At 67.1% G+C, this 57,671-nt stretch carries 36 protein-coding genes and 1 pseudogene; 18 read left to right on the forward strand and 19 right to left on the reverse strand.

What is annotated here, in order from left to right:
- Positions 1-225: 225 nt before the first annotated feature.
- On the reverse strand, positions 226-744 hold the full coding sequence (locus ACIQ7H_RS09090; RefSeq protein WP_395790599.1) for a hypothetical protein: 519 nt from the start codon (positions 742-744) through the stop codon (positions 226-228).
- Positions 741-3,068, reverse strand: a complete 2,328-nt coding sequence (gene mrcB, locus ACIQ7H_RS09095; RefSeq protein ID WP_395790601.1) for a penicillin-binding protein 1B — start codon at positions 3,066-3,068, stop codon at positions 741-743. Before mrcB ends, ACIQ7H_RS09090 begins: the two co-directional genes overlap by 4 nt.
- Before the next feature lie 185 nt (positions 3,069-3,253).
- Here mrcB and ACIQ7H_RS09100 point away from each other — a divergent pair, with 185 nt between their 5' ends.
- The 5 genes and pseudogenes from ACIQ7H_RS09100 (at position 3,254) to ACIQ7H_RS09120 (ending at position 15,425) form a co-directional block, all read left to right on the forward strand.
- Positions 3,254-4,132, forward strand: coding sequence for an ABC transporter ATP-binding protein (locus ACIQ7H_RS09100; protein ID WP_395790603.1), 879 nt, complete (start codon positions 3,254-3,256; stop codon positions 4,130-4,132).
- 10 nt (positions 4,133-4,142) lie between these two features.
- Entirely contained in the window at positions 4,143-7,724 is a 3,582-nt protein-coding gene (locus ACIQ7H_RS09105; protein ID WP_395790605.1) for a M1 family aminopeptidase, read from the forward strand.
- An 850-nt stretch (positions 7,725-8,574) separates the two neighbouring features.
- Positions 8,575-9,621: pseudogene (locus tag ACIQ7H_RS09110) on the forward strand (glycosyltransferase); the annotation flags it as partial.
- A gap of 699 nt (positions 9,622-10,320) precedes the next feature.
- Positions 10,321-12,411, forward strand: a complete 2,091-nt coding sequence (locus ACIQ7H_RS09115; protein ID WP_395790672.1) for a glycosyltransferase — start codon at positions 10,321-10,323, stop codon at positions 12,409-12,411.
- A 119-nt stretch (positions 12,412-12,530) separates the two neighbouring features.
- Positions 12,531-15,425 carry a M14 family metallopeptidase gene (locus tag ACIQ7H_RS09120; RefSeq protein WP_395790607.1) on the forward strand — a complete coding sequence of 965 codons (2,895 nt, stop codon included), beginning with the start codon at positions 12,531-12,533 and terminating at the stop codon, positions 15,423-15,425.
- 99 nt (positions 15,426-15,524) lie between these two features.
- Here the strand turns inward: ACIQ7H_RS09120 and iadA are convergent, their stop codons facing one another.
- The 3 genes from iadA to ACIQ7H_RS09135 form a co-directional block, all read right to left on the reverse strand.
- Positions 15,525-16,715 carry a beta-aspartyl-peptidase gene (gene iadA / locus ACIQ7H_RS09125; protein ID WP_395790609.1) on the reverse strand — a complete coding sequence of 397 codons (1,191 nt, stop codon included), beginning with the start codon at positions 16,713-16,715 and terminating at the stop codon, positions 15,525-15,527.
- Positions 16,715-18,121: a putative basic amino acid antiporter YfcC gene (gene yfcC / locus ACIQ7H_RS09130; protein ID WP_395790611.1), complete on the reverse strand. Its 1,407-nt coding sequence runs from the start codon at positions 18,119-18,121 to the stop codon at positions 16,715-16,717. Before yfcC ends, iadA begins: the two co-directional genes overlap by 1 nt.
- Positions 18,122-18,490: 369 nt before the next feature.
- The gene (locus ACIQ7H_RS09135; RefSeq protein WP_395790613.1) at positions 18,491-21,262 is read right to left on the reverse strand and encodes a TonB-dependent receptor; all 2,772 of its coding nucleotides are present in this window, start codon (positions 21,260-21,262) and stop codon (positions 18,491-18,493) included.
- A 517-nt stretch (positions 21,263-21,779) separates the two neighbouring features.
- Here ACIQ7H_RS09135 and ACIQ7H_RS09140 point away from each other — a divergent pair.
- Entirely contained in the window at positions 21,780-23,546 is a 1,767-nt protein-coding gene (locus ACIQ7H_RS09140) for a cyanophycinase (protein WP_395790615.1), read from the forward strand.
- 640 nt (positions 23,547-24,186) lie between these two features.
- Here the strand turns inward: ACIQ7H_RS09140 and ACIQ7H_RS09145 are convergent.
- The 3 genes from ACIQ7H_RS09145 to ubiE all read right to left on the reverse strand — a co-directional run bounded on the left by ACIQ7H_RS09145 (position 24,187) and on the right by ubiE (position 28,041).
- Positions 24,187-25,161: an alpha/beta fold hydrolase gene (locus tag ACIQ7H_RS09145; protein WP_395790617.1), complete on the reverse strand. Its 975-nt coding sequence runs from the start codon at positions 25,159-25,161 to the stop codon at positions 24,187-24,189.
- Positions 25,162-25,173: 12 nt separating this feature from the next.
- Positions 25,174-27,084: a M1 family metallopeptidase gene (locus ACIQ7H_RS09150; RefSeq protein WP_395790619.1), complete on the reverse strand. Its 1,911-nt coding sequence runs from the start codon at positions 27,082-27,084 to the stop codon at positions 25,174-25,176.
- Between the two features lie 168 nt (positions 27,085-27,252).
- Complete coding sequence (ubiE, locus tag ACIQ7H_RS09155) at positions 27,253-28,041, reverse strand: bifunctional demethylmenaquinone methyltransferase/2-methoxy-6-polyprenyl-1,4-benzoquinol methylase UbiE (protein WP_395790621.1); 789 nt, start codon at positions 28,039-28,041, stop codon at positions 27,253-27,255.
- A 71-nt stretch (positions 28,042-28,112) separates the two neighbouring features.
- Between ubiE and ACIQ7H_RS09160 the strand changes: the two genes are divergently transcribed.
- Positions 28,113-28,238, forward strand: coding sequence for a hypothetical protein (locus tag ACIQ7H_RS09160; protein ID WP_395790623.1), 126 nt, complete (start codon positions 28,113-28,115; stop codon positions 28,236-28,238).
- Positions 28,239-28,584: 346 nt separating this feature from the next.
- Complete coding sequence (locus ACIQ7H_RS09165) at positions 28,585-29,076, forward strand: GNAT family N-acetyltransferase (protein WP_395790625.1); 492 nt, start codon at positions 28,585-28,587, stop codon at positions 29,074-29,076.
- A 169-nt stretch (positions 29,077-29,245) separates the two neighbouring features.
- Here the strand turns inward: ACIQ7H_RS09165 and ACIQ7H_RS09170 are convergent, their stop codons facing one another.
- Positions 29,246-29,578 carry a Rieske (2Fe-2S) protein gene (locus ACIQ7H_RS09170; RefSeq protein WP_395790627.1) on the reverse strand — a complete coding sequence of 111 codons (333 nt, stop codon included), beginning with the start codon at positions 29,576-29,578 and terminating at the stop codon, positions 29,246-29,248.
- A 195-nt stretch (positions 29,579-29,773) separates the two neighbouring features.
- Here ACIQ7H_RS09170 and ACIQ7H_RS09175 point away from each other — a divergent pair, with 195 nt between their 5' ends.
- The 3 genes from ACIQ7H_RS09175 (at position 29,774) to ACIQ7H_RS09185 (ending at position 32,121) form a co-directional block, all read left to right on the forward strand.
- Entirely contained in the window at positions 29,774-30,055 is a 282-nt protein-coding gene (locus ACIQ7H_RS09175) for a hypothetical protein (protein ID WP_395790628.1), read from the forward strand.
- 121 nt (positions 30,056-30,176) lie between these two features.
- The gene (mscL, locus tag ACIQ7H_RS09180; RefSeq protein ID WP_395790630.1) at positions 30,177-30,581 is read left to right on the forward strand and encodes a large-conductance mechanosensitive channel protein MscL; all 405 of its coding nucleotides are present in this window, start codon (positions 30,177-30,179) and stop codon (positions 30,579-30,581) included.
- Between the two features lie 142 nt (positions 30,582-30,723).
- Complete coding sequence (locus tag ACIQ7H_RS09185; protein ID WP_395790632.1) at positions 30,724-32,121, forward strand: M20/M25/M40 family metallo-hydrolase; 1,398 nt, start codon at positions 30,724-30,726, stop codon at positions 32,119-32,121.
- Between the two features lie 67 nt (positions 32,122-32,188).
- Here ACIQ7H_RS09185 and ACIQ7H_RS09190 read toward each other — a convergent pair whose 3' ends face one another.
- From ACIQ7H_RS09190 to ACIQ7H_RS09200, 3 genes are all read right to left on the reverse strand, one after another.
- Positions 32,189-33,409, reverse strand: coding sequence for a hypothetical protein (locus ACIQ7H_RS09190; RefSeq protein ID WP_395790634.1), 1,221 nt, complete (start codon positions 33,407-33,409; stop codon positions 32,189-32,191).
- A 156-nt stretch (positions 33,410-33,565) separates the two neighbouring features.
- Entirely contained in the window at positions 33,566-34,321 is a 756-nt protein-coding gene (locus ACIQ7H_RS09195; RefSeq protein WP_395790636.1) for a helix-turn-helix domain-containing protein, read from the reverse strand.
- Positions 34,322-34,328: 7 nt separating this feature from the next.
- Positions 34,329-36,380 (reverse strand): prolyl oligopeptidase family serine peptidase, encoded by a 2,052-nt coding sequence (locus tag ACIQ7H_RS09200; RefSeq protein ID WP_395790638.1) that lies wholly within the window; start codon positions 36,378-36,380, stop codon positions 34,329-34,331.
- Between the two features lie 206 nt (positions 36,381-36,586).
- Here ACIQ7H_RS09200 and ACIQ7H_RS09205 point away from each other — a divergent pair, with 206 nt between their 5' ends.
- Entirely contained in the window at positions 36,587-38,173 is a 1,587-nt protein-coding gene (locus ACIQ7H_RS09205; RefSeq protein ID WP_395790640.1) for a peptide MFS transporter, read from the forward strand.
- Positions 38,174-38,253: 80 nt separating this feature from the next.
- Here the strand turns inward: ACIQ7H_RS09205 and lptG are convergent, their stop codons facing one another.
- Both lptG and lptF read right to left on the reverse strand, forming a co-directional pair.
- Entirely contained in the window at positions 38,254-39,351 is a 1,098-nt protein-coding gene (gene lptG / locus ACIQ7H_RS09210) for an LPS export ABC transporter permease LptG (RefSeq protein WP_395790642.1), read from the reverse strand.
- Entirely contained in the window at positions 39,348-40,460 is a 1,113-nt protein-coding gene (gene lptF / locus ACIQ7H_RS09215; RefSeq protein ID WP_395790644.1) for an LPS export ABC transporter permease LptF, read from the reverse strand. The genes lptG and lptF overlap by 4 nt, the downstream gene beginning before the upstream one ends.
- A 275-nt stretch (positions 40,461-40,735) precedes the next feature.
- On the opposite strand from lptF, the gene ACIQ7H_RS09220 reads away from it, so the two are divergent.
- Together ACIQ7H_RS09220 and ACIQ7H_RS09225 are read left to right on the forward strand one after the other, a co-directional pair.
- Entirely contained in the window at positions 40,736-42,208 is a 1,473-nt protein-coding gene (locus tag ACIQ7H_RS09220) for a leucyl aminopeptidase (protein WP_395790646.1), read from the forward strand.
- Positions 42,209-42,374: 166 nt separating this feature from the next.
- Positions 42,375-42,797: a DNA polymerase III subunit chi gene (locus ACIQ7H_RS09225; protein ID WP_395790648.1), complete on the forward strand. Its 423-nt coding sequence runs from the start codon at positions 42,375-42,377 to the stop codon at positions 42,795-42,797.
- A 430-nt stretch (positions 42,798-43,227) separates the two neighbouring features.
- Here ACIQ7H_RS09225 and ACIQ7H_RS09230 read toward each other — a convergent pair whose 3' ends face one another.
- Complete coding sequence (locus tag ACIQ7H_RS09230) at positions 43,228-44,352, reverse strand: hypothetical protein (protein WP_395790650.1); 1,125 nt, start codon at positions 44,350-44,352, stop codon at positions 43,228-43,230.
- Between the two features lie 471 nt (positions 44,353-44,823).
- Entirely contained in the window at positions 44,824-45,507 is a 684-nt protein-coding gene (locus ACIQ7H_RS09235) for a c-type cytochrome (protein ID WP_395790652.1), read from the reverse strand.
- 132 nt (positions 45,508-45,639) lie between these two features.
- Between ACIQ7H_RS09235 and ACIQ7H_RS09240 the strand changes: the two genes are divergently transcribed.
- Entirely contained in the window at positions 45,640-46,578 is a 939-nt protein-coding gene (locus ACIQ7H_RS09240; protein ID WP_395790654.1) for a hypothetical protein, read from the forward strand.
- 141 nt (positions 46,579-46,719) lie between these two features.
- Here ACIQ7H_RS09240 and ACIQ7H_RS09245 read toward each other — a convergent pair whose 3' ends face one another.
- The 3 genes from ACIQ7H_RS09245 to ACIQ7H_RS09255 form a co-directional block, all read right to left on the reverse strand.
- Entirely contained in the window at positions 46,720-48,768 is a 2,049-nt protein-coding gene (locus ACIQ7H_RS09245) for a cytochrome-c peroxidase (protein WP_395790656.1), read from the reverse strand.
- A 396-nt stretch (positions 48,769-49,164) separates the two neighbouring features.
- Positions 49,165-50,670, reverse strand: coding sequence for a carotenoid oxygenase family protein (locus ACIQ7H_RS09250; protein WP_395790658.1), 1,506 nt, complete (start codon positions 50,668-50,670; stop codon positions 49,165-49,167).
- Positions 50,671-50,687: 17 nt separating this feature from the next.
- A complete protein-coding gene (locus ACIQ7H_RS09255; protein WP_395790660.1) occupies positions 50,688-51,128 on the reverse strand; it encodes a DUF2141 domain-containing protein in 441 nt (146 codons plus the stop codon).
- A 434-nt stretch (positions 51,129-51,562) separates the two neighbouring features.
- On the opposite strand from ACIQ7H_RS09255, the gene ACIQ7H_RS09260 reads away from it, so the two are divergent.
- The 3 genes from ACIQ7H_RS09260 to ACIQ7H_RS09270 all read left to right on the forward strand — a co-directional run bounded on the left by ACIQ7H_RS09260 (position 51,563) and on the right by ACIQ7H_RS09270 (position 57,325).
- On the forward strand, positions 51,563-54,394 hold the full coding sequence (locus tag ACIQ7H_RS09260) for a valine--tRNA ligase (RefSeq protein ID WP_395790662.1): 2,832 nt from the start codon (positions 51,563-51,565) through the stop codon (positions 54,392-54,394).
- 238 nt (positions 54,395-54,632) lie between these two features.
- Entirely contained in the window at positions 54,633-56,939 is a 2,307-nt protein-coding gene (locus tag ACIQ7H_RS09265; RefSeq protein WP_395790664.1) for a CHASE domain-containing protein, read from the forward strand.
- A complete protein-coding gene (locus tag ACIQ7H_RS09270) occupies positions 56,936-57,325 on the forward strand; it encodes a response regulator (protein WP_395790666.1) in 390 nt (129 codons plus the stop codon). The genes ACIQ7H_RS09265 and ACIQ7H_RS09270 overlap by 4 nt, the downstream gene beginning before the upstream one ends.
- Positions 57,326-57,671 lie beyond the last annotated feature (346 nt).

Raw genomic sequence — 57,671 nt, forward strand, 5'->3', positions numbered from 1 at the left:
GACTGCCGACCACGCGCAACCGCGACATCGACAGCTTGCTGCCGATCGAGGGCTGGGCGCCGATCTGCAACTGAGGCTCAGCACGGCGAGTGGCGAAGCGGTAGGTGGCTTGGGCGGACGCTTACCGCCGAGAGCCGCCAATGTGATCGGTCCAGCGCTGCGCCGCAGCCGTGGTGGGATCGGCCGGCACCCTGCCAATGGAACTGCGCGACCCTTGGCGCGGACCTACATCCGAACCGGCGGCTCGGAGGTACAACGCAGCGCCTGGCCGCGGGCGACATCGGCGGATTCCTGATTGCCGCGCAGTTCGCGCGCCAGCTGGATCGCGGCCCAGTTGCGCCGGCACAGCGGCCCGAGCTTGGGGCCACTTTCATACGACGCGATAGCGAAAGTCTCGGCCTCGTCAAGCAGCTGCAGGCCGAGCGCGACTTCGGCGCGCAGCTGCAGCAGGTCAGGTCGACCGGGGCGGAGCTCCAGCGCCTGCATCAGGCTGCGCGCCGCGCGCTCCAGGTCGCGCAGGGCGATCGCGGAGGTCGCCTCGATCTTCAGGTCTTCAACCTCGGCATCCGGCAAGGGCTCGACCACGATCTGATCAGTGGCTTCAACCATTGCGTACAGCTCGGCGATCAGATCGCGCGGCGGCGGCGCGGGTGGCTGCTCCGTGACGGGCGTCTGCGGCAGGCTGGCGCAGCCCGCCATCAGCGCCGAAACGGCGGCGAGTACAGCAAAACGTTGCGGCTTCATTGCGCGGAATCTCCACGGCCGAACCAGCCACGCACGCGCGTCAGCGGACAGCCTTCGTAGTCTTCGGGGGTGTAACCGGCGATGAAGGCGAAGCGGCGGGCGTCCGGGCAGGCCTCATCGGTGCGGGCGAAATTGTCGGCGTCCAGCCAGGCAAACTCCAGCCCATCGGTGCCGACGTTCAGGACGGAGCTGGGCAAGCGCTTGAACAGCGCGGTCCACACACGCATCGCGCCGGAGGCGCCGTACAGGCCGGTCGCCGCATTGCCGTCATTGCCGACCCACACCACCGCCAGATGCGCGCCGGTATAGCCGGCAAACCAGCTGTCGCGGCCGTCGTTGCTGGTGCCGGTTTTGCCGGCCGGCTGCAGATGTCCGAGGCCGTCGGCGTACAGGCGTTTGCCGGTACCGGTGCGCGCGGCATCCTGCAGCGCGATGCCGATCAAGCGCGCGGCCAGCGCATCGCCGGGCTGGGCCGGATCGGTCGGGCGGTCGTAGCGGGTCAGTGGTTCGCCGCTTGCGTCGAGCACACCGCGCACCGCGCGCAAGGGCTGCAGGCGACCGCCGGAGGCGACGAACTGATACAGCTGGGCGATCTGGAACGGGCTCATGTCGACCGCGCCCAGCAGCAGTGAGGGATGCGGCTGCGGACGCGTGCCGGACAACGCTTCGATCAGTTGGGCCAGTCGGTCAACGCCCAGCTGCATGCCCAGCCGAACCGTCGCCTGGTTGTAGGAATTCGCCAGCGCGGCCTGCAGGGTGACGCTGCCGTGGCTGACATTGTCGGAGTTGGACGGCGCCCACGCCTGCCCGTTCGGCAGCCGCAGCTCGATCGGGGTGTCGTCGATCGGGCTGGCCAGGGCAAACCGCCCGGGCTGCGCCAAGGCCAGCAGATACACGAACGGCTTCAGCATCGAACCGACCGGCCTCTGCGCGTCCAAGGCTCGATTGAAGCCCGCCCCATCGGCGGCACGGTCACCCAGCAAGGCCAACACCTCGCCGTGCGCGGCATCGGTCACCACCACCGCGGCCTGCAGCTCAGGGCGGGCGTCGGTCTGCAGGGCATCGAGCTGCTCGCGGGCCGCGCGTTCGGCCTCGGCCTGGGCCAGCGGCGACAAGGTGGTGTGTACCGTCAAGCCGGCGCCGCGCAGCGCGTCGGCCGGGTAGTCGCGCTCCAGCTGAGTGCGTACCAGGGCCATGAAGGCCGGGGCGCGGTTACCGGCCAAGCTAACGTTGCGCTTCAAGCCGAGCGGCTTGGCCGCCTCGCGCTCGGCGTCGGAGACCTCGATCAGGCCGGTTTCGGCCATCTGGTTCAGCACCCGGTTGCGGCGCTCCAGCGCGCGCTCCGGATGCCGGCGCGGGTCGTAGTAGGACGGCCCGCGGATGATGCCGATCAGCAGGGCGATCTGATTCGGCTTGAGCTGGGCCAGCTCGCTGCCGAACCAGAATTCGGCCGCGGCGGCGACACCGTGGATGGCCTGGCCGCCCTGCTGGCCGAGGAAGATCTCGTTGAGGTAGGCCTCGAGGATCTGCGACTTCTCGAACCGCCGCTCGATCGCCAGCGCGTGCAGCGCCTCCTTGACCTTGCGCCACAGCTTGCGCTCGCGGGTCAGATACAGATTGCGCGCGAGCTGCTGGGTCAAGGTGCTGGCGCCCTGGCGCATTTCTCCGGAGCGCAGATTCATCCAGGCCGCGCGCGCCACGCCGCTGAAATCGATGCCGATGTGGTGCTTGAAGTCGCGGTCCTCGACCGCCTGCAGGGTCATCACCACCAGCGGCGGAACGTCTTCCAGCCGCACCAGCCGGCGCTCTTCGCGCTTCTCTCCGTACAGGGTTGCAATCCGCGCGGGGTCGACGCGCAATTCGGCCAGCGCCTTGCCAGACAGATCGGTCAGCGCCGAGATCTGACCACCGGCGAGCTGCACTCGCGCGCTGAGCGGCGGCTGCGCGCCATCGACATCGATGAAGGCTCGCGTGCTCAGCTGCACCCGCTGGCCGTTGATCCCGTAGCTGCCGGGCTCGCGACCTTGACCGTCATCGCGGTAGCCCGCGGCATCGAGTTCGGCGCGCAAGCCGGCCAGATCCATCGCGACGCCGGACTTCAGCAGCAGCGGCCGCGCCATCACCCGGGTCGGCACCTGCCAGCTGAGCGCAGCGAAATCGGCGGCGACGCGCTGGTCGATCACCCAGAAATACGGCGCCAGAAAGCCCGTGGCGAGACCGGCTCCCAGCAGCAGGGCGGTCTTGGCGATCGCCCAGATCAGCGTCCCCCAGCTGCGCTCAGGTGCGGGGGTTTCAAGTTGACGGGTGGTCTTCTGGGAGCTCACGCGGGGTGATCGGCCTGTCGGCAAAGCGGCCGGCAAGTGTAGCCGCCGCTCAAGGAACAGAGCCGTGATCGGCCGGCGGCCGCTTTACCCGGCATTCCCGCTCGATGAAGAAATGTTTACTTGCGGTCGAGCGCTGGTGTTATAGTAACCTACACCACCAAGTCACAACCGACCAGGAGCCCAGCATGCTTTCGATTCGCGATCTAACCAAGACTTATGCCAACGGGGTGCGCGCTATCGCCGGAGTCAGCCTGCAGATTCCGACCGGCCTGTTCGGCCTGCTGGGCCCGAACGGAGCCGGCAAGAGCTCGCTGATGCGCACCATCGCGACCCTGCAGGAGCCCGACAGCGGCAGCATCGATTTCAATGGTCTCAACGTGCTGGTGGAGAAAGACGCCCTGCGGCGACAGCTCGGCTACCTGCCGCAGGACTTCGGCGTGTATCCGAAGGTCAGCGCGGAAGACCTGCTGACCCACTTCGCGGTGCTGAAAGGCCTGACCCAGCGCGCGCAGCGGCGCGAAGTGGTCGACGCGCTGTTGCACAAAGTCAATCTGTGGGACGCCCGCAAGCGCAAGCTCGGCACCTATTCCGGCGGCATGCGTCAGCGCTTCGGTATCGCCCAGGCGCTGATCGGCGACCCCAAGCTGGTGATCGTCGATGAACCCACCGCCGGGCTCGATCCCGAGGAGCGCAACCGTTTTCTCAACCTGCTGAGCGAGATCGGCGAGAAAGTCGTCGTGATTCTCTCGACCCATATCGTCGAGGATGTCACCGACCTCTGCGCCCACATGGCGATCATCAATCGCGGGCAGGTGCTGCTGACAGGCGAGCCCCACACCACCATCCAGGCGCTTGCCGGCCAGGTCTGGCGCAAGCAGCTCGACAAGTCCGAACTCGCAGAGCACCAGTCGCGCTACCAGATCCTGTCAACCCGGCTGGTGGGCGGTCGGCCACTGATTCACGTGTTCAGCGAGAGCGCGCCCGGCGACGGCTTCGTTGCGGTCGAGCCGGATCTGGAAGACGTCTACTTCCAGCGCCTGCGTCAGCACGCGCGCGCAGCCTGAGGCCGCCCGCATGATCCTTGAATTCTTCCGCTTCGAACTGCGCGAGCAACTGCGCTCGCCCCTGCTGTGGCTGATCGCCGGGCTGTTCGGCCTGATCGCCTTCACCGTCGCCAGCACGGACGCCGTGACGCTCGGCAGCGCCGTTGGCAACGTCAACCGCAACGCCCCGCTGGTGACCTTGCAGTTCCTGGTGATCGCCTCGGTGCTCGGCCTGTTCGTGATCTGCATCTTCATCGCCGGAGCGCTGCTCCGAGACTTCGAGGCCGGCACCGCTGACCTGCTGTTCTCGAACCCGATCCGCAAGCGTGACTACCTCGCGGGGCGATTCGGGGCCGGCCTGACAGCCAGTCTGATCGTCTACATCGCCTTCGCCCTGGGCCTCTTCATCGCGCCCTACATGCCCTGGATCGATCCGGCACGGATCGGACCGAACGCGCTCATGCCCTACGCGTGGGGAATGGGGGTGCTGGTCCTGCCGAACCTGCTGCTGACCGGCGCGCTGCTGGCGCTGCTCGCAGTCACCACCCGCAGTCTGCTGGCGGTCTATGTGGGTGTGATCGCCTTCTTCGTGCTGTACGTCGTGTCGGGCGTACTGCTGAGCGACCTCGACAACAGATGGCTGGCAGCGCTTTCCGATCCCTTCGGCGTGCGCGCGCTGGGACTCAGCACTCGCTACTGGTCCGCGCAGGACCGCAACACCCTGCTACCCGAACTCGGCGGTTACCTGATTGCCAATCGCGCGCTGTGGATAGGGGTCGGGCTGATGCTCGCGGCAGCGGCCTTTCGCCTGTTCAAGACCGAACGCAGCGGCACCGGTCGCGCCTGGTTCAAGCGCAGGGCTGCGCTTGTCAGCGCGAGCGTGCAGCGTGTGGTGCCTCTGCCTGTCACGAAGCCCGAAAGCGGTCTGCGCGTCTCTCTGCGGCAGTACCTGCAGATCCTGAAGTTCGATGCGCGCGGTGTTTTCACCAGTGTGCCTTTCCTGATCATGCTGCTGTTCGGCATGGTCAACTTCCTTGGCAGCGCCACCGATATCAGCTCGCTCTACGGGACGCCTTCGTATCCGGTGACCTCACTGATGCTGGAGACGCTGGAGGGCGCCTACGGCTGGCTGCTCTACATCATCGTCATGTTCTACGCCGGCGAGCTGGTCTGGCGCGAACGCCAGCTGCGCCTGAGTGATGTCACGGATGCGCTGCCCGTGCCTGACGCGGCCCCGCTGTTCGCGAAGTTCTCCGCGCTGGTGCTGGTGGTGTTCGCCTTTCTGGTCGCTGGCGTTCTCGCCTCCATGGGCGTGCAGCTGTCTAAGGGGTTCACCCAGCTCGAACCGCTGCTGTATCTGAAGGCGATCCTGGTCATGGCGGTGCCTGCGATCCTGGTGGCCGGCGCGGCTCTGGTGCTGCAGGTGCTCTCGAACAACAAGTTCATCGCCTATGGCCTGCTGATGGGCGGTATCGCCCTGCTCGTCGTACTGGACTACGTGGGCTACGAGAACAACCTCTACCGCTACTACGGCAGCCCCGACCTGCCCTACTCCGACTTGAACGGTTACGGCCACTTCTGGATCGCGTGGGCGTGGTTCAAGGGCTACTGGGCGCTGTTCCTGACTGCCCTGCTGCTGCTTGCCACGGCGCTGTGGGTACGTGGCACCGCCACAACCCGCCGCGAACGCCTGCGGCTCGCGCGTCAGCGCATGCGCGGCCCACTGGGAGCTGGCCTTGCGCTCGCCACGATGGCCTGGGTAGGCGTCGGCAGCTACATCTTCTACAACACGCACGTTCTCAATCGATACAGCAGTCGCGAGACCGTGATCGCAGACCAGATCCGCTACGAGGAGCTCTACAAGAAGTACGAAGGCCAGCCGCAACCGCTGATCACCGCGCAGGCCATCGAGGTCGATCTGGACCCGTACGCGCTCAAGCTGGAGGTGCGGGGCGAGTACACCTTGCGCAATCCGCACTTCGTTCCGCTGCAGGAGATCCATGTCCAGCTGAATCCGCAGGCCGAGCATCCAAGCATGGACCTTGGCGCGGCCGAGCTCCGACATGATGACGTCGAGCTGGGCTACCGCATCTACCGGCTGGAGCAAGCCATGCAGCCGGGCGAGACCCGCACGATGCGGTTCACCCTGCGTTCGCAGCAGCGCGGATTCGGCAACCAGCGCGGCCCCACCGAGATCGTCCACAACGGAACCTTCTTCAACAACTTCAGCTTTCCCTCCCTGGGTTACAGCCGGGGGCGCGCACTGGGCGACCGCAACGAAAGGCGCAAACGCGGCCTGCCCGAAGCGCCTCGCATGGCGGACCTCGACGACACCGAGGCGCACGCGCACACCTATGTGACCGACGACGGACACTGGATCGACTTCAGCGCGACCTTCTGCACGGCGACCGACCAGATCGGACTCGCGCCGGGCTATCTGAAGCGCGAGTTCGAGCGTGATGGCCGGCGCTGCTTCGAGTACGCGATGGACCGGCCGATCCTGCCCTTCTACTCGTTCCTGTCCGCCCGCTGGCAGGTGACCCGCGGCGATTTCAATGGCCTGCCGATCGAGATCTACCACCACCCCGACCATGCCTGGAATGCGGAGCGCATGATCAAGTCGGTGCAGGATTCGCTCGACTACTTCGGCACCCACTTCAGCCCCTACCAGCACCGCCAGGTGCGGATCATCGAGTTCCCGGGCTACCAGAGTTTCGCCCAGGCGTTTCCGAACACCATTCCCTACTCCGAGGCGATCGGCTTCATCGCCGACCTGCGCGATCCCGAAGACATCGACTACGTCTACTACGTCACTGCACACGAGATCGCCCATCAGTGGTGGGCGCACCAGGTGATCGGGGCCGATGTGCAGGGTTCGACGGTGATGTCGGAATCGCTCGCGCAGTACTCCGCACTGATGGTGATGGAGCGCGAGTACGGACGGGAGCGGATGCGACGCTTCCTGCGCTACGAGCTGGATCGCTATCTCTCGGGTCGCGGCGGCGAAAGTCGCGAGGAGCAGCCGCTGTACCGTGTCGAGAACCAGCCCTATATCCACTACCAGAAGGGTTCGCTGGTGTTCTATCGGCTGCGCGAGGAAATCGGCGAGGCCACGCTGAATCGCGCGCTCAGCCGCTACCTGGCCGACAAGGCCTTCCAGCAGCCGCCCTTCACCACCTCCCGCGAGCTGCTGACCTACATCCGCGAGGAAGCCGGCCCGCAGCACGAAGCGCTGATCACCGATCTGTTCGAGCGCATCGTGTTCTACGACAACCGGGTTGAGGAGGTGCAGATCGAAGCGCTCGCCGATGGCCGCTACGCGCTGACCCTGCAGCTGCATGCGGCGAAGTTCCATGCCGATGGCGTTGGTAAGGAAACTCCGGTGCCGGTGGACGACTGGATCGAAGTCGGCGTGTTCGCGCGTGCCCCCGGCGCCAGCGAGCAGGAAGAGACCGTGCTGAGCTTGAAGCGCCACCACATCACCACCGCCGCACCGGAGATCCGGATCGAGGTCGACGCCCTGCCCTATGAGGTCGGCTTCGACCCCTACAACAAGTTGATCGACCGCGTCTCCCGCGACAACCGCAAGCGCGTCAGCGCACCGGCCGGCTAGCCGGCTCGTCTGTCCATTGGCAATCCGGTCGTCTCGACGCCGGGCCCTTCAGGCCCGGCGTCGTCGTTTACACGGGTGCCAGCGGCGAACTCAGGTCGCTGGCGGGTCTGCGGCCGGGTTGCGATAATCGCGGCCTCGCCGAAGCGGCCTTTGTGGGCCGTGGCCTTCATCCCCCGGACATGACTTGAGCCTGCCTGCCACTGCGGACGCACTCCACGCACCGCTGATCTGCCTGTACGCCCCACAGCTCGCGATCGGCACCTGTCGGTTGGACAGCCTCGATGATCTCCCTGCACTGCGCGGCCTGCCGGCCTCGACCGAGCTGCTGTTGGCCGGCGATGCCGCCAGCGCACTGCAGTCGGGAGCCGTCGGCTTCCCGGGCCGCCCGGTGCTTTTGTTGGCGGCGAATGCTGCCCTGCCCGCCTACACCGCACGGCGACTGCTGCGGCTGGGCCACAGCAACGCGATCATCAGCGCGGTGCCTTGCAGCGAGCTGCAAACCGGAATCACTGAACACGGTCAAGGTGACACCGACCCGGCAACGCTGGACCGGTTGTGCTGGCTGGCCGGCGACCCGCAGCCCCTGCCCTGGCTGGATCTGAACCTCAGCGCCTGCCGACTGCCGGCCGCGGCCGTGCCCGAACTGGCCGAAGCCTGCGCGATCGAAGCCCAGCCGCGCGTGCCCGCGAACTTTGAAAGCGCGGTCTACACCCGCCTGTGCGTACCCGGCGAGTTCAGCGGACACGCGGCGCTGGCGGTGCAGGCGTTGGCCTTGCGCCTGGCACCGCTGTCGGCCGAGCCCTGCGCGTCGGGCTATCCGGGCCTCGACGGTCGGCCGGTGCTGCTGCACATGCTGCACGGCTGGGGCGGCGGCAGCGCGCGCTTCGTCGAGGATCTGATCGACGGCGACAGTCACCATGCGCACCTGCTGCTGCAGGCTGAAAGCGATTCCGACCGCCAGCTCACCGGCGTGGCGCTGCGCCTGACACAGCGCCCCGGTGGGGCCGCGCTGCGCCGCCAGACCCTGGCGGCACCCATCGCCACCACCGCAGTCCGCTCGCGTGAATGCGCCGAACTGCTGGAGAACCTGAGCCAGGATTTCGGCATCGCTGGCGTGCTGGTCTCGTCGCTGATCGGGCTGAGCCTGGACGTGCTGCGCACCGGCCTGCCGACCGCCGTGGTCTGCCACGACTACCACCCGCTGTGGCCGAACCTGCACGCCGACTTCGGCGGCGCCGATTTCGATCCTTCCGATGCCGCACTGGCCGCGAGCCTGGCCCAGCCCTCGGCCGCATCGCCGTTCGCGGCCCAGCCCGCCGACACCTGGCTGAGCCTGCGTCAGGCCTATATCTCAGCGCTGCTCGCAGCGAATGCGCAGTTGATCGCACCGACCCGCGCGGTGCTCGACAACACCCTGCGGCTGGCACCCGCCTTGGCCGAACTGCCGCGGCACTGCATCGCCCACGGCCTGGCCGACTGGCCGCAGCCTGAAATCGCGCCCGAACCACCGCCACGCGAGCGTCTGCGCGTGCTGGTGCCGGGCCGCATCAACGGCGGCAAGGGCGAGCAACTGCTGGCGGAGATCATTCCGCAGCTGCCCGAGGGCATCGAACTGGTGCTGCTCGGCTGCGGCGCCGCCGGCATGCGCTTCTTCGGCGCCGACCGCGTACACATCGTGCTCGACTATCGCCACGACGATCTGCCCCAGCATGTCCATGCGCTCGCACCCGACCTCGCCCTGCTCCCGGCCAGCGTCGCCGAGACCTTCAGCTACACCTTGAGTGAACTGTGGTCGCTGCGCCTGCCGGTGCTGGCGACGCGGATCGGCAGCTACGCCGAACGCATCGAGCAGGGCAAGACCGGCCTGCTGGTCAATCCGGATGCCGCCAGCATCCTGCGGGCGCTCGGCTTCATCGCACAGAACCGCGCGCCGCTGCACGGCCTGCGTCGCAGCCGGCCACAGGTGCACAGCCTGGCGTCGATGGCAGCGGCCTATGCCGAGCGTCTGGCAGTGGACCCGCGCAGCGCGCAGACCCGGCGCTTTGAAGCCGTCGGCATCGATTGCGAGCTGCGGGCACAACAGCTTGAACAGCATCGACTGCAGCGGGCGCTGTCTGCTGCGCAGCGTGCCACGTCCGCAGCGCTGGTCGACAGCGAACGCCGCGCGCAGTGGGCGCGTGATCAGGAGAAACTGGCGGGCGAGCGCACCCAGTGGGCGCAGCGTCAGCAGGTGGAAATCGACGCGTTGAAGCAGCAGGTCGAACACGAACAACTGCGTGTGGAGCAGGAGCGGCAGCGGCTTGCCGACGCGCAGCAAATGCTGGAGCAGATGCTGCCGATCGGCAGCGAAGCTGAGTCGTCGTCCAGCGAGAGCGAGGCTTCAACCGGCGCCGACGCGCAGCTGGAGAATACCCTTGCCCTGCTGCGCAACCACATCGAGGACACAGCCGCAGAGAGAGCGGCCGAAGCGGCGCAACTGAACAGTTGGGTGGCGGCCCTGCAGCAGCAGCGCGACGAGTTCGAAAGCGAACGCAATCAGATCCTGCAGAGCAGCTCTTGGAAGCTGACTCGCCCGCTGCGCGGCATCCGTCGCCTGATCGAGCGCGCCAAGGCCAGCTTCAACTTCCGTCGCCAGCGCGCCAGCTCCCTGCTCAGCCGCGGCCTGCGCAGCCTGCGTTCGCGCGGCCTGAACGGCACCGTGCAGCGGATCAAACAGGAGGTGCGCCCAGTGCTGCCCGGCACCGTGCTGGAGGTGCCGGCGAGCGCGCCGTTTGCGCCCTTCGCCCTGCCCTGCCCGGATGCGCCGCGGGTCAGCGTGATCATTCCGGTCTACAACCATCTGGACCACACCCTGACCTGCCTGCGCTCGATCCTCGCGCAGCCCTCAAGGATCGCGGCCGAGATCATCGTGGTCGACGACTGCTCGTCGGATGCCAGCGCTGAGACCCTGCCGCAGATCGACGGCCTGCGCTACCAGCGCAACCCCGAGAACCTCGGTTTCATCGGCGCCTGCAACGCCGGCGCGGCCTCGGCGCGCGGCGAGTACTTGGTGTTTCTCAACAACGACACGGCCGTGCAGCCCGGCTGGCTGGATGCGCTGATCGACACCTTCGAGCAGCACGACAAGGTCGGCCTGGTCGGCGCCAAGCTGATCTATCCCGACGGCCGCCTGCAGGAGGCTGGTGGCATCGTGTTCAATGACGCCTCGGGCTGGAACTACGGCCGCTTCCAGGATCCAGCGGCGCCGGAATACAACTACCTGCGCGAAGTCGACTACTGCTCGGGCGCGGCGATTGCGGTGCCGGCCGAACTGTTCAACCGCTTCGGCGGTTTCGACACCCACTACGCGCCTGCCTATTACGAAGACACCGACCTGGCGATGAAGGTCTGGGCCAGCGGTCTGCGCGTGCTGTACCAGCCGAAGTCAGCGGTGGTGCACTTCGAGGGCATCAGCTCGGGCACCGACACCTCGACCGGCATCAAGGCCTATCAGGTCGTCAACCAGCAGAAGTTTCTGGCCCGCTGGGGCGAACGTCTGCGCGCGCATCCTGCCCCGGGCACATCGATCGAGATCGCCCGCCAGCATCGTGATGCCCGCCGCGTGCTGATCATCGACGCCACCACGCCGGCGCCCGATCAGGATTCCGGCTCGCTGCGCATGGTCAACCTGATGCAGGTGCTGCGCGCCGACGGCTGCGCGGTGAGCTTCTTCGCCGACAACCGCGCCTGGGTCGAGCGCTACACCGACGAGCTGCAACAGCTGGGCGTGGAAGTGCTGTGGCATCCGTTCCTGGCCGATGTGCCGGGCTGGTTTGCCGAGCACGGCAAACGGTTCGACCTGATCGTGCTGAGCCGCCACTACATCGCCGTGCAGTACATGGAGCTGGTGCGCCAGCACGCGCCGCAGGCGCAGCTGGTGTTCGACACGGTCGACCTGCACTACCTGCGCGAACAGCGCGAGGCCGAGCTCGCGGACCGCGACGACCTGCGCCGCCAGGCCGCGCAGACCCGCGACAAGGAACTCGACCTGATCCGCCGCAGCGACATCACCCTGGTGGTCAGCCCGGTTGAGCAGGCACTGCTAGCGAGCGAAGCACCACAGGCGCGGGTCGATATCCTTTCGAACGTGCACGAGGTCCACGGCTGCCGCCGCAGCTACCGCGAGCGCAATGACCTCGTCTTCATGGGCGGCTATCAGCACACGCCGAACGTCGATGCGGTGCTGTGGTTCGCCGACGAGATCCTGCCGCTGATCCGCGCCGAAGCACCGGAGATCACCTTCCACGTGGTCGGCAGCAAGGCGCCGGACAGCGTGCGCGCACTCGGCGAGCGCCCCGGCATCAGCTTCCACGGTTTCGTGCCGGACATTGCCCCATTCATGGACAACTGCCGACTGGCGGTGGCGCCGCTGCGCTTCGGCGCGGGCGTCAAAGGCAAGGTCAACATGAGCATGAGCTACGGCCAGCCGGTGGTCGCCACACCGATCGCGATCGAAGGCATGCACGCCGAAGCCGGCCGCGATGTGCTGATCGCCGAGACGCCCGAAGCCTTCGCCGAGGAAGTGCTGCGGGCCTATCGCGATCCCGAGCTGTGGCAGCAGCTGTCCGAGCATGGACTCGCCAACGTCGAAGCACATTTCAGCTTCGAGGCGGCGCGGCGCGCGGCGCGCGGCTTGTTTCGCGGCTAGCAGCGACGCATCGACACCGGGCGCCCCGCGTTTTGGCCGCTCACCGCTGACTTCACGCACGCGTGCCGCGGCGGCGGCTGAGGCAGACTTCCGCGTCTGTCCTCAAACGGAATGCGTTCATGACTGCTCGTTCGCGGCTCTCGATTCCCGCCTGCCTGCTCGGCTGGGCCCTGTGCTCGGCCGCTACGGCACAGCTGCCTGCCGCGGGGCCGGCCCCGACAGCGCCGGTGGTGCAGGCGTTCGGCGCGTTCGAGGCCGACCCGTCGATTCCGCATCCCGATGCCCTGCTCGGCTTTCCGCTCGGCGAGCAGGCTGCAAGCCCGGAGCAGATCCACGCCGCCCTGCAGCAGTGGGCGAAGGTGTCGGATCGCATCAAGCTGGTCGAGTACGGTCGCACCCATCAGGGCCGGCCGCTGTCGGTGGCGATCATTTCCAGCCCGGCCAATCTGGCCCAGCTCGATGCGATCCAGAACAGCCTGGACGAGCTCGCCGACCCGCGCCGCACCTCAGCCGCCCGCGCCGCCGAGATCATCGACAGCGCGCCGGCGGTTGCCTACATCGCGCACAGCATCCACGGCAACGAAAACTCCGGCGCTGACGCCGCCTTGGGCCTCGTCTATGGCCTGCTGGCGAGCCGCGATGCGGCGACCCTGCGCACGCTGGATGAAACCGTGGTGATGGTCGACCCGCTGATGAACCCGGACGGCCGCGCGCGCGCTCTGGCGGACCTACGCGGCTTCCGCGGTGCCGAGCCGAGCTATGACGGCCAGCAGCTTTCGCGTGGCGCGAGCTGGCCGTATGGCCGCGGCAATCACTATGTGTTCGACATGAATCGCGACTGGATCTACGCCAGCCAGCCCGAGACCCGCGGCCGGCTGGAGTTCCTGCGGCGCTGGCATCCGCTGGTGTTCGTCGACGCGCATGAAATGGGCGAGCACGACACCTTTCTGTTCTCGCCCGCGCGAGCGCCGTTGAACCCGCACTTCGCCGCCAGCTTCAGCCGCTTCGCCGAGGAGTTCGCGCGCGAGCAGGCGACGGCGTTCGATCGGCGCGGCTGGGTGTACTACTCCGGCGAGTGGAACGAGGGCTGGTATCCCGGCTATTCGGATGCCTGGGGCGGCCTGCGCGGTGCGGTGAACATCCTGTACGAGCAGGCCCGCGTCGCCGATTTCGGCGTGCGCCAGCCGAACGGCAATGTGCAGTTCTACGCCGACGGCGTGGCCCGCCAACTGGCCAGTGCGGTGGCCAACATCGAATCGATGCGCAGCCGCCGCAAGCCCCTGCTGCAGGCGTTCTGGGACGAACGCCGCGCATTGGTCGACGGCAGCGGCGCCTACGCAAAGACGGTCTATGCGATCGACGTATCGCGGCATCCCAGCCGCGGCCGTCAGCTGCAGGCCCTGCTGGATCTGCAGGGCGTTGAAACACAGCGCCTCACCGGCGCGTGGTCGGTGCAGGGCAATGGCTTGGCCGGCCGCAGCGAGCGTGTTGAGCTTCCCGCCGGCAGCCTGTTGATCAGCACCCGTCAGCCGCTCGGCCGGCTGGCCGCCACCCTGATGGAGTTCGACCCGCGCATTGACGAGGCCTCGCTCAAGCGCGAGCGCGAAGAGCTGATGCGCTCCGGCGAAGGCACGATCTATGACATCACAGCGTGGAACCTGCCGATGATGTTCGGCCTGCCGGCCTGGCGCATCGAGGGCGCACTGCCGGCGCAGGCAGAGCCGGCGAATGCGCAGCCCGCGACGATCGGCACTGCAGCTGACTCCAGCGTCGGCTGGCTGATCCCCGGTGAGGATGATTCCGCCGTGGCCGCCGCCGCCCAGCTGCTGCGCGCCGGTTTGAAGCTGCGCGTGGCGCTGAAGGATGTCCGCTTCGACGGCATCGACTACCCGCGCGGCAGCGTGCTGCTGACCCGCTACGACCACCCGCAGCACAGCAGCGAACAGCTGCGCCAGGCGCTGGCGGCGGCAAGCGCGCTTCAGCAGGCGCCGGTGGCGTTGCGCAGCGGCCAGGGCCCGGGTGATTCACCTGATCTCGGCGGCAGTGAGTTCGGCCTGCTGCAGCCGGCGCCGGTCGCCATTCTTGGCAAGGGCATGGTCGATCCCTCCAACTTCGGCGCGATCTGGCACTACCTCGAACACGGCCTCGGCCTGGTGCCGACCTTGCTGGATGAGAGCGCACTGACCCGCACCGACCTGCGCGGCTATCGCGTGATCGTGCTGCCGGAACGCTGGGGCAACCTGCCCAAAGAGGTGAGCGAAGCGCTCGACACCTGGGTTGCAGCCGGCGGCACCCTGGTCGCGATCGGCAGCGGCGCCAGCGCGCTGGCGAAGAAAAATGGTTTGGCCGAAGCGCGCGGCCTGCCCGAAGCGCTGAAGGAGCTGAAGCCTTTCCGCGACCAGCTCGCCCGCGAGTGGCTGGCGGCCTCGGCCCGCACTGAACTGAGCGCGGATCCGTACGCGCGCGGCACGCCGGCCTCCAGCCGCGCGGCCTGGAGTATCGATCCCGAGGCCGAACTGGCCGAAGGCGATGCGCTGACCGAACTCGACAGCTGGCAGCAGCGCTTCATGCCGGTCGGCAGTTTCGTTGCAGCCCGTTGCGATTCCCACCACTGGCTGAGCTTCGGCTGTGGTGACAGCCTGCCGGTGCTGGTCGACGGCAACACCCCGCTGATGGCGGCGGATCCAGTGACTGCGCCGTTCCGCATCGGCGCGCTGCGCCCGGCTGAAACCAAGGGCAAGCCCGCCGAGCACTGGAGCATCTACGGCTGGGGCGGCCTGCCGCCGGCGCAGACCCTGGACCTGCGCTTGGGCGGCCTGCTGTGGCCGGAAGCCCAGGAGCGCATCGCCAACACCGCCTGGGTGACGCAGGAATCGAAAGGCAGCGGCCAGGTGATCCTGTTCGCCAGCACGCCGGTGTTCCGCGGAGCCAGCATCGGCATGCAGCGCGTGCTCGGCAATGCGGTGGTGTTCGGGCCGGGCCTGGGCACACAGACGGTGATCGACGCGCGCTGAATCACACCGACTCGGACGTCCATTCGACGCCTGCCGAGGCGTCCCGGCAGTGCCTGGATCTCCCCGGCACTGCACGGCCTTGCCAGCGACGGCGGCCGCTCAAGCGAATTGGTCGCGCAAGTCAGCAGCGTCGTAGACATGCAGACTGCCGGCAGCGATGGTCGCCGCCAGCTCCAGGCTGTCGCGCTCCAGCAGCAGCATATCGGCGTCCGCGCCGACTTCGATCCTGCCCTTGCGCGGCAGTCCCCAGATATCGGCCGGCGAGCTGGTGATCGCCGCGAGTGCAGTCGCCAGCGACAGTCCATGCTGATGCACCGCCTGGCGCAGACTGTTCAGCAGGCTGTCAATCGCGGCGAACTCGATCGCCACTAGACGGCCATCGGCATCGAACTGCGGCAGGCTGGCCTGGCCGTCAGAACTCAGCGTGATTTGCCCGATCGGCACCCCCGATCCCAGCAGTTCAACCAATGCCTGGGCGGCGGGCACTTCGCCCTCGGCCAGCAGTTGGGGGGTGGTGCTGGCGGTCAGATCGACGCTGCCGCCGCGCGCAGACCAGGCCGACGCCTGCGCCAGCAGCAGGCGGTTGCGATTGATGTGGGTCGGGTGCCAACCGCTGGCGGGCAGCGGTGTTCGAGTGCTCAGGGCATGCAACAGGCTCAAGCCCTCAGCCGCATCACCGACATGGACCAGAACTGTCCCGCGCTTGCCCGCCAGCATGCCGCCGACCCTCGCATCCGCACCGATGCGCGCCAGCTCATCAAGCGTGGGCTGCGAGCCGCGGTGATCAGCGATCGCGATTTCGCCGACACCGATCATTTCCGGAATCAGCACCAGATCCGAGCGCAGGCTGCCGGTCAGGGTGGCCACCGGCACTCGATAGCTGCCGCTGAGGACGTAGGCCGACACGCCCGCCTGAGTGAGCCCGCGTGCGCAGGCCAGCAGATCGGCGTGGCCGCGGGTGACTTCATCGGTGCCGAGCGCGCCGATCACCGTCGTCACTCCAGCGCGCAGCGCGGCATCGGCGCCAAGCGGCGGCGCACGCGTGGCGAAACCGCCTTCGCCGCCGCCACCGCCGATGTGCACGAGGCTGTCGACCAGGCCCGGCACCAGCAGTCGGCCGCCCGCATCGAGGCATCGCAGCGGCAGGCTGTGACCCGGGTCGATCGTGCTGGCGATTGCGAGCACCCGTCCCGCCACCACCAGCACCTCGCAGCGCCCCAGCGGCCGCGGTGCGTAGAGCTCGACGTTGCGGATCAACAGCGCGGTGTCCCGAACCCCAAGCAAGGTCATCAGCTCAGCCCCATCAATACGCCCGCGGCGACGAAGCAGGCCGCAAGCGCCAGCAGCAACAGCTCGAACCGCCACACGATCTGCAGCCACTGCGACCAGCTCAGTCCGGCAACACCGATGGCGCCGATCAGCACCGCAGAGGTCGGGACCACCAGATTGGTCAGCCCGTCGCCGAGCTGGAACGCCAGCACCGACACCTGCCGACTGACGCCGACCAGGTCGCCCAATCCGGCCATCAGCGGCATCGTGATGGCGGCCTGCGCCGAGCCTGAAGTCACAAAGAAATTGAACACCGACTGCGCCGCCAACATGCCCTGTGCAGCGAGCAGTGGCGGGGCGCCATCGAGCACCCAGGCCATCGAGAACAGCAGGGTGTTCAGCACCGATGCCTGATGTGGATCGCTGCCGCCGAGCAGCCACAGCAGGCCCTTGGCCGCGGCGATCACCAGCGCGACAGGCACCAGCGCGCGCACGCCGTCGGTAAAGACTTCGGCGACCTTGTTCGCGCCCATCCGGCGATCCAGCCAGCAGATCACGCCGACCACAAGACCCAAAGTAAAGAACTGACCAGCGATCTCGGGCAGGTAGTAGCCGCGCGTGCTGACACCCCAGACGATCCACACCACCGTCGCCAGCACGCTGAGCAGGATCAGTCGATCAGCCCAATCCAGCGGCGGTGGCGACTGCAGAACCTCCGCGGCCTTCTGCCCCGGCTGTCGGTGGGCAAACGCGTAGCGCAGGGTGAAGCCCAACCCGACCAGGGTGAATGCGCTCCACATGAACAGGCGGAACTGAAGCCCTGACAGCGGTTCCAGCCCGGCGATGCCCTGCGCCACCACCACGCTGAAGGGGTTCATCCATGAGCTGGCAAAACCGATCTGGCTGGCCATGTAGGTGCACATCACCGCCGATGCGCGGGGTAGACCCAGGCGATCGGTCAGCGGTAGCAACAGAGCCAGGAAGGCGATCGTTTCCTCGCCCATGCCGAACACTGCACCGCCCAGTGAAAAGGCGATGAACAGAGCCGACAGCAGCAGCCAGCCTCGGCCGCCGGTCAGCGCGATCAAGCGCAGCAGGCCGCGATCAACCGCACCGGAGGCCTGCACCACGCCGAAGCTGCCACCGATGATGAAGACCAGTGCGATCACACCGACCGCCGCACCGTTGCGACTGCCGGAAACCAGGCCTTCGAACAGGAAATTGAGAAATCCCCGACCCTCGCCCGCCGCGAACAGGCTGAGCGAATGCGCGGTGGGGCCGAGCTCGAAGCTGGCCAATGACAGCGGCTGGCCCTCGGCAAATCGCCCGGTGGGCACCAGCAGCGACAGCAGGCTGAAACCGGCAGCCACGAGGAACAGCAGCAGCAGCGTGTTGACGCCTTGCGGCGCAGCAGTTGGGGCATTCACAACGGACTCCAGATAAGCGCACAACAAAAGATGGGGCCAAGCATGCCTGTCCAACCGGCGCAGTCAGACCCCAAGCGCACAGGCTGAGCTGCCGGAGCCAGCGCCGCCGGAGGTGGCAAGCCTGAGCAACGGCGCGCAGACAGCGGCCTGGACGGAGTGGTCAGACCCACTCCGGCGCAGTCACCGGAGCCGCCCGCGGGGGGACGGCGGCTCCGGCGAACGACCCCTGCGCTTGTGGGCTCAAAGGTCGGGCCCGCGGCCACGGGGAGCACGGCCGCGAGCGCCTGCGTTCCAGCCGAGCTGCGCCAGCAGAGCGCTTGTTCACGCGTCTGCGAAGTCACCGTTTGACACTCGACGCCAGGTTCGCGCTCAGTAGCGGTAGACGTAGCTGAAGGTCCAGAAGCGGCCCAAGGTGTTGTGGTTGTACAGATCGACATTGGCCGCTGAGCCCAGCGCCACGGGTGGCTGACGGTCAGCCAGGTTGCGCACGTTGAGGCTCAGCGAGTGGTGCTCGCCGACGTCCTGACCCACGGTCAGGTTGAGCGTTGTCCACGAACCGATCTGTCGCCCCGCCGGCACCTCTGCGCGCTGGTCATCGTCGAAGTAGCCATCGACGTAGTTGGCGAACAGCCGGGCGAAGCTGCCGCCGCGAGTCCACGCGACACCGGTGTTGGCCGTCCACTCCGGGTAGCGGAACTCGCCTACTCGCTCGATCAACCGCTGGCCGCCCTGGCACGCCCCTGCGCCACGCCGCCCATCGCCCGAGTCACCGCAGGATTCGCTGCGCTCGAAACTGTTCACCCAGGTTGCATCGAACAGATAGCGCAGGCTGCCCCAGCTGAACTCGTCGAACCGATGCTCGAAGCTGATGTCAATGCCATCGGTGCGCTGTCGTCCGATGTTGATCAGCTGCAGATTGACCTGATCCACGTTACCGCCAATCCGCCCGTTGCGAATGCCGATGCCGATCTGTCCGGAAGGCAGGTCAGCGCTGCGGAAGACCAGCGCAGGGTTGCTCAAGGCCTGACGGAACAGCTCCAGATCGTCGATATCGACCAGATCACGCTGATCGAAACTCCAGTAATCCAGGGTCAGGGTGCTGCGCTGGCCCAGGCTGAAGGCGCTGCCCAGATACCAGGCCGAGGAGGTTTCGGCCTGCAGATCGGGATTGCCGTAGACCTCGGACAGATAGCCGTCGTCGCCGCTGAATCCGCCGCAGAAGCTGTTGAAGAATTCGCTGCCGGGTGAGCACGGCACGGCGCCAGAACTCAAGCTCAAGCCAGCGCCCACCTGCGCCAGCGACGGCGCGCGGAACGACGTGTTCCAACCGCCGCGCAGCACCACGCTGTCGTGCGGGCGCCAGCGCAGGCCGACTGCGGGATTGATGTCGCCGCCGAAGTCGCTGTAGTAGTCGTAGCGCGCCGCGACCCGGAGGTCGAAGCGCTCGGTGAACGGCAGGTAGTTCTCGGCATACAGCGCGCCCTGCGAGCGCGCCGCGCTGACGGCAGTCGAACCGAATCCATACACCGGCACTTCGCCCGTCAACGGATCGAGCGTTGCCAGCGGCGAGGGTCGATCCTCGATCGCCTCGCGGCGCAGTTCTGCACCGAACGCCCAGCCAACATCGCCGCCGGCCAAGGCACCCCAGACGCCGGACAATTTGCCGTCCCAGCCCATCAAGTCCGACTTGCCATCGCGCGGCACCTGCTCGCGCAGCAGGTCCAGCACCTGGGCGCCGTTCCCTGTCTGAGCGTCGAACGGGTTGTAGAACAGGCCTCCGCTGCCGGGTCGACAATTGGTGGCCCCAGTACTGCACAGCTCACCGACCAGACCAGCGCGGAAGCGCTCGACGTTGTAGATGCCAGCCACCGCCTGTTGCTCGCTGCGGCTCTGCGAAAGCGTCGTCGTGGTCTCCCAGTCCCAGTTGCCGGACGCCCCGCGCAAGCCGTTCAGCCAGCGCCAATTGCGGGTCTCCACTTCGATTTCGCGGGCGTCGGGGAATCGGCCCCATCCGAACACGCTGGACGCCGGATCGGCGCCGGCCGCGAGCAGCCGAGCACGCAGTTCGGCCGGCATGCTCGGGTGGTTGAAGGCGATCTCCTCTTCGCTCCATGGCGCCGGCGCGCTGGCCGCGCGCGAAACGTTCCGCTGCAGCGCCAGCTCGGTGAAGTACTCGGTGCCTGCACCGAAATCGAACTGCCAGGTGGCGAAGCTGCCGAAGCGTTCGGTCTCCGGATCGGTGGGCGTGTACTGGTTGCGGTTGACCGTGCAATAGGCGCCGAAGCGGCTGTTCGGGAATCCCGGACGACCGTCGAAACGCTGGCTGTCCGGGCAGCTCGCTTCGACCAGATCGAGATCCATCTCGGCGAGGTCGTTGAAGCTCGGATAGATGCCCTGCTGCGAGGGCCGCGGCTCGATGGCGGTGATGCTGCGATCGCGCAGATACATGCCGCTGCGCTTGAACAGGTCGAGCACCAGCAGACCGCGCGATCGATCGCCGACGTAGCCCGCGACGATATTGGCATTGGCGCGCAGCTCATCGGTTTCGGCTTCGGAGTCGCCGAGGCTGGCCGAGAGCCGAACGCCCTCGAAGTCGTCGCGCAGAACGAAATTCACCACGCCGGCCACCGCATCCGCGCCGTAAATCGCCGACGCACCGGTGGTCAGGATCTCAACGCGATCGATGGCTGCCATCGGAATCGCATTGATGTCGACGAAGTTCTCCGAACCCGACGCAAACGACGAGACGGCGATGCGGCGGCCGTTGACCAAGGTCAAGGTGGAAGCGGTGCCAAGACCGCGCAGCGACACCGCCGCCGCGCCGGCAGGCGTGTCAGCCTGCAGCGCGCCGGAACTGGCGGTGCTGAAACTGCCGGTGCCGCCCCGGGCCGCCGCGATCTGGGCAATCAGATCGCCGACCGTGACCGCGCCGAGCTGGCGGATGGTGTCAGCGTCGATCACCGTGATCGGCTGAGCCTCCTGCAGATCGATGCCGCGAATGTTGGAGCCGGTAACGACCACCTTGTCGAGCGCGACGGCGGGTTCGGGCTCGGCGGCTGCAGTGGTTTGGCCCGCCACCAGCACAGGCAGGGCGAGCAGTGCCGTCGCGATCGCGACCGACAGCGATTTGATGGAATGCATTTTGGATTCCCCACATTGCCCGTCAGCTCGCACCTTTGAGCAGTGCGGAGGACGGATGGACTCAAGTTGGACGACCGCTGCGCGTGACGACACAGACAGACCACGCCCATCCAGGAGGATGGCGGCCACGTGTTCGTTGCGGATGCGGACGCGGAGTCGCTACGCGAGGACTGCTACTCGTCCCACCACTCGCTCAAGTAGTAGGTGCGCGCAAGATGCCGGATGTGGTTACGCGGCTTGGACATGAGCGCCGAGGTTGGTGACAGCGTGGCGAAGCATTACCCCGAGCCGAACGGCGCGTCAAGGCCCGGGACGCTCGAGCGGCAGACTCCCGGGCTCCGCGCTCGAGGCGCACTTCGACTGCGCGCGCCCCGGTGCCTCTGCAGCGCACCGGTCAAGCGGGCCGCACGGGCAGATCGGCAACCCAGCCAAGCGCAATCCGACAGGCTCCGCGAGGATTTGCCGGGAGCAGCGCGCACTTGTGGCGCACACAGCCCACCCCGTATGGTCCGCCGCCATGCATACACCATCGATCGACCGCATCACTGCGAGTGCGCTGCTTGCGCTTTGTCTTGCCGCATCCAGCGCGAGCGGTGAAGGAGCTTCGCTTTCTTCAACTGAACAATTCCCGCAGACGCTTTTCATCGCCGGCGGGGCACTGCCGATCTGCTCGGATCTGGCCCCGAAGTCCTGCCAACGCGCGCTACCGGACCGAACGGCTGGACGCCAGCCCTGGCTGTATCAAGTCGACCCGGATGCGCTGAATTGGCTGCCATCAGAAGGCACGGACGCAGACTACATCGACACACTCAGAGGCCAGGTCGAGAAGCTGTTGACCATTGCGATGGAGCGCGTTGGACCGAAGCCAATTCATGCCGCCGAACTTGAAGATGTACTGTTCAACATCTGCACGGATGGCGAATCCGCGGAGGCCGCGCCCTGCAAAAATGGCCGCCGCTCGCTGTGGGCACGGCTGTCGGACGCCGAGCGCGCCGCGATACTCGGCAGCCTGCAGGCGCCTCAGATCGAGGCCGGGGTACGTCTTCGCGAGCGCGTTTTCGCCGACCTCACGACCGAGCCCGCCGGGCTGGAAGTGCTTCGCGCCTTCGTGGCGGAAGCGGCTCGACGCGGCGGCAAGCGCCCGCGGATTGCGGTCGTCACCGCCTCTGCGCAGGACCCTTTCGACGCCGTCGATTTCTATCAGGGCGCGTTCGAGGCGCTGGGCGCGGACGCGGTCTGGTGGCCGATCGACCTGGCGCTGGCGCGGACGATCGAGTCCGACCTCGACTGCGATTCACTGGAATCGCAGCGCCGGCTCCATCTGCAGCTGCCCGATCGGGACCGGATCTTCCCTGATCTCGCACGCACCCAGGCCGCTGCTTGCGCTGCGCCAGAGGCGCTGGCGAACCTGCCGCACGCGCTGGATGGCGTGTTTTTTTCCGGTGGTGACCAGTGGCGATTGCGCCAGGCCTTTTTTGACCGCGCCGACCGCGCGCAGCCATGGCTGCAGGCGCTCCGCGCGGCGCACGCATCGGGCAGGCTGGTGGTCGGCGGTACCAGCGCCGGGGCGGCCGTGCAGTCGGGGGCAGCCATGCTCAGCAACGGCAGCCCGGAATCCGCAGTGCGCGGACCCGGACGGGCCGGCCCTCCGCCGATTCCCGGCTGCAGCCGAGGACAGCGCTGCGGTGTCGGCATTGACGAGGATCAGCTCAGCTTCTGGCCCGCAGGCGGGCTTTCGCTGGCCGAATCCGCTTCGGTTGACACCCACTTCTCCGAACGCGCGCGCGAACCGCGGCTGCTGCGGCTGCTGGCACAGACCAGCGCCCAGATCGGCTATGGCGTGGACGAAGCAAGCGCGCTACAGATCGACCGACATGCAGGTCAACTGACCGTGCGCGCGCACGGCCGCAGCGGCGGCTGGGTATTCCGGCGAGCTGCCACGTCGGCTGCCGGGCAACTCAAGGCGACGGTGCACTACCTCGCGCCAGGTTCGGACCTGCAGCTTGCCGAGGCTGCGATGGACGCTGAGCTGGCGCCGTTGGAAGGCGCGCACAGGGTCGACTGCATCGAGCGCAGGCCCGCACCTGTCGCCGACACTGCGCTGCAGCCGGGCGCGATGCGCAGCGCCGCCCGTCGGCTGGCGCACTGTGGACTCGATTCGATCCGTTTGCCGGCGGGCGACGGTGTGATCAGCCTGCAGCGGCTGACGCAGACGCAGGTCGTCGATGCAGCGCAGGGCATCAGCATCGGACCCTTGCGAATGGTCTTTCGCAGCGAGGATTGATCGGCAGCCGCCCTTTCGGCCCGCGGCTGCCCGCGTTTTGCCACAAGCTCCGCCCGCATTTGCCCAAGCTGCCGTTTCTACTCAACCTGCCGCGCAGCCCGCGCGGTGGGAGATCGCCATGAGCCACCGTATAACCCGCAAACCCCGCATGTTCACAGGCCCGATGCCGCGTGCGCCCGATCCAGGCCCGCTGCGGCCGCTGCCGCCATCACCGGTCCAACCGTCGCCAGCGCCCGTGTCGGCGTCGGCGCTGCCGGGAGGCGCGTCATGGTCCTGATGCTGCCGCCGCATCTGTTGGACCCGAGCCTGCCGGTGCCGCGCGACGACCCGCCGCAGGCGCCCGCTGCCAGCGCCGCACCAGTCCGTCCGCGTGTATGCGGGCTTCGCGACTGGCGGCCACGACTCGCCCCGAGCGCTGTGACCAACCGGGTCGCCGAGAATAAGCGCAGGAACGTCCGCTGACGCCCTGCAGCTTGGCGGCGACGCTGAACGCCCGGTGCTCCGGGGCCAGCACGTGGCGCGGTCGTTGTGCGCGCGCTCGATCCTGGCGCGATCGCGCTGCGCAGGCGGCAAGGCCGCCCGGATATGCAGCTGCAGCCGCGGTCGAACAGACGGCGTACCTCCGCCCAGTCGAGATCAGTTACGGCACGGCCTCAGACCAGACCAGCAGCGCGGCCGCGGTGCCGGCGGCCTGTTCCATCATCGGCATGTGGGCGCAGCCATCCAGCAGCAGGCTGCGCGACTCGACCAGAACGGCCGCGTAGGCTTCGGCGGCGCTGGGGTCGATCACCGGATCACCGCGACACCACAGCAGCAGCGTGGGCCGAGCGATCTCACCCGCCAACTGCTCGGGCAGGAAGGCCTGCGGGCCACGGCCGATCGACTCCAGCACGCCGCGCTCGAATTCGAAGTCGGCCTGTCGGCGCTGCAGCAGCGCCTGCGGCAGCGGCCAGGGCAGGAAGGGCGGATCAATGAACACCAGCCCCAGATATGCGTCGAGCTCGGCACGGGTCCGCACCGCAAACGGATGTTCACCTCGCAGCACTGCACGGCCGAAGTCGTTGGGTTTGAATGGCGTGCCGGATGCGCTCATCAGTACCAGCCCACGCAGCCGCTCAGGGTGGCGCGCGGCGGTCACCGCGGCGATACCGCCGCCCATCGAGTGCCCGACCAGCACCACATCGCGCAGATCCAGCGCCACCAGCAGGGCCGCCAGACGCTCGGCCTGGGCGGCATAGCCGTAGTCGCCGCCAGGCAGGCGCGCCGACTCGCCCCAGCCGGGCAGATCAGGTGCGACGATCGCCGCATCGGACGGGAGTTGCCGCAGCAGCGGCAGCCAGTTTTCCTTGCTGCCGGTTAAGCCGTGCACGAACACCCAGACCGGCTGGCCCGGCTGGACCTCGCCGCGACGCGCAAGGCTCCAAAGCTGGCCGTCGACGCTGAGTTCCGAAAGCGCGGTGCCGGTGCGCAGGTGATCCAGCCGCAGCACCGCGCTCAGGAACAGATTCGGCCACAGGCTGCCGGCGAACCCCAGCAGCAGGCATACGACCAGCAACAGCGCCAGCCACCAACGCTTGCGTGCTGCCCGTCGCCGCTCCCGCCGGCTGCGCTGCATGGTCGCGGCGTCTTACTGCAGGGCCGCGGCGACCGAGGCCGCAGTGATCGGGTGATAGCCCGGCCGCGCCTCGGTAAACACGGCGCGGGCGAACTCCAGGCCTTCAGGGCTCGCAGCCAGCGCGGTGTAGACCGGCATGATCAGCTTGCGACGGCCGATGCCCTTCAAGAAATCCGCCATCGCCGGCCGCGCTTCGAAATAGCCACTGCGCTCGGCCAGTGGATACCAGCGCATCGCAATCTCTCCATTGCTGGTACCAGTGAAGCGGAACGCCTGATCCAGCGCGACCAGTACCGGACCGTCCAGCACCGGCGGCAGCCCTTCGAGGAAGTACAGCCACTCCTGCGTGGTCCACTCCGCCGTTTCGAGGTCTGCCGCCGCGGACTGCTGCAGGAATGCGGTGCGCGCAAGGTCGACCGCCGCGAACCGCTGCGAGGTCGCCGCCACCGCGAACTCCGGCACGCCCGGCTCGAACAGCCAGGCGTCGAGTTCGGGTTCGCTGATCGCGTTCGGCTGCTGCTCCAGCAGGGTTTCGCGCAGATGGGCCACGAACTGGCTGCTGTCGATGGCCTGGAACGCGAAGCGATCGAAATAGCCGCGCAGGAAGGCATCGAATTCTTCGCGACCGAAGCGCTGCTCCAGAAACGACAGGAACCACGCACCCTTGATGTAGGCCACCGGGGTCAGCGCGTCATCCGGATCGCGCCCGGTCAGCGGCGGCAGCACCAGCAGCTGATCCGCTGCCGCCAGATCGGCCAGCTCGCGGCGCAAGCTGGACTGCTCGATCACCATCTCCATCTGCGCGCGCTCGATGCCGTACAGGGACTCGACGATGCGGTTCTCGACGTAGCTGGTGAAGCCCTCGTTGAGCCAGATGTCCTTCCAGCTCGAATTGGTGACCAGATTGCCCGACCACGAATGCGCCAGCTCATGCGCGATCAGGCTGACCAGCGACTTGTCACCCACGATCACGGTCGGCGTGATAAACGACAGCCGCGGATTCTCCATGCCGCCAAACGGGAAGCTCGGCGGCAGGATCAGCAGGTCATAGCGCTCCCAGCGATAGGGGCCATACAGGGCTTCGGTGGCTTGGATCATTCGCTCGGTGTCGGCGAACTCGGCTACCGCGGCGGCCAGCGTGGCCGGCTCGGCCCAGACGCCACTGCGCGCCGAGATCGGCGCGAACTCCAGATCGCCCACCGCGATCGCCATCAGATAGGACGGAATCGGCTGGCTCATGCGGAACACGTAGCGGCCGTTGCGCACCGGATTGACCGGATTGTCGGCGCTCATCAACGCAACCAGATTCGGCGGCGTGCGCACCACGGCGCTGTAGGTGTAGCGCACGCTCGGGGTGTCCTGCAGCGGCACCCAACTGCGCGCGTGGATGGCCTGCGACTGGCTGAACAGGAACGGCGCCTTGCCGCCCGCGGTCATCGCCGGCTCCAGCCACTGCAGGCCGGACGCGTTCTGCGAGGTGCGGTAACGCACCCGCACCACGTCATATTGCCGGCTCATGCTGATGCGCAGGGCCGAACCGAACACGGCATCCGGCGCATCCAGGCTGAAATCGAGCCGGCGCCAGCCACTGTCGCCGCGGCGCCCGAGCACTTTATCGATCTGCAGTTCGCGGGTATCGAGCACCAGCTCGCGCGCCGCGCGGTCGGACCAATCCAGGCTGTAGTCGGCGGAGCCCTTCAGCGTGCGGGTGTCGAAATCGACCGCCAGGCTCAGCGCCAGATCGCGGATGCGAACCACCTGCGGCTGCGCGTAGCTGTGCTCATCGATTCCACGCCCGGCCAGCGCGGGCTCGGCCTCGACCGCCGCCGGAGCGGCCGCGAACACGGCGCCGGCGGCCAGCGCCAAACCGGCCGCGACAAGGCCGAGTGCAAACAGCAGGACAGGAAAACGGGAAGCGCGCATGGCAAGTGGTCACCGGCTGCGAAAGGATCACCGCAGTCTAGCCGCCAAGCCTGCCGATAGGGGACCGACGGAGGCCGAGCGATGCGTCATTCAGCCCAGCTGGACGCACTTGACCACGCGGACTGCGGCTGCAGCGGCCGAACGCGGCCGGCGAACATGCCGGTAGCGCTACAGCTTGTGCCCGGAATGGATGGCGCAGATTCCACCGGTGAGGTTGCGGTAGTCGCAGCGCTCCAGGACCGCGGCCTCCATCATCGCCTTCAGCTGGGCCTGCGGCGGGTGCTGGCGGATCGATTCGGCCAGGTACTGGTAGCTGTCGCCATCTCCGGCGAACAGCTTGCCGAGCCGCGGCAGCACCTGGAACGAGTGGAAGTCATACAGCGGCTTCAGCCAGTCGTGCTTGACCTCGGAGAACTCCAGCACCAGCGCGCGCCCGCCGATTTTCAGCACCCGCTGCATTTCGTTCAGCGCCTGCTGCTTGTCGGTAACGTTACGCAGGCCGAAAGCGATCGTCACCAGATCGAAACTGGCATCAGGAAACGGCAGCGCCTCGGCGTTCAACTGCGCGTAGCGCAGGCCACGCACACGGCCGCGGTCGGTCAGGCGATCGCGGCCCACCCGCAGCATGTCGCCATTGATGTCGCCAATGACGATCTCGCCGTCCGGCCCGACCCGCTCCTGCAGCAGGCTGGCGATGTCGCCGGTGCCGCCGGCCAAGTCCAGCACCCGGTCGCCGCGACGCACCCCGCTGGTGGCGACGAAATAGCGCTTCCAGATCCGGTGGATGCCGAAGCTCATCAGGTCGTTCATGAGGTCGTACTTGGCCGCCACCGAACTGAACACCTGACCGACCAGCCGCTGCTTGTCGGCGGCCGGCACTTCGCGGAATCCGAAATGGGTGGTGTCGCCGCTGGCGGACGGGCGAGAGGACGGGCTGCGGTCATCGGGCGTATTCATGGGCGGGGATTATCGCAGAGGTCGGCGCGCAGCCCCTACACTGCCGCATCGCCCGTCTGCGCCTGTGCCCCATGAGCCAGTTCGTCGTCAGCGTGTTTGCCCTGGTCTACCTGGGCATGGCACTGGGTCGGCTGCCGAGGCTGGCGATGGACCGCAGCGGCATCGCCTTCGTCCCTGCAGCGCTTGTGCTCGCCTGAGGCGCGCTACCGGCAGACGAATGGTCCGCGGCACTGGACTTCGAGACCCTGCCGCTGTTTGCGCTGATGCCGGCGGGCGCGCACTTCGCCGCCGTCGATGCGTTCGATGCCGTGGCCGCAGCCCTGGCCCGCAGGGCGCTGCCGCCGCATACGCTGCTGGGCTTGACGATCGCCACCGCGGGTTTGCTGTCAGCCGTGCTTGTCACCAATATCATCACCACCGAACCTGCCGCACAGCTCGACCTGCGGCTGGGCTTTGCCGATTTCGCCCGGGTCGGCATTCCGACAACTCTGATCTCGACGACGCTCGCTCTGGGCTGGTTTCTGCTGATGGGATGGACCACTGATGTCATCGCTTGCACCGCTCGAATTCAGCTGCCTGCCGTTCGAGGCACTCGACCCCTATCGCCTGTACACGCTGCTGCGCCTGCGGGTGGATGTATTCGTGGTGGAACAAAGCTGCGCCTACCCCGACCTCGACGGTCACGATCACGCGCCCGGCGTTCGCCATCTGCTGGGCGAACGCGCGGGGCAGCTGCTGGCCGCCGCGCGCCTGCTGCCGCCGGGGCTGAGTTTCGACACTCCCGCCATCGGTCGGGTGGTCGTCGCAGCCAGCGCGCGCGGGCTGGGTCTTGCCCATCTGCTGATGCGAACTGCGATCGCCCAGTGCGAGCAGCTGTGGCCAGGCCAGGATCAGAACCTCAGCGCGCAGGCGCATTTGCAGGGCTTCTATGCCGCACACGGATTCGTGGCGTGCTCCGAACCCTATCTGGAGGACGGCATCCCGCACGTCGGCATGCGCAGATCAGTTGCGTTGCCCAGCTGGACCGCAGGATGAGCTGAACTTCCACCACAGCAAGACGACGCGCATTCCCGCCCGATCGCGGTCGAAGGGCTGGGAAGCACGCTTCCTCCCATCTCACTCGTCTGGCAAAAGTGCAGCATCGTCCTGCCTGACTCACCGCTGAGTGGTCACCCCGTCACGCTGCACCCGGCTCACCCAGAGCTCAGGGCCCGTCGATCACCACCATCGAATCCTGCAGGCGCACCGCGACTGCTGACAGCGACTGCCCGCGGCACGGTCCTCCGACACAGGCGCCACTCGGCAGTTCGAAACTCGCCCCGTGCGCGGCGCAGATCAGACGGCCGCCCTCAAGCAGGAACTTCCCCGGCGCCCAATCCAGTCGACGCCCGGCATGTGGGCAGATATTGAGAAATGCCGCCAGGCTGCCGTCTCGCTGCACCAGCAGCAGCGACTCCTCACGGCCATCGACCCGAGCATCTACGGCCAGCACGCCGCGCTCAGTGAGTTCAGCAAGGGAGCACAGCGGCTGAGGCATACGCGGAACACCGGTTTCAGAGTGGGTCGGGCCGCCAAGGATACGCGCCGGCACGTGGGTCGGAACCCCCCGTTCTCGCGCGACACGCGTAGGCGATGCCTAAGGCTGCGGTTCAGCTATCGGCTTGAGTCCGCGCTGTACTGCCCCCAATACTCCGCACTCGCGCGTTTCGCGCCGCAGTCAGGATGTTCCCCCATGCGTGCTGCCATCTTCCAGCTTCGCCTGCCTCGCAATCCGCTGCTGCGCCTGCTGATTGCTGTCGCTGGCATCGCGCTGCTTTCGATGTTCGCCCTGGTCGGTGTGGGACTGGCAGTGGCGGCACTCGCGCTGTTCGGCGCGCGCGCACTGTGGTGGAAGCTGCGTGGACGACCGCAGACCTCCGCGCCAGCGTGGAGCCGCCGCACGGACGTGATCGAGGGCGACTACACCGTCATCGAGAAGTCCGCAGAACCGCTGCCGCCGCGAAATACGGTCTGACACCCGCCGCTCGTCGCAGCCCCACGGCGTTGTAATCGCTGCTGCCTGCGCTCATTGCCATCGCGGCTGGGCTAAAGTCGCCGGCGCGGCAATCCGGCCGCTTGAGCGCTGCGGAGTGGACATGAGCTTCCTGACTGAATTCAAAGCCTTCGCCATGCGTGGCAATGTGGTCGATCTGGCCGTGGGTGTGGTGATCGGCGCGGCCTTCGGCAAGATCGTCAGTGCCTTGGTCGACGGCATCATCATGCCCGTGATCGGCCTGATCGTCGGCGGGGTCAATTTTGCCGATCTGGCCGTGGTGCTGAAGGAAGCTCCCGAAGGCGGCGAGGCGGTACTGTTCAAGTACGGCGCTTTTCTGCAGACCGTGGCCGATTTCACGATCATCGCCTTCGCCATCTTCATGGTGATCAAGCTGATGAACCGCCTGCAGCGCAAGCAGGAGGCTGCGCCTGCCGCACCGCCACCGCCGCCGGAAGATGTGGAGCTGCTGCGCGAGATCCGCGATCTGCTGAAAGCCCGCGGCTGAGATCGACTACAGACGCGGACCCGCCGAGGCGTGCAGGCGGCGGGCGAGCCTGTCTTTGCGCACATGCGTGACACCCGCTGCTGCGGCAAGCTTCGCGGCTGAGTTGATCGGTTCTACGCGTCCTTCGCCGGAGATGAATTCCATGCGTCTGTGCACCCTTGCGCTTGCATCCCTATGCATGGCCGGCCCGGCCCGCGCAGATATTCCGCCGCTCAGCGAAGTTGCGATCAGCACCGCCACCGCACTGCGCGATGAGCACAGCACTGCGGGTGTCGCTTACGGTCTGGTGGAATCTCTGACCACGGAAGTCGGCCCGCGCATGGCGGGCACCGAAGCTGACGTTCGCGCGGTGGCATGGGCGCGGGCCAAGTTCGAGGCGCTCGGCTTCGATTCGGTCCGGGTCGAGCCGTTCTCGTTTCCGTACTGGCGTCGCGGGCATGAGCGCGGCGAAGTGCTGTCGCCGTTTCCGCAGCCACTGGCGGTCACCGCGCTGGGCGGCAGCGAAGGCACCGGCGATACACCGCTGGAGGGCGAGATCGTCGCCTTCGACAGCCTCGCCGAGCTGCAGGCCGCCGAACCTGGCGCGGTGGAAGGCAAGATCGTTTTCATTACCCAGCGTACCCAACGCTTCAAGGACGGCCGCGGCTATGGCCTGTCGGTGATCGGCCGCAGTTCGGGCGCCACCGAGGCCTCGAAGCGCGGCGCGGTGGGCCTGATCATCCGCTCCATCAGCACCAACTCCGACCGCTTCCCGCACACCGGCATGATGCGTTACGCCCCCGACGTGAAGCCGATCCCGGCGGCGGCGGTCTCCAACCCGGACGCCGACCTGCTGATCAACATGCTCGGCCGCGGCGAACCGGTGCGGATCCGCCTCGATATCGATGCCGAGACCCGCGGCGAGGCGGTCAGCTACAACGTGATCGGCGACATCGTGGGTCGCGAACGCCCGGACGAAGTGGTCGTCATCGGCGGCCATCTCGACTCCTGGGACCTGGGCACCGGCGCCCTCGATGACGGTGCCGGCGTCGGCATCACCATGGCCGCCGGAGCGGCGATCCTCAAGCAGGAGCAGCGCCCGCGCCGCAGCGTGCGGGTGATCGCCTGGGGCAATGAGGAACAGGGCCTGATCGGCGCGCGCGCCTACGCCGAAGCGCATGCCGGGCAGATGTCGAAGCATGTGCTGGGCGCTGAGAGCGACTTCGGGGCCGGCCGTGTGTACGCGTTGCGCGCGGGCGTTGATGCTCGCTACTGGCCGGTGCTGGAACAGATCGCCGCGGTGCTGGCGCCGCTGGGCATCGCCTTTGAGCGCGAAGGCGGTGGTCCGGGACCGGATGTCATTCCCTTGGTCCAGCGCGGGATGCCTTGGGCGCAGCTGGCCCAGGACGGCAGTGACTACTTCGACTATCACCACACCGCCAACGACACCCTCGACAAGATCGACTCCGAAGCGCTGGATCAGCAGGCCGCGGCCTATGCCGTGCTGGCCTTTCTGGCTGCCGAGGCCGAGGCCGATTTCGGGCGCGTGCCGGCGCAGTGAGGCGCCCCTGCGGAGCCGTCTGCGCTGCCGCAAGCAAGCGCAGACACACAAGCCGCCGCTATCGGACCTAACGCAGCAGCGGTGAATCCAGCACCTCGGAAGCCTCGCCGGTCACCGCTTCGACCGCCTCGCGCAGCTGCTCAAGGCTGACCCGGCGCAACGGCACCAGCCGGCGCGCGACGTTATCGATGTCCTTGTCGTCGCCCGTGTGCTCGCGGATCTCGGCGTCCAGCGCGACAAACAGGTCCACCGCCCTTGCGGTGCGTGGGCCATGACTGCGATCGGACTTCAGGCTGCTGATCCGACGCCCGTGGCTACGCATCCAGTCGAAAGCCTTCTGCGCGCGCGCTTCGGTCAGCAGACCGCCGCGGCGCATCATCTCGATCGAATAGAACTCAGCCAGACCTTCGGCAATCCAGTCGTCGCCGTCGTCCCCGCGCACCCGCGAGATCACGTGCACCAGTTCGTGCACCAGTGTGCTGGTGCCGTTCTCGCTGATCAGCGGGCGCTCCGAGTGCAGGTACAGGGAGCGCGGGCCGGACAGGCCGCCACGCCACATGCCGTCGGCGGCGCCGACAATCAGCAGCTTCTCCGGCAGCGCGCCGAACGCTTCTTCCATCGACGGCGCCACCAGATTGATGAAGGCGAGGTACTCGTTGCGGCGCATCGGGTCGCCCTTGGGCGCGGCCACCGCCACTTCCATGTCGTCGATGAACTCGCGGCGGATGCCGATATCGCCGGCAATCATCCAGCCGACCGGGCGCTGGAAGCGGCGATCCTCTTCCACCACCGTGAACACCGGTGCCTCGCCGCGGCGCTTGAACGGCGTATCCACCCCAGCCCAGCCTTCCGGCAGCTCGAAGCGGAGGCTTGAATTCGAGCGCGAGTCTTTGGTCAGCCGCGCCCGCACCGGTGGCACCAGATGATCGCCACGCAGGATCGTCCAGTCCGCGGTGATGCGGGCATCAAAGCCGCCGTCACGGCGACGCTTGTCGATGGCATAGCGGTATCGAAGCTCACCGCCCTTCGATGGCGGCGTCCAGCTGACACGCTCGCCATCGCGAACGACACGGCCATCGCCCTCGACCGCGCTGTAGCGCTCGGCGGGCATGGTGAAATCGAGCTCACGCACGCGCCCTGCGCCGGGGCTGTAGTCGATGGTGACGGCGGCAGCCCCGCTGTCAGGCAGGAAGCGCACCCGGTAATCGATATCGAAGGACTTGTCGGCAGCGGCGCAGCCGCCAGCGATCAGGCAACCGAACAGGCAGCGAAGCAGAAAACTCGGCATGGCGGAAATCACAGCGCGATGGGGACGCGGAAACTAGCACGCTGACCTCGAATGCACCTCGAACGCGCGGGCAACTCGATCAGCCATGCGGGGTTTCTTGCCGACCTCGACAGGATGCCGAAGCTCACCCGTGTCGTGCACTCGCAGGCCCGACGCTCAGCGCGAACCGGCGCGCATCTGTTCTGGCGCGTGGGCGGCTTCTGACAATCGATGCGGATCAAGAATCTTCAGCTGACGTCCCCGGATGCTGATGACGCCGTCTTCCTGCAGCTTGGTGAAACTGCGGCTGACGGTTTCGATCACCAGACCCAGATAACTCGCGATCTCTTCGCGGCTCATCGGCAAGGTGAACTGGTCATGCAGGCGCCCCAAGCTCTGCAGTCGCTCGGAAAGCCCATGCACGAACAGCAGCACGCGCTCGGAGGCGTGGCGGCGGCCGAGCATGGCGAGATGATCCTGATCGAGTTCCATACTCTTGCCGATGATGCGCAGCAGCTGATGCTGCAGGCCCGGCACCTGCTGGGCCACACGTTCCAGATCCTGCATCGGAATCTCGCAGACCTCGGCGCCTTCCAACGCTTCGGCCTCGCAGCGGTGGCTGCCGCTGCCAAGCGCGTCCAGGCCGATCAGTTCGCCGGGCAGATGGAAGCCCATGATCTGCTCGTCGCCATCCTCGTTCATCGCAACCGTCTTGAAGCTGCCAACGCGCGCCACGAACAGCGCGCTCAGGCTTGAACCGGTGCGGAACAATCGATCACCGCGTTCCAGCGGACGCCGCTTCTTGACCAGGTCATCGAGCCGATCGAGGTCGCTGCCACTGATACCCGCCGGCAGGCACAGCTGCTGCAGCGAACACTGGCCGCAGCTTTTGCGCAGCCGCGCCAGGTCCAGCAAAGGTGTATCCGAGGACATCTGCCCGTTACTCCTTGGTCCAACGATCCATCCAGGCCAGCACGCTGTCGTGCCACTGGATGCTGTTGGCTGGCTTGAGAATCCAATGATTCTCATCGGGAAAGTACAGGAACTGGCTCGGTATGTCGCGGCGCTGCAGCGCGGCAAATGCGGCGATGCCCTGCTCCACCGGAATGCGGTAGTCCAATTGACCGTGGATCACCAGCATCGGCGTGTTCCACTTGTCGACGTGCAGCAGCGGGTTGAAACGCTCGTAAGCCGCCGGGTTCTCGAACACGGTGCCGCCGTTTTCCCATTCGGTGAACCAGAGTTCCTCGGTGCTGTAGCCCATCATCCGCGTGTCGAACACGCCTGCATGGCTGACCAGACAGTCCCAAGCCTCACCCCACTGGCCAGCGATCCAGTTGACCATGTAGCCGCCGTAGCTGGCGCCGAGAGCGCAGGCGCGCTCACCGTCCAGGAAGTCGTAGCGCTTCAGCGCAGCGGCCCAGCCTTTCTGCAGGTCTTCCAGCGGCTTGCCACCCCAGTCCTGCGAGATCGAATCGGTGAAGGCCTGGCCGTAGCCGGTCGAGCCGTGGAAGTCGATGAACACCACGCCGTAGCCGCGGGCCGCGTAGGTCTGCGGGTTCCAACGGTAGTGGAAGCTGTTGCCCATCGAACCCTGCGGGCCGCCGTGGATGATGAAGGCCACCGGATACTTGCGCCCCTCGACATAGCCGACGGGCTTGACCGTGAAGCCATACACCGTCTCGCCACCGTGGCCTTCGAAGCTGAACTGCTCGAACTCGCCCATGCCGATGTCGGCCAGGCGCTCGCGGTTGAAATCGGTCAGCGCGCGCTCCACCCCACCGGCCGGTGTGCTGGTGAACAATTGTGCCGGCGCAATGAGCGTGTCGCGCTGGAACACCAGGGTGTCGCCCTGCAGCGCAAATCCGGTGACATTGCCGCCCCCGATCACCACGCGCGCGGCGCCGGATTCCGGCTTGATCGCGAACAGCGGATGCTCACCCAGGCGGTTGGCGGTGGTGAACAGCTCGCCCTGATGCAGGGTCAAGGCACCGGCGGAAAAATCCCAGTCCGGGGCCACTTCACGACGCTCGCCGCTGACGAGATCGAGGGCCATGATCGCCATCCGATCAGCCTCGAAGCCCGGCCGCGCCATCGCGGTGTAGTACAGCGTTTTGCCGTCGTCGGCGAACAGTGGGTTGGCATCCCAGGCGGGGTTGTCAGGCGTCAGATTGCGGGGCGCCGCGCTGCCCTCCACCTCGGCCTGGAACAGGTCGAAGTTGGTCGACTGCGGCTCGGTGCGGCCGGCGATGCGCGCGCTGAACACCAGGCTGCGGCCATCCGGCGACCAAGCGTAGTCATCGCCGCCACCAAACGGGACTGAAGGCACATCACCGTCGATACCGCGGCTGATCCGCTGCGGTTCGCCGCGTGCGCGGCCTCTGTTCAACTCTGCGACATACAGGTGATTGCGCAGGCCGTCGTTCCAGCTGTCCCAGTGGCGCACGAACAGCTGGTCATAGGTCTTGCCGCTGGCCTTCTCGGCGGCCAGCGCTGCACTGCGCTCGGTGCTGCATTTCAGCTCTGGGCAGTCCGGGTGCACCCGGAAGCTCAGCGCCAGCCGCGTGCCATCGGGTGACAGCCTGTAGGTGCCGACATCCAGCGGATAGTCGGTGACCTGCTTCGGCGCCCCGCCCTTCACTGCGGCCGACCAGACCTGCATCGAGCCGGATTCGGCGCTGAGGTAATACAGGGTGCTGCCATCCGGTGAGAAACTCGGGCTGCTGGCGCTCTTGCCTTCGGCATTCAGCCGCCGAACACGCGCGCCGTCGTCCAAGCCACGGATGAACAAACCGGTGGTGGCGCGGTTGTTGGCAACGTCGGCCTCGCGCAGGGCGTACATCAGCTGGCTGCCATCCGGCGACAGCAGCGGCGAGGAGACGCGATCGAGCGCGACCAGATCGCGGGCGTCGAGGCCGCGCTCGGCGACAGCGGACACACTCGCGCTTGAAAACAGGATCGTGCACAGCAGACGCGACAGCACTGAAGACATTGGATGGACTCCGTCAAAGACCCGGCATGGTAGGTCGCAGCGCGGCCCGCTGCCAACCGGATGGGCTTCTTGGCTGCGAGCGGCGACCTCATGCACTGCAGTGCAGGATCGAGCGCATCGCGGCTGTGGCTATACTCGCGGCGCCCTGCGGCGTGCAGGCATGTTCCGGCAACGCCACAGCCCTGAATCCACAGCTGGAGCCGCGCGTGTCCCAATCCCCTGCCCTCGCCGATTCCGGCGAACTCTTCGGCCACCCCAAGGGTTTGTACGTCTGCTTTCTGACCGAAATGTGGGAGCGCTTCGCCTTCTACGGCATGAAGGCCCTGTTGTTCCTCTACCTCACCAAGCACCACCTGTTCACCGACAGCAACGGCTATCTGCTGCTGGGCACCTATGCCGGGCTCGCCTACGCCCTTCCCCTGCTCGGCGGCATCCTCGCTGACCGCTATCTCGGCATGCGCAAAGCGGTGATCTTCGGCGGCGCCCTGCTGGTGCTGGGGCAGCTGGGCATGGCCTATACCGGCAGCCAGGCCAGCGGCAGCGTCGGCGCCGCGCAGCAGGATGCGCTGGCGATTCAGATCATGTACGCGGCCCTCGCCTTGATCGCGGTCGGGGTGGGATTTCTGAAGCCGAGCATCTCGACCATCGTCGGTCGCCTGTACCCCGACGGCGACGTGCGTCGAGACTCGGGCTTCACGATTTTCTACATGGGCATCAATGTCGGTGCCGCGCTGTCCTCGATCGTTGTCGCCTGGGTGGGCGAGACGATCGGCTGGGGCTACGGCTTCGCCTTGGCCGGCGTGATGATGGCGCTCGGCTTGGTCCAGTTCGTGCTGGGGCAGAAGCATCTGTTGGGCCGCGCAGAACCGGCCGACCCCGTGCTGCTGAGGGCACCCGCGCTGGCCGGGCTGTCGCGCGAATGGCTGATCTACCTCGCTGGCGTCGTCACCGTGGTGGTGGTCTGGCAGGTACTGCAGACCCGCCTCGACTTCGGCTGGCTGGGCGCGGTCTTCGAAGGCCACGAGGTCACGCTCACCGAAGTGGTCGCGGTCGTGATGGGCGCCGGCCTGTTCATCTGGTTCGGCTTCTTCCTTTTCTCAGGTATCAGTGCGATCGAACGCGGACGCATGATCGTGCTGATGGTACTTATCGTGATCAGCGCCCTGTTCTGGGGCCTGTACGAGCAGAGCTACGGCCCCTGGGTGGCATTCGCCGAACGCGTCATGGACCGCAGCTTCCTGGGCTTCCAGTGGACCGCCGGGCAGACAACCTTCTTCGGCGCTGCCTGCGTGATCGCATTCAGCCCGTTCTTCGCCTGGCTGTGGCCACGCCTCGACCGGGCAGGCTTGAACCCCAGCCTGCCGGCCAAGTTCGGTTTGGCCTTGGTGCTGGTTGGACTGGCGATGGGGGTGCTGCAGTGGTCAACGGCATCGGCCCAGGACGGAGCCCTGGTCGGCATGGGCTGGTTGATCGCCGCCTACGCCGTGATGGTCGCCGGGGAATTGCTGCTGTCACCGATCGGTCTGTCGGCGGTCACCACCCTGTCGGTGCCGCGCGTCGTCGGGATGATGATGGGTGCCTGGTTCCTGTTTTCGGCCTTCGGCGAAATGATCGCCGGCCGTTTCGGCACCTGGGCGTCGATTGCTCCGGAAGCGGACGGCAGTTTCGATGTCTCCAAGGCGCTGACCACCTACGGCGACTTCTTCGGCCAGATGATGTGGATCGGCTTGGCGGCCGGCGTGTTCATGCTGATCCTCGCCCCGGTCCTCAACCGCCTGACCCGTCCGCGCTAGGCGGCGGCTACCGCAAACGAAACGCCCGGGCTGTTTCCAGCCCGGGCGTTTCTGTTTGCGGCCTCGGCGATCCTCTGCCTTCAGAACTGCTTGCGGAATCCCCACCAGGCGTAGGCACTCAGCAGCACTGGCGGCACCAGGTTGGCCAGCCAGATCGGCTGCTGGTAAACCTCCGCCAGGTTCACCGTCAGGCGCTGCAGCAGGAAATAGCCGAGACCGAACGCGATGCCGAGGAACAGTCGCTTGCCGAACCCGCCGCTGCGCAGGCTGCCGAAGGCGAACGGCATCACTGCCAGACACAGCACCAGCGCGTTCAGAGGGTAGAAGATCCGCGCCCAATACGCGGCCACGAAACCGGCTGCGTCGAGCTCGTTGCGGGTCAGGTAGTCGATGCTGCTGTCGAGCTCGCGCAGGGCCAGGTAGCGCGGGCGGGTGATGCTGAAATTCAGGATCTCCGGGCTCAGGCTGGAGTCCCAGCGCTCACGTTCGACGCTCTCGTATTCGACGTGGCGCGGAAAGAAGCGCGTGCGGCGCAGATTGAGCAGATCCCAGCTGGCACCCAGATGCTCGGCACGCTCGGCCTGGGCGATCGACAGCAGCCGGCCTTCAGGGTCGAACTCGAACAGGCGCACATCGTCCAGCACCACCTTCGACAGCCCGCCCTGGCCCTGCACCGAGCCGCGCCGCGCATTCAGGAACACGTCGCCTTCGCGTGCCCACAAACCGGACTGTCGAGCCAGCGCAATGTCCTGCGACTTGGCCTGCACCACCAGCGCTCGCGCGGCGTGATCGCCCCAGGGTCCGATGGTCTCCGCCGACAGCACCATCACGCCGGTCAGCACGGCAACCAGGCTGGCAGCGGCGGCGGAGATGCGCCAGCGCGGAATGCCGGCGGCGCGCAGCGCGGTCAGCTCCGAAGTCGATGCCAGGCTGCCCAGGCCCAGCACGCAGCCGATCAGGGCAGCGGTTGGAAACAAGGTGTAGGCACGGCGTGGCAGGGTCAGGGCCATCTGCCCGAACGCGGTTGCCAGGGTGAAATCGCCCTCGCCGATTCCGTCGAGTTCGTCGACGACCGCACCCATCGCATCGAATCCGAGCAGCACGCCCCAGGTCAGCATCAGCGCGCTCAGCACGTGCATCGCGATCAGCCAGTCGCTGCGCCGGATCAAACCCCTCATGCGCGTGCCTTCAGACGTCGGCGCGGCCGTGCGGGCACACCGCGCGCATTGGCCGAGGACTGCCGCCACAGCAGCCAGGCCCCGACCGACAGAGCCGTTGCGTGTACCCACCACAAGCCCAGTAGTGCCGGCAGGGTGCCGTCGGCGATCCAGGCCCGGCCGATGAAGAGCAAGTTGAGATACACCACGTAGGCGAGCAGCGCGATCAACATTCCGCCGTAGCGCGTCGCTCGCGGCGGCGAGCGCGCCAGCGGCAGCGCCAACAGGCACAGGATCAGCGCGGCCAAGGGCGATGCCATCCGCCAGTGCAGCTCGGCCTTGCTGGCAGCGTCATTGGCCTCCAGCAGCGCGCCGACAGTGCGCTGCGACTCTGGCCGGCCGACATCGGCGCGTTCGCTGTCGGGCACGCGGATGTCGTTGCGATCGAAGCGCATCATCCGGTAGTCCAAGCGGTTGGGATCGCCCTCGACCCGGAAGCCGTCATGAAGCGACAGATAGCGCTCGTCGCCCTGGCTTTCGAGAAACAGCTCACCCGTGCGCGCGGTGACCACATCGAGCCGACCGTCGCGCTCGCTGGCCACGAACAGTCGCCGGAACTCGCTGCCGTCCTCGCTCATGTCGGACAGATAGATCACGGCATCGCGGCCCGGCAGTTCGACGAATCGCCCCGGCTCAAGTCCGACCACCAGCAACGATTTGTTGGCGTCCTCAAGCATGCGGGTGGCCGCACGCTGGGCCATCGGCGACAGCCACAGCGAGCTCATGCCGACCAGCACAGCCACCGGCAGCGCCAGCCACAGCACGGCACGCTTCAACTCACCGATGCCCAGCCCGACTGAGGCCAATACGGCCATCTCGCTGTCGCGATACAAACGCCCCAGCCCCAGCAACACGCCGAGAAACAGGCCCAGCGGCAGCAGCAGCGGCAGGATATCGACCGAGCGCAGACCGACCTGCGAGAGCAGCAGCGCCGCAGGCACCTTGCCGCGCGCGATCTTGTTCACCAGGTCCGCGAACAGGCCGCTGAAACTGACCATCAGCAGCACCAGTGTGGCGGCGGCAAAGGCGCCGGCAAGCTCGCGCCATACGTAGCGATCAATTCGACGCATCAGCGGCCGCTACGCTCCCGGCGATTACGGGCGCAACGCCGCTCACTGCGATGAAGGGCGCCGCCGGCAACTGAAAACTGGGCTCTCGACACGAGGGATTCCGGGCTGGATGGCAGCGCAGGCACTGCGGGCGGGCAAGGCGTGAAGACTGCGGCGACGGGCGCCACGGTGCGGGCTGTTAGAATCGCGGGCTCTGATGCGCCCTCAAGTCAGGCCGACCGCAGGAGTCGCCGGGGGCGCGGCAGTATCCACCGATCGCTATCTACAGGAAAGCCATGGCACTCAAGCTGAACCTCACCCAGTCCCATCCCGCCGACGCAGATGTCGACACGCTGATCCTTGGAGTGTTCGAGGATGCCGGGCTGAGCGCGCCTGCCAAGGCGATCGACGAACGCTGCAGCGGCCAGCTCTCGGCTTGGCTGAGCGGCGGCGATATCAGCGGCAAGGCTGGGCGCACCAGCCTGCTGCGCGGGCTCACCGGCTGCAAGGCCACACGCGTGCTGACAATCGGCCTGGGTGACTCGAACAAGTTCGATGCCGGACGCTTCCAGAAAGGCGTCGCCGATGCGATCAAGGCGCTCTCGGGCACCCCGGCCAAACACGCCCTGCTGACCCTCACTGCGCTGCCCGTGCAGGGCCGAGATGCCGCTTGGGCCCTGCGCCAGGCCGGCCTTGCTGCCGATCACGCCAGCTACAAATACACCGCCACCAAGAAGAGCAGCGGCGACAGCGGCCTCGACACCCTGCATCTGCACGGCGATGCCGCTCATGCCGGCGTGCTGCTGCAGGCCAATGCGATCGCCGAAGGCGTGCGCCTGTGCCGCGAACTCGGCAACCTGCCGCCGAACATCTGCACGCCGGCCTACCTCGCCGAAACCGCGCGCGGCATCGCCGCCAGCCACGACAAGGTCAGTGTCGAAGTGCTGGAGCGCGAGCAGATGCAGGCGCTGGGCATGGGCTCGCTGCTGGGCGTGGCCGCCGGCAGCGGCAACCTGCCGCGGCTGATCGTGCTGAAGTACGCCGGCGGCGCCAATGATCAGCGCCCGTATGCGCTGGTCGGCAAGGCGATCACCTTCGACACCGGCGGCATCAGCCTGAAGCCCGGCCCCGGCATGGAAGAAATGAAGTTCGACATGTGCGGCGGCGCGTCGGTGATCGGGACCTTCCTGGCGGTCACCAAGCTCGGCCTGAACATCAACCTCGTCGCCGTGGTGCCGGCGGTCGAGAACATGCCTGACGCGCATGCGTATCGCCCCTCCGACGTGCTGACCTCGATGTCGGGCAAGACCATCGAGGTGCTCAACACCGACGCCGAAGGCCGCTTGATCCTGTGTGATGCGCTGACCTACGCGCAGAAGTACGAGCCGCAGGCCCTGATCGATGTCGCTACGCTCACCGGCGCCTGCGTGGTCGCGCTCGGCAAGTTTCCGCACGGGCTGATGAGCAAGCACGACGATCTCGCCAACGAGCTGCTCGCCGCCGGTGAACAGGTCCACGACCGCGCCTGGCGCCTGCCGCTGTGGGACGACTACCAGCCCCTGCTCGACTCCGGCTTCGCCGACATGGCCAACATCGGCGGCAAGTGGGCCGGCGCCATCACCGCCGGCTGCTTCCTCGCCCGCTTCACCGAAGGCCAGCGCTGGGCCCACCTCGACATCGCCGGCACCGCCTGGGACGAAGGCCGCAAGGGCCTCGCCACCGGGCGACCGGTGCCGCTGCTGGTGGAGTGGCTTTGCTCCAAATCCTAGGAGCCGGGAATCGGGAGTTGGGAATCGGGAATCGATGGTCTTGTGTCGGGCGCCAGGGCGCCCGACGCTTGCTTGATCGAAGCCCGCTCGGTTCGTCGCTCCGTCAGTGTCAAAGTCAGTGCTTCAAACGATTCCCCATTCCCGATTCCCCATTCCCAGCTCTCACATGCGCGCCGACTTCTACCTGATCGCCAAACCGCGCTTCCTTGAGGAGCCGCTGAAGCTTGTCTGCGAGCTGGTCAAACGCGGCTATGCCTCAGGCCAGCCGCTGCTGATCCTGGCGCGCTCGGAGGAACAGGCCGAGGAGATCGACCAGCTGCTGTGGGAGTTCGACGACGAGGCCTACATCCCGCATCAGGTCGCCGGGATGGACGAAGACGATGAGATCACTCCGGTGTTGATCGTACCGCCCGGCGTCGATACACCGTCGCGGCCGCTGGTGCTGAACCTGCGCGACGAAGTCGCCCCGCCGCCGTTCGAGCGGGTGCTGGAAGTGGTGCCTGCAGACCCTTCAGCACGCGAGCCGCTGCGCGCGCGCTGGAGCCAGTACAAGGCGCTGGGCTACGCGCTCAACAAGCACGACATGTAGTCGAGCGCTGCAGCCGACCGCTGCCGCAGCAGGTGTGGCCATGAGTTCGCTGCGAGCGGTGCACGGGCGGCAGCGCATGCAGATCGCGTCGGTCAGCGCAGGCCATCGCTGAACACGCCAGCTCAGGTGACGTGTGCGATGTGCGGGCTGCCGCGAAGCGGCTCGATGCCCTGCCCTCGGGCGGAGTATTCATGGCTCACCGCCGCGGACCTCGCGCGCGAGCCGCAATCGACGCAAGGCTTCCGCAGGCGCTCAGAGCGTGTGAAGAATCCAGACGCCGTAGCGAGGGCGTCTCTGGGCGTTCGTGGCAAAGCGCGCGACGCGAATTCAAGGGTGTTTGGTGAACCCAATGACCGCGGAACTCGCGTCGCGCGCTGCCGATACGGGCGTCCAGAGGCAGCCGCAGTAGGCGGATGGTTCTCACACGCTCTCAGCCCAGCCAGCCCTGCACCACTGGCAGCCGCAGGCTCCACAGCACGCCCAGCAGCGCCGCGATGAAGGACGGCAGCGACAGCACGACGGTGCCCAGCACTTCCATCCATCGCGCCGGCGGGGCTTCATCAGCTGCAACCGCGTCGAGGCTGGCGGGTTCGCTCAGCGCATCGGAATCTGACGCACCGAACAGCGCATCGCCCAAGGTCCACAGCATCAGCCCTGCGAGCAGGCCGGAGACGCTGGCATACGCCCACTGCAGGGCGACGGGTTCAAGCGCGAGGAATCCGCCGACCAGCACCACCGGAGTCAGCCAGACAAACAGGTGGTAGCTCCAGTTCGCCCGCGTCCAGCGGTCTTTGCCCAGCTCGCGCCAGTAAAACCGGTAGCTCAGCAGGGCCCACAGCAGCAGCGGCAGCGCCCACCAGCGCAGCGGCGTGTAGGCCAGCAGCAGACCGCCCACCACCAGCGAGCCCAGCCCCCACGCGGCCATGCGCAGCAGTCGCCCCACGAGGCTTACGGCCTGCAGCAGTTCCAGCGGAGAGCTGCCGCTCGCGCGTGCCGCCTTGACCAGATCGCGCACGGCATCGACGGCGGCTTCCGCCTCCCGGCGCTGTTTGTCCTGCTCCGCGATCAGCGCAGAGATCGGCCGCGGCGTATCGGGTCCGCGCGCCGATGGCGCATCGTCGCCCTCGTCCAGGTTCTGCTCCAGCGCATCGATGAGGTGCCCGAGCTCAGGCCGCCGCGCGCGCAGCTGCGGCGAGCCCACCTGCTGGCCTGCATCGAACAGCAGCGCACTGCGCTCGCCCACCTGACCATGAAACGTGCTGAGCACCACGCCACCCAGCAGGCCGCGCGCGTACAGGCCCTGCAGCAGGCGCAGCGGCGGATCGTCCGACGTGCGGGTGTCGTAGTTCACCACGCAGCCCATGCCATCGAACGCGCTCTCGACGTTGAACCACGCATCCGCGGTGAGCGTATCGCTCTGCAGACCCAGCATGCGACCCCAACGCTGCTGCGCCTCGCCATCTCCCTCGACATAAGCGGCGAGCCAGCGCTCGAACAGGCGCTGCGGCGCGGCACTGGTGAACTGCAGATGCAGGCGGTGGCTGTCCTGGGACATCGGGGCTCCGGCGAGGTGCGTTGGGGCGCGCACTGTGGATGCGCACGCCACTCGCGACAACCCGCCAATCCGTCAACCGCGCGCGGTTGACGCGAGCTTAGGGCAAGGCTGAAGACTTCAGCCTTGCCAAGCGCCATGGACGGCGCGCTCGCGGACAGGGCACGGCAGTGCTTGATCCGTGTTGCCTCAGCTACGCCGCGCCGAAAGGTCTGCGCGCTGCCACGCAGACCCTCGCGATGCGGGTAGACCCTCGCGATGCAGTCGTCCTTCTGACCACCGTCCTTTCGGCCGTCGAGAGGGCTCGCACGGCCCGCGCCGATCGGCGCCCGCCGCGGTGCGCGTGCGCACGCTCACGCCAACACGCACCCGCGCGCTTGAGGCGGGACACCCGGCGGGGAATGCAAGCAAACGCGACGCACTCGCCAATCGTTCAGCGCCTGAGCCGAAGCGCGCGAGCGCTTCGATCCCGCCTCAGTCGCAGCTCAGCCCCGGCAGCGGGGTCAGCTGGATCAACTGCAGCTGCTGACGCCCGTCGCGGCCGTCGAGCACAGCTTCAGCGCGGCGACAATCGATGAATCGAAGATCCAGTCTTCCCCAGGGCGGGCGACGGATGTCCGCCGGATTGAAGCCACCGAAGCGGCCGCCTTCGACTGCCAGCAGGGGAATGCTGAAGACCTCGCCATAGCGCGGCTGCTTGACGGTGTTACCGACGAGGAACAGGTTGCTGCCGTCGTTGCGGTGGCCGTAGAAGGTCACCACGATGACATCGCCCTCCAGCACCGACAGGGTAAAGCCCTGGCCCGAACTTGCGGGCTCGTACCAGTTGCCGCTGAGTGCGCGGATGTCGCGGATCGCGCCGGGGGCGAGCGTGTTGAGCCACGCCTGGATGTCGACGATGTCGCGCTCGCTCACCTGCGTCTGCAGGAAGCGCATCGGCGAGATCGTCTGTAGCGCTACCCGCACGCCGTCCGGCACTCCAATCGCCTGCTGTGGCCGGTCGCGGCGCGGGTCCAGCTCGTGGCACTGCCCGCACACCTCGCGATAGCGCTGCTGGCCGCGTTGCGGATCGGGCGCGGCGGTCTGCGCCAATGCCGCAAGAGGCAACGCGCCGAGCAAGATCAGCGCGAGCAGCGAACGCAGGAGACGGTGGGTCATGACGGTGCACGCGTGATGGTGGATGAAGTCGAAGTCTGCGCCGGCAGTATTGCAGACCTGTGGCAGGACCGACGAGACATTGCAATGTGGCTGCACTAGGCTTTGGCATCACAGCCCCGGAAGCGCTCGACCATGCCCAGCCGTCCATCGCCACAACGCCCGCGTTCCAACACCCTGCGCCGGCCTGCGCTTGCCCTGTTCTGCAGCCTCGCGCTGGCCGCGCCGGTGCATGCGCAGCTGATCGACAACAGCCGCGAGCGCGTCGCCTTCGACACCCCCGAGGGCTGGGCGATGGCCTGGGTCACCGCGTCCAGCCTGATGACCGGCTTCGGCAGCGTGCCCGTGCTGGCGCCGGGCGAGCTGAGTGCGAGCGCCGAACTCGGCAGCATCCCGACGTTGAGCGAAGCGCAGCAGCGAGTGGGCTTCGGCGGGCTGAAGGACGAAGACCTCAACAAATCGCCGCTGTTCGGGCGGCTGCGGGCGGGCCTGGGTCTGCCGGCGGGCTGGGTGCTTGAACTGGGTTGGACGCCACCGCTGCGGATCGATGGCGCGCGTGCGCGCGAGCTGTTCGCGCTCGGGCTGGGGCGTTCACTGCTTGAGCGCGAGCGCTGGCGGCTGTCGCTGCGTGTGCACGGCCAATACGGCCAGGTGCAGGGCGATATCACCTGCCCACGGCAGCTGGCCGGCAATCCCGACCGCAGCATCAACCGCTACGGCTGCATCGAGCCCTCGGACGACCGCATCCGCATGCGCTATCACGCGCTGGAGTCGAATCTCGAATGGGGCGATCGGCAAGGCCTGCGTGGGCACGCCAGCCTGGGCTTCGCGCGCTTCGAGCCGGAAGTGCAGGTCAACGCTCGCTCGGCCGGGCTGATCAGCCAGCCGCAGCTGGCCAGCAGCGGCTCTGCGCCCTATCTCGCAGTCGGCGCAACCCAGCCGTTCGGCACGCACTGGGAGGCCGCCGTCGAGACGCTGTACGTACCGCTGGAGGTCGAACGGCGCGGTAGCGCGCGTGAGCACGACGCCTATTGGAGCCTGCGCGTGCTGCTGCGCTATCGATGGGGTCGCTGAGCACGGCCGCGCCCGCATCGCGAGGTGGTCGCGCGTGTCAGACGCGCGCCACGCTCAATTCAGCGACATACCGAAGTATCCATCCACCGCAGGGCGGGCGCCCTTGCGCTCGCCCTGCGGTGGTCTGCCGCTGACTCAGGCTCAGATCCCCTCAAGGAATCCGGGCAGCACCGCACCACCCTGACGGCCCACCGCCGGGATCTCGCGCATGCGGTCGCGAGCGCTGCCGTCAGCCTCGCGCACCACGCGGCCATCGGGATATCGCAGGGCGCCATCGGGCACGAACAGCTGCGGGTGGTCGAACGGCGCGCTGCGGCGGCGCACGCGCTCGTCGGTCAAGGCCTTCATGAAGGCGACCAGATCGTCGACCTGCGCTTCGCTGAGCCCGAGCGCGCCGATCTCGAAATCGATGAACTGCACATTGGCCTCGCGGAAGTTGCCGCCGCGGTTGTAGAAGCGCACCGCATCGTGCAGAGACAGCTCACCGCCGTTGTGGAAGTACGGCGCGGTCAGCTCGATATTGCGCAGGCTCGGCACCTTGAAGGCGCCCATGGTCGAGGTGCGCTCGCCGCGCGCCAGCGGCGGGTTGGCGATGTTCGGGTAGGCCTGGCCCAGCAGCTCCGGGCTGGCGACCTGGGCAGGGTCCATCGTCAAGAGTTCGGATACCGACAGCGGATTGCCGAACGGGTCGCGCGCGCCGAGGCCCAGATCCTCCCAGGTCGGGCGTACGCCGATGTTGTAGAAGCTCTGGTCGTACACCACCGTCTCGCATTCGCCGTTGAGCATGCGCTCGACGATCTCACCGGGCTCGCCCTCGGCGCCGAGCAGGATCCGCAGCGAGGCATTGGTGAACTCGGCGCCGGCATGGCAGGCCGAGCAGGCGGCAGGCGCGGTCTGGCTGGTGAACAGCGCCAAGCCGCGCAATTGAGCGGCGGTGAGCGCGCTGTGCTGACCCTCGAAATAGCGGTCGATGGGTGCGTCGTCCGAGATCAGAGTGTTCTCGTACAGCTGGATCGCCAGGCCGAAGAACAGCGAGAAGTTGTACTCGATCAGGCTGTACTCATCACTGCGCAGCGGCCGGCCCGGATGCGCGCGCAGGCTGCGGCTGCCGTCGCCCGCCACATGCACGATGCGGTTGGAGTTCCACCAGCGCGGATGGAAAGCCGCCTTGACCAGGGTCTCGTAGCGCAGGTTCAGGCCGGGACGCTGCTGGAACGGCGTGCTGGAGGTCAAGCCCACCAGCACGCTGTCGTCCCAGGCCACCTTCTGCTTGGCCAACGGCGTCGCACTGGCGAGGCGCCGCCCGGCGTCCAGAAAGCGACGGCCGCGGAACGACATCTCGAAGTCACTGCCCACCGGCGCCACCGCCTGCGAGGCCATCGCACCGGGTTCGATGCGCACCTGCACGAACTGCGGCGCATGCGGCAGATCTGCCCGCACCACACGCGCATCGGCGTCACGCGCGCCGTGCTCGTTGACGCCGTTGAACACCTGGTCGGCGCGGCCGTCCCAGAACGAACGGCGCGCGAACGCCGCATTGATCACGGTAGGCGTATTGCGCGGTTCCACCCGCCGCACATTGGCACCGTGCACCTGGTAGACCGCATCCGCCAGCGGGCTGCCGCGATCGGCGCTGGCGCCGCGCTCGGCGCCCTCGAAACGGTTGAGCTTCATGCCCTGCGAGGAGACCACGTCGTCCACCGAACGCAGCAGCTGCGAGAAGCGGTCGTTCGGATCCGCCAGCGAATGCAGCGGAAAATCGGACGGCTGCAGCGCGTGGTTGGGGCCGGCCAGCTCAAACGTGGTCTGCGCGTTGTCGAGACCGCCGGTCGCGATCTGGTTGACCGAGCGTGGATCGGCACCGGCGCGGAAGTGACAGCTGGCGCAGGACTGCACGCCGTCGCTGCCGACCTGCATGTCCCAGAACAAGGCCTTGCCCAGCGCGATCGCCATCGAACGATTGACCACATAGGTCGAAAGATCGGGCGGCTCGATCGGACGGATTCGACGCAGGCTGCCAGGGCCGGGGTTCTTGTCAGGGAATGGATTGATGTCGCACTCGCCCTCGCGCGCGGCGTGCGCGGTCTCGACCAGGGCCACAGGCGAGATCAGGGCGGCAAAGAGGCAGAGCCCCAGGCTTGAGGCAAACGCACGCAGGCGTTGGCGGCGGCGGGGTGAATAGGTGTTCATGGGAAGGCTCCGGGCTGGGTCAGGTCAGGGACGCGAAGCACATGGCCTGCCGTCCCCTGCGCGCATGCTCCGCGTCGATTGCGGAGTGCGCGTGTCGCCGACATGGCAACCAGTTGAAGGATTCATTGCGCAGTGACCGGAGCGCTGCCTGCCGACTGCCGACTGCAGACAAGGCCATTCAAACGACGCAGGGTCGCCGTTCCGACAGCAGAACCCGCGGCTGCCGACAAAGCGCATGCGCTGTGCCTTGGCCATGACTGCATGCAGAAACAGCCGCTCGCGCAAGGCCGGCGCCATGCGCCTGGCGCTGGGTCCAGCGCGCGCGTTCGTCTGGCGCAGCGGCTTTGCGCCGCTGCACACCGAAGCCAATGGCGCCTTTGCGCCCGGACGAACAGTTCAGCCGGGATTGAAATGCCCATGAAAGCCCAGCGGAAAGCTGCGCTGCAGCCAGACTGTCGCCAACGGGCCGTTTTCAATGCGCTCGGCATCGAGCACCGCAAGGCCGGTACGGTCGCGGTCGCTGTCCAGCACAGTGCCGAGCAGCCAGCCGGCGTTGGCCCGGTCGCTGCCGGGCCTGGGCACGAACACATGCTCTTCGGCCAGAACTCGCGCGCCGTAGTGATGCACCGTGCGCGTGCCGCGCTCGGCATCGATCGCCGCCACTGCGTTCGCGTACGGCACGTCGCGCGCGCCCACAGTGAGCGGTGCGTACAGCATTGCGCCGCGATCACCCGCGCTGCGTGGATCGAACTGCGGGAACTCCAGCCCGCGCAGGCCTTGATCGACCCAGCGCGCGTGACCGGCGGCAAGGTCGATACACAGGCTGCTCAGACGCGCCCCCTCGCCTTCGACGATCGGCTCATGCTCGCCGCGCATCGCCGCGGCCATCGGCGACACCGCCTCGGCACTGTCCTCGTGCAGCACCGCGCGCAGCTCGATCACGCCGTCGCGTTCGAAGGCATCGCCAAAGTGGTAGGCCATGCCGAAGTCGGCTTCGAACCAGCGCGGGGCGTCGAGTGCATCCTTGGGCACCACCGCGATCCGGCAAGGCAAATCGGGCGCGAACTTCAGCCGCTCGAAGAACGGCCCGCTGTCGCCCATGCGATAGGGCGTCAGCACGAACAGCAGATGTTTCTGCGTCATCGCAAACGCGTGCAGATAGCCGGGTGCGGGTGTTGGCAGCAGCTGATGCTTGAGCAACTGCCCGTCGGCGCCGATTCGCCAGATCAGCAGCCCGCTGCCGCCGAGCACGTCCAGCGAACCGAAGTTCCACAGCGAGCCATCGACTTCGCGCAGCGGGTGCGCAGAGAACGGTGCGGACTCCATGCCCTGTGCCCAGGTCACCGGACCCAGCGTGACTAACGTATCGGGATGCAGCTCGTAGGCCGAACCGGCCTCCCACAGCGCGAACAAACGACCGTCGATCACGGTGACCGCAGTGTTGGCGACATTGACGTCATCGTTGTTGCGGACCGCAACTGCAGCCTCGACCCGCGAACCGGCTGCCGGCAGCACGAAGCGCCCCGCCTTGTCCTCACGCTGGTACTTCGACGTGCTGACCATCCGCGCGCGATGCTCGACCCCGCGCGGTGTGATCTTCCAGGCGTGCACCAGGCCATCGCCATCGAACCAGTGGCTATAACGCTGGCCGCCACGCTCGAACAGGGCCGGCCCATTGCGATACAGGGTGCCGGCCAGACCTTCGGGCAAGCGGCCTTCCAGTGCGACTTTGCTAGGCCCGAAGGCCTCGCCGTCAATACTCTGCCAGCCCGCGAGGTAGGGATGCGCAGCGCGGCTGCGGGCAAACGCATCGATGGCGCTGTCGGCGCGCAGCAGGCGCGGCGACAGCATCAGGCCGCCGGCTGCGGCAGCCAGTGAACCCAGGAAACGACGACGGTCCATGGCGGGCTTCCTGTTTATCAGCGCAGACGCAGCTGGATGCGGGTGCCGGCCTCGACCAGCTCGATGCGGGCTTCGTCGAACGTGGCCTTGCGCATCACTTCGGGGTTGTTGCTGAAACCATAGCCCTCGATCGGCATGCCCATGAAGTTGGCGTCGAGCTTGCCGTTACCGTTCTGGTCGTGCATCACCTGCACCGCATAGCTGCCGGGCGCCAGGCCCTCGAACCTCAGCACCGCTGTGTCCCCGGTGGGTGAATGCAGCTGCGCCGCCGCAGGCTCGCCCTTGCCATCCCAGCCTCCGGTGCTGCCGTGGACCGCCACCATCAGCTGGCCCTCGGTGCTGCGGATATCGGTGATCTCGACTTCCAGCGTGCCGGCGGAGGCGAATGAGCTCGCGAACAGCGCGGCCGCCACAGCGGCGATGCGAACGCGGGGGCGGAAGGCAGTGGACATCGACATGGGTGTCTCCAGTGGCAGGACCTTGCGGCCGGTGGAGACAGTCTCCGCGGCGTGCCTCGCCGCGGGCAGGTGACCGCGGTCATGTTGGAGCCCTGTCTAAAGTCACCTTGGAGGTCGGATGGAGCGGACGGGATTCGGGATTCGGGATGGCCGAGGGTTGGCGAGGTCGGGCTTGGGTGTAGCGCGGCTCACCGCCCGGTGTTGTGCAGCGAAGCGCTTGATGCTGGCGCTTCTGCATCAGACCAAAGCCGGCAAGGGGCTTGGGCTGGCCAGCCGGAGCCGAAGCTCCCGCTTCGAATCCCGAATCCCGAATCCCCATTCCCCGCCGCCCCGCGCTTCCGACCTCAAGCCCCCTCCCCTACAATTGGCCCCCCTTTGATTCAGGAGCGGGCGCCGCGCGCATCCATGCGCTGTCGGCCCCATCGAACGCGCGCATGGACAAGAGCTTCAACCCGCAGGATTTCGAATCGAGCTGGTACGCACGCTGGGAACAGAGCGGCTGCTTCAAGCCGACCGGCACCGGCCCGGCCTACAGCATCCTGCTGCCGCCGCCGAACGTCACCGGCACCCTGCACATGGGCCACGCGTTCCAGCACACGCTGATGGACACTCTCGTGCGCTACCACCGCATGCGCGGCTTCGACACGCTGTGGCAGATGGGCACCGACCACGCCGGCATCGCCACCGAGATGGTGGTCAGCCGCAACCTCGCGCTTGAAGGCAAGGGCGAGACCCGCGACAGCCTGGGCCGCGACGGCTTCATCGAGCGCGTCTGGGCCTGGAAGCAGGAGTCCGGCGACACCATCGAGCGGCAGATGCGCCGCATGGGCACCTCGGGCGACTGGTCGCGCAGCAGCTTCACCATGGACCCGATGCCCTCGAAAGCGGTCATCGAGTGCTTCGTGAAGCTGTACGAGCAAGGGCTCATTTACCGCGGCAAGAAATTGGTCAACTGGGACCCGGTGCTGAAGACCGCGATCTCCGACCTCGAAGTCGTCAGCGAGGAAGAGGAAGGCCGGCTGTGGTCGATCCGCTACCCGCTGGCGGGTGGCGCCAGCTACGAGCACGTCGAGGTCGATGCCGAGGGCATCGAAACCCTGCGCGAGACCCGCGACTACCTGGTCGTCGCCACCACCCGCCCCGAAACCATGCTCGGCGACACCGCGGTGATGGTGCATCCGGAAGACGCGCGCTACGTGAGCCTGATCGGCCAATCGGTGCGCCTGCCGCTGTCGAACCGCGAGATCCCGATCATTGCCGACGCCTACGTCGACAAGGCCTTCGGCACCGGCTGCGTCAAGGTCACGCCTGCGCATGACTTCAATGACTATGCGGTGGGCCAGCGGCATGGCCTGCCGATGATCAACATCCTGACCGACGATGCCGCGATCAACGACAACGGTCCGGAGAAGTACCGCAGCCTCGACCGCTTCGCTGCGCGCAAGGTGGTGCTTGCCGACCTCGAAGCCGAGGGCTGGCTGCTGGAGGAGAAGAAGCACAAGTTGATGGTGCCGCGTGGCGACCGCACCGGTCAGGTGATCGAGCCCTACCTCACCGACCAGTGGTTCGTGAGCATGGACACGATGGGCAAGCGCGGGCTGGAGCTGGTCGAGAACGGCACGATCGAGTTCGTGCCGCCGAACTGGATCAACACGTATCGCCACTGGATGGAAAACATCCAGGACTGGTGCATCAGCCGTCAGCTCTGGTGGGGGCATCGCATTCCGGCCTGGTACGACGAGGCGGGCAACATCGTTGTGGCGCGATCGGAGGAAGAGGCTTACGCGAAGGTCGCGGCGGAAAGCGGTGGGTCGAGACCCACCCTATGCAGGGACAAGGATGTGCTGGAGACGTGGTTCAGCTCCGCACTCTGGCCCTTCTCCACCCAGGGCTGGCCGGATGCGTCAGCCATGGGCGAGCGCGGCTTCGAGCGCTACCTGCCGTCCTCGGTGCTGGTGACCGGCTTCGACATCATCTTCTTCTGGGTCGCCCGGATGGTGATGATGACCGACCACTTCACCAACCAGATTCCGTTCAAGCACGTCTACATCACCGGCCTGGTGCGCGATGCGCAGGGCCAGAAGATGTCGAAGTCGAAGGGCAATGTGCTGGACCCGATCGATCTGATCGACGGCATCAGCGCCGATGCGCTGGTGGCCAAGCGCACCTCGGGCCTCATGAAGCCGCAGGACGCGCCGAAGATCGAGAAGGCCACGCGCAAGGAATTCCCCGAGGGCATTCCCGCCTTCGGTGCCGACGCGCTGCGCTTCACCTTCGCCAGCCTCGCTACCCACGGCCGCGACATCAAGTTCGATCTGAACCGCTGCGAGGGCTACAAGAACTTCTGCAACAAGCTGTGGAACTCCGCGCGCTTCGCGCTGATGAATGTCGGCGAGGCCAGCTTCGAAGGCCAACCGCAGCCGCGCACTGACGCCGAGCGCTGGATTCTGGCCAAGCTCGATCGCATGGTCGCCGAGGTGCACACGCACTTCGCCGGCTATCGTTTTGATCTGGCCTCGCAGGCGATGTACGAGTTCACTTGGAACGAGTTCTGTGACTGGTTCCTCGAACTCGCCAAGCCCGCGCTCAGCGGTGACGATGCCGAAGCCGCGAACAGCACTCGCCACACCCTGCTGCACGTGCTGGAAACCCTGCTGCGCGCGCTGCACCCGCTGATCCCGTTCGTCACCGAGGAGATCTGGCAGCACGTGGCGCCGAAGCTCGGCCGCAGCGCGGAGAGCATCAGCCGCGCCGCCTACCCGGAGGCCAGCGCTGCGGCCGATCACGCGCAGTCCGAGGCCGATATCGATTGGCTGAAGCGGGTGATCAGCGCGCTGCGCCAGATCCGCAGCGAGCTGCAGCTCAAGCCCAGCCAGCAGGTGCCCTTGCTGCTGGCCGGCGGCGACGCCAGCGACCACGCGCGGCTCGATCGCTTCGCCGCGCAGATTGGTTTTCTGTGCAAGCTGGAATCGCAGACCCGAATTGCGTCAGAGGCCGACGCCCCAGCCGCCGCGCCTGCCGTGCTCGGCGCGCTCACCCTGCTGATTCCGTTGGCAGGCCTGGTCGACCCGGAGGCCGAGCGCACCCGCTTGGACAAAGAGATCAAGCGCATCAGCGGCGAGATCGCCAAGTGCCAGGGCAAGCTCGGCAATGCCAACTTTGTCGCCAACGCACCGGAAGAAGTCGTCGTGCAGGAGCGCCAGCGCATCGCCGATTTCAGCACCCAGCTGAAAGGCCTGCAGGCGCAGCGCGACCGCTTGGGTTAGGCCGACGGGCTTGTACCCGCCGCAAGCCCGAGAGCGTCGGCAAGCAGTCCCCCGGGCGCGCATACGTTTTGCATCACGCTCCCTTTGAATGTGCGGCGGCGGTCGGCCGTCGCACAGCCAAGGGGAACACAATGCTTCGAAATCGCCTGATCGGCGTGACCCTTCTGATCCGCCTGGTTCCGCTGATGGCGCCCGGCGGATTCTCCAGCTGCTTCGGCGATCGCTTGGGACAACACCCGTGTCGGTTTCCGATCTCGGCGTGACTCTCACGCGAGCCACTGCGCGGGCACCTGAGCCCCCACCGTCGCCTACGCCCCCACAGGCAACCCGCCTCGCCAGCTGGCGCGACACCCTGCCAGCGGCGCTGATGCTGTTCGTTTGCGCCGCGCTGGTGCTTCTCGCCTGGGCGAGCCTGCGCCAGGAGAACGAGCGTCACAGGCAGCGGCAGTTTGCGCTGCTGGCGCAAGACGTTACCGACGACATTGCCGAACGCCTGCGCCAGCACGAACAGATCCTGCTGGGTGGCGCAGGTCTGATGGATGCCAACGTCTCGGCCAGTCGCCAGGAATGGCACGACTACGTGTCACGCCTGAACCTGCAGAAGAACTATCCCGGCATCCTGGGTGTGGGCTTCTCCGAGGTGATCGCGCCTGCCGAACTGGACGCCCATGTGGCGAGGATTCGCAGCGAGGGATTCCCGGAGTACCAGGTGCGCCCGCCGGGGCCGCGCGAGATCTACACCTCGATCATCTATATCGAACCCTTCACTGGACGCAACCTTGCGGCCTTCGGCTATGACATGTGGTCGGAGCCCACGCGCAGAAAAAGCATGCGCCGCGCCGTGGAAAGCGGCGAAACCGCCATCACAGGCAGGGTCACGCTGGTGCAGGAGAACGAGGGCCGGGTGCAAGCGGGCTTCCTCATGTATGTGCCGGTGTTTCGCAAGGGGATGCCCACGGGCACGGCCGATGAGCGCATGCGGGCGCTGGAGGGCTTTGCGTATAGCCCGTATCGCGTCGAGGATCTGATGGCAGGCATCATGGGCGGTGCCGATGCGGAAGTGGACTTCAAGCTAGTCGACGACGCACTGCCCGCTGGCGAGGGCTTGATGTACGACTCGGCGGCAGTGCGCGCCGCGCCGGCAAGCGCAGTCGCCAACGCCGCCTCGCCCGTCGCACCTGCTCCCCAGCACGTACCAAGCATCATCAGCACGCACAGCATGACTGCCTACGGCCACACCTTCAGCATCGAGATCAGCAGCCGGAAACAGTTTGACGAGCGCTATGCCAGCACCCTGCCCTGGGTCGTGCTCACCATGGGCGGCGGGATCACCCTTCTCATCGCCTTGCTGGTTGCCGCCGCCTTGCTGCAACGTGACCGGGCCCAGGCGCTGGCCGACGAGATGACGGCCGATATCCGCCGCCGCGAAGCCGAACGCCAGCACCAGCACGTCGAGATGCAACGGCTTTCCGGGCGCCTGCATGTCGCCACCCAGGCCGCTCACGTCGGCATCTGGGACTACGACGTGGTCAACAGTTCCCTCGCTTGGGACGAGATCATGTACGCGCTCTACGGCATCAACCGCACGCACTTCGCTGGCGTGTACGAAGCTTGGCGCAGCGGTGTGCATCCGGATGACGTCGCCCGCGCCGATGCAGAAATCGCCCAGGCACTTGCAGGCGGCAAGCCCTTCGATACGGAGTTCCGGGTCGTCTGGCCCACGGGCGAAGTGCGCTGGATACGGGCGGTCGCCAAGGTACTGCGTGACCCCGAAGGCAAGCCGCTGCACATGATCGGCACCAACTGGGACATCACCGTCGAGAAAAAGGCCGATCTCGCCAAGGCGGAGTTCGTGTCCACCGTCAGCCACGAGTTGCGCACCCCGCTGACCTCCATCAGCGGCGCACTGGGGCTGGTCGCCGGTGGCGCGCTGGGCGCGCTGCCCGAGCCAGTGCAGTACCTGCTGGACATCGCCCGGCGAAACGCCGAGCGATTGGCGCAACTCATCAGTGATCTGCTCGATACCGAAGGCCTGGCCAATGGCAAGGTCGAGTTCGCGCTCATTGCGCAGCCCGTGTTGCCTCTGATCCGGCAAGCACTGGACACCAATGCCCCCTATGCGCAGCAGTTCAAGGTGCAGTTCCGGCTGGAGACCACCCAGTCGTCGGCACAGGCACGCGTGGACGCGCGCCGCTTCGAGCAAGTCATGACCAATCTGCTGTCCAACGCAGCAAAATTCTCGCCGGAACAGGGAGAGGTGCGGGTGCGCCTGATCGAGACAGAGCAGCACGTGCGCGTGGAAGTGCAGGATCAGGGGTCGGGCGTGCCCGAGGCCTTCCGAGAGCGGATCTTCCAGAAGTTTTCGCAGGCGGATTCGTCCGACACGCGCAGCAAGAGCGGCACCGGCCTGGGCCTGGCCATCACCAGGACTCTGATCGAGCGCATGCACGGCAGCATCGGTTTTGAATCCGCCCCCGGCCGGGGAACGTGTTTTTACTTCGAGCTGCCCACTGTGGCTACGAGCGCCACGGAGGAGACCGCATGAACCCGAAGCCGCTGCAACGCATCCTGCACACCGAAGACGAGGCCGACATCCAGACCGTGGTGAAAATCGCCCTGGAGACTGTCGGCGGCTTCACGCTGCGCACCTGCGGTAGCGGGCAAGAGGCCATCGCGCAGGCGCCCGCGTTCGCGCCTGATCTGATTCTGCTCGACGTGATGATGCCCGGCATGGACGGCCCTGCCACGCTGGCCGCCTTGCGAGCGCTGCCGGGCATGGAAAACGTGCCCGCCGTTTTCATGACCGCCAAGGTTCAGCCCAGTGAGCTGGCACAATTCAAGTCGCTCGGCGCGATCGACGTGATCGCCAAACCCTTCGACCCCATGGCGCTCGCCGCCCGTGTGCGCGCGATCTGGAACGCACAGCCATGACGCCCCCGCCGCACCCGGGGAAATCGTTGCCCGCCAGCTCGCCAAGCTGAGCAGCGACCTGGGACACCACCGAGCTGTTTCTGGTTGAGCGCGGCACGAGACTGTATCTCTACGTTCTGATCGATCTGTTCAGCCGCTGCGCAGTGGGCTGGATGATCGCCAGCACGGAGATCAGCGCCTAAGAATGTCGCTTCGTCGGCAGCTGCGTGGCCGCACACCCGAGCACGGCCGCGACTGACGGCGCACCAGGACCGCGGCGCGCCGATGACCTCGCGCAACTTCATCGATCTGCTGGCCGAACTCCAGATCGACGCCAGCCACTCGCGACCGCGGGTGGAAAGAGCAG

The organism is Aquimonas sp. (assembly GCF_044377145.1).
Lineage (GTDB): Bacteria > Pseudomonadota > Gammaproteobacteria > Xanthomonadales > Xanthomonadaceae > Aquimonas.

Bases quoted from the DNA above. Each gene is read 5' to 3' on its own strand.
- ACIQ7H_RS09090 (WP_395790599.1), bottom strand. From the start codon at position 744: ATGAAGCCGCAACGTTTTGCTGTACTCGCCGCCGTTTCGGCGCTGATG.
- ACIQ7H_RS09100 (WP_395790603.1), top strand. From the start codon at position 3,254: ATGCTTTCGATTCGCGATCTAACCAAGACTTATGCCAACGGGGTGCGC.
- ACIQ7H_RS09105 (WP_395790605.1), top strand. From the start codon at position 4,143: ATGATCCTTGAATTCTTCCGCTTCGAACTGCGCGAGCAACTGCGCTCG.
- ACIQ7H_RS09120 (WP_395790607.1), top strand. From the start codon at position 12,531: ATGACTGCTCGTTCGCGGCTCTCGATTCCCGCCTGCCTGCTCGGCTGG.
- iadA (WP_395790609.1), bottom strand. From the start codon at position 16,715: ATGACCTTGCTTGGGGTTCGGGACACCGCGCTGTTGATCCGCAACGTC.
- ACIQ7H_RS09135 (WP_395790613.1), bottom strand. From the start codon at position 21,262: ATGCATTCCATCAAATCGCTGTCGGTCGCGATCGCGACGGCACTGCTC.
- ACIQ7H_RS09140 (WP_395790615.1), top strand. From the start codon at position 21,780: ATGCATACACCATCGATCGACCGCATCACTGCGAGTGCGCTGCTTGCG.
- ACIQ7H_RS09145 (WP_395790617.1), bottom strand. From the start codon at position 25,161: ATGCAGCGCAGCCGGCGGGAGCGGCGACGGGCAGCACGCAAGCGTTGG.
- ACIQ7H_RS09150 (WP_395790619.1), bottom strand. From the start codon at position 27,084: ATGCGCGCTTCCCGTTTTCCTGTCCTGCTGTTTGCACTCGGCCTTGTC.
- ubiE (WP_395790621.1), bottom strand. From the start codon at position 28,041: ATGAATACGCCCGATGACCGCAGCCCGTCCTCTCGCCCGTCCGCCAGC.
- ACIQ7H_RS09160 (WP_395790623.1), top strand. From the start codon at position 28,113: ATGAGCCAGTTCGTCGTCAGCGTGTTTGCCCTGGTCTACCTGGGCATG.
- ACIQ7H_RS09165 (WP_395790625.1), top strand. From the start codon at position 28,585: ATGTCATCGCTTGCACCGCTCGAATTCAGCTGCCTGCCGTTCGAGGCA.
- ACIQ7H_RS09170 (WP_395790627.1), bottom strand. From the start codon at position 29,578: ATGCCTCAGCCGCTGTGCTCCCTTGCTGAACTCACTGAGCGCGGCGTG.
- ACIQ7H_RS09175 (WP_395790628.1), top strand. From the start codon at position 29,774: ATGCGTGCTGCCATCTTCCAGCTTCGCCTGCCTCGCAATCCGCTGCTG.
- mscL (WP_395790630.1), top strand. From the start codon at position 30,177: ATGAGCTTCCTGACTGAATTCAAAGCCTTCGCCATGCGTGGCAATGTG.
- ACIQ7H_RS09185 (WP_395790632.1), top strand. From the start codon at position 30,724: ATGCGTCTGTGCACCCTTGCGCTTGCATCCCTATGCATGGCCGGCCCG.
- ACIQ7H_RS09190 (WP_395790634.1), bottom strand. From the start codon at position 33,409: ATGCCGAGTTTTCTGCTTCGCTGCCTGTTCGGTTGCCTGATCGCTGGC.
- ACIQ7H_RS09195 (WP_395790636.1), bottom strand. From the start codon at position 34,321: ATGTCCTCGGATACACCTTTGCTGGACCTGGCGCGGCTGCGCAAAAGC.
- ACIQ7H_RS09200 (WP_395790638.1), bottom strand. From the start codon at position 36,380: ATGTCTTCAGTGCTGTCGCGTCTGCTGTGCACGATCCTGTTTTCAAGC.
- lptG (WP_395790642.1), bottom strand. From the start codon at position 39,351: ATGAGGGGTTTGATCCGGCGCAGCGACTGGCTGATCGCGATGCACGTG.
- lptF (WP_395790644.1), bottom strand. From the start codon at position 40,460: ATGCGTCGAATTGATCGCTACGTATGGCGCGAGCTTGCCGGCGCCTTT.
- ACIQ7H_RS09220 (WP_395790646.1), top strand. From the start codon at position 40,736: ATGGCACTCAAGCTGAACCTCACCCAGTCCCATCCCGCCGACGCAGAT.
- ACIQ7H_RS09225 (WP_395790648.1), top strand. From the start codon at position 42,375: ATGCGCGCCGACTTCTACCTGATCGCCAAACCGCGCTTCCTTGAGGAG.
- ACIQ7H_RS09230 (WP_395790650.1), bottom strand. From the start codon at position 44,352: ATGTCCCAGGACAGCCACCGCCTGCATCTGCAGTTCACCAGTGCCGCG.
- ACIQ7H_RS09235 (WP_395790652.1), bottom strand. From the start codon at position 45,507: ATGACCCACCGTCTCCTGCGTTCGCTGCTCGCGCTGATCTTGCTCGGC.
- ACIQ7H_RS09240 (WP_395790654.1), top strand. From the start codon at position 45,640: ATGCCCAGCCGTCCATCGCCACAACGCCCGCGTTCCAACACCCTGCGC.
- ACIQ7H_RS09245 (WP_395790656.1), bottom strand. From the start codon at position 48,768: ATGAACACCTATTCACCCCGCCGCCGCCAACGCCTGCGTGCGTTTGCC.
- ACIQ7H_RS09250 (WP_395790658.1), bottom strand. From the start codon at position 50,670: ATGGACCGTCGTCGTTTCCTGGGTTCACTGGCTGCCGCAGCCGGCGGC.
- ACIQ7H_RS09255 (WP_395790660.1), bottom strand. From the start codon at position 51,128: ATGTCGATGTCCACTGCCTTCCGCCCCCGCGTTCGCATCGCCGCTGTG.
- ACIQ7H_RS09260 (WP_395790662.1), top strand. From the start codon at position 51,563: ATGGACAAGAGCTTCAACCCGCAGGATTTCGAATCGAGCTGGTACGCA.
- ACIQ7H_RS09270 (WP_395790666.1), top strand. From the start codon at position 56,936: ATGAACCCGAAGCCGCTGCAACGCATCCTGCACACCGAAGACGAGGCC.